The sequence below is a fragment of the Stenotrophomonas sp. STEN030 genome (assembly GCF_056759995.1).
The window spans coordinates 1-55,197 of record NZ_JBRREB010000023.1 but is presented as its reverse complement, the minus strand read 5'-3'; the positions used below and the strand labels follow the sequence as shown (position 1 = coordinate 55,197).

General features: G+C 61.8%; 58 protein-coding genes and 5 tRNA genes (2 of these 63 cut by a window edge). 58 read left to right on the top strand and 5 right to left on the bottom strand.

Features of this window, described 5'->3' with window-relative positions; translation table 11 throughout:
* On the top strand, positions 1 to 3 hold the final stretch of the coding sequence (locus ACVOLR_RS09950; RefSeq protein WP_481536288.1) for a YihY family inner membrane protein. It extends 1,272 nt beyond the left edge of the window; only the last 3 of its 1,275 coding nucleotides appear in the window; its start codon lies off the left edge, out of view; the stop codon is at positions 1 to 3.
* On the top strand, positions 1 to 563 hold the 3' portion of the coding sequence (locus ACVOLR_RS09945) for a TlpA family protein disulfide reductase (RefSeq protein WP_481536287.1). 1 nt of this gene lie to the left of the window's left edge; 563 of the gene's 564 nt are visible here — the last part of the coding sequence; its start codon straddles the left edge of the window (only 2 of its three bases are visible, at positions 1 to 2); its stop codon occupies positions 561 to 563. Before ACVOLR_RS09950 ends, ACVOLR_RS09945 begins: the two co-directional genes overlap by 4 nt.
* 215 nt (positions 564 to 778) lie before the next feature.
* Here ACVOLR_RS09945 and ppk2 read toward each other — a convergent pair whose 3' ends face one another.
* The 4 genes from ppk2 to hemA form a co-directional block, all read right to left on the bottom strand.
* Positions 779 to 1,597 (bottom strand): polyphosphate kinase 2, encoded by an 819-nt coding sequence (gene ppk2 / locus ACVOLR_RS09940; RefSeq protein WP_481536286.1) that lies wholly within the window; start codon positions 1,595 to 1,597, stop codon positions 779 to 781.
* Positions 1,598 to 1,638: 41 nt separating this feature from the next.
* Entirely contained in the window at positions 1,639 to 3,342 is a 1,704-nt protein-coding gene (locus ACVOLR_RS09935) for an O-linked N-acetylglucosamine transferase, SPINDLY family protein (protein WP_481536285.1), read from the bottom strand.
* A 203-nt stretch (positions 3,343 to 3,545) separates the two neighbouring features.
* Positions 3,546 to 4,631, bottom strand: a complete 1,086-nt coding sequence (gene prfA, locus ACVOLR_RS09930; RefSeq protein ID WP_481536299.1) for a peptide chain release factor 1 — start codon at positions 4,629 to 4,631, stop codon at positions 3,546 to 3,548.
* On the bottom strand, positions 4,609 to 5,892 hold the full coding sequence (gene hemA / locus ACVOLR_RS09925; RefSeq protein WP_481536284.1) for a glutamyl-tRNA reductase: 1,284 nt from the start codon (positions 5,890 to 5,892) through the stop codon (positions 4,609 to 4,611). The genes prfA and hemA overlap by 23 nt, the downstream gene beginning before the upstream one ends.
* Positions 5,893 to 5,959: 67 nt before the next feature.
* Between hemA and ACVOLR_RS09920 the strand changes: the two genes are divergently transcribed.
* The 8 genes from ACVOLR_RS09920 to ychF all read left to right on the top strand — a co-directional run bounded on the left by ACVOLR_RS09920 (position 5,960) and on the right by ychF (position 12,837).
* Positions 5,960 to 7,642: a tetratricopeptide repeat protein gene (locus tag ACVOLR_RS09920; protein WP_481536283.1), complete on the top strand. Its 1,683-nt coding sequence runs from the start codon at positions 5,960 to 5,962 to the stop codon at positions 7,640 to 7,642.
* On the top strand, positions 7,639 to 8,298 hold the full coding sequence (gene lolB, locus ACVOLR_RS09915) for a lipoprotein insertase outer membrane protein LolB (protein WP_481536282.1): 660 nt from the start codon (positions 7,639 to 7,641) through the stop codon (positions 8,296 to 8,298). Before ACVOLR_RS09920 ends, lolB begins: the two co-directional genes overlap by 4 nt.
* The gene (gene ispE, locus ACVOLR_RS09910; RefSeq protein WP_481536281.1) at positions 8,295 to 9,173 is read left to right on the top strand and encodes a 4-(cytidine 5'-diphospho)-2-C-methyl-D-erythritol kinase; all 879 of its coding nucleotides are present in this window, start codon (positions 8,295 to 8,297) and stop codon (positions 9,171 to 9,173) included. The genes lolB and ispE overlap by 4 nt, the downstream gene beginning before the upstream one ends.
* Before the next feature lie 3 nt (positions 9,174 to 9,176).
* A tRNA-Gln gene (locus ACVOLR_RS09905) sits at positions 9,177 to 9,253 on the top strand.
* 108 nt (positions 9,254 to 9,361) lie between these two features.
* The gene (locus tag ACVOLR_RS09900) at positions 9,362 to 10,321 is read left to right on the top strand and encodes a ribose-phosphate diphosphokinase (RefSeq protein WP_346498821.1); all 960 of its coding nucleotides are present in this window, start codon (positions 9,362 to 9,364) and stop codon (positions 10,319 to 10,321) included.
* A gap of 105 nt (positions 10,322 to 10,426) precedes the next feature.
* Positions 10,427 to 11,029, top strand: coding sequence for a 50S ribosomal protein L25/general stress protein Ctc (locus ACVOLR_RS09895; RefSeq protein WP_481536280.1), 603 nt, complete (start codon positions 10,427 to 10,429; stop codon positions 11,027 to 11,029).
* A gap of 53 nt (positions 11,030 to 11,082) precedes the next feature.
* A complete protein-coding gene (pth, locus tag ACVOLR_RS09890) occupies positions 11,083 to 11,661 on the top strand; it encodes an aminoacyl-tRNA hydrolase (RefSeq protein WP_481536279.1) in 579 nt (192 codons plus the stop codon).
* A gap of 84 nt (positions 11,662 to 11,745) precedes the next feature.
* Positions 11,746 to 12,837: a redox-regulated ATPase YchF gene (gene ychF, locus ACVOLR_RS09885; RefSeq protein WP_481536278.1), complete on the top strand. Its 1,092-nt coding sequence runs from the start codon at positions 11,746 to 11,748 to the stop codon at positions 12,835 to 12,837.
* A gap of 534 nt (positions 12,838 to 13,371) precedes the next feature.
* Here the strand turns inward: ychF and ACVOLR_RS09880 are convergent.
* Entirely contained in the window at positions 13,372 to 16,167 is a 2,796-nt protein-coding gene (locus ACVOLR_RS09880) for a TonB-dependent receptor (RefSeq protein ID WP_481536277.1), read from the bottom strand.
* A gap of 162 nt (positions 16,168 to 16,329) precedes the next feature.
* Here ACVOLR_RS09880 and ACVOLR_RS09875 point away from each other — a divergent pair, with 162 nt between their 5' ends.
* From ACVOLR_RS09875 to ACVOLR_RS09640, 48 genes are all read left to right on the top strand, one after another.
* On the top strand, positions 16,330 to 17,373 hold the full coding sequence (locus ACVOLR_RS09875) for a cyanophycinase (protein ID WP_481536276.1): 1,044 nt from the start codon (positions 16,330 to 16,332) through the stop codon (positions 17,371 to 17,373).
* Between the two features lie 186 nt (positions 17,374 to 17,559).
* Positions 17,560 to 18,579 (top strand): isoaspartyl peptidase/L-asparaginase family protein, encoded by a 1,020-nt coding sequence (locus tag ACVOLR_RS09870; protein WP_481536275.1) that lies wholly within the window; start codon positions 17,560 to 17,562, stop codon positions 18,577 to 18,579.
* A 137-nt stretch (positions 18,580 to 18,716) separates the two neighbouring features.
* Positions 18,717 to 18,802, top strand: a tRNA-Tyr gene (locus ACVOLR_RS09865).
* 28 nt (positions 18,803 to 18,830) lie between these two features.
* Positions 18,831 to 18,904: transfer RNA gene (locus ACVOLR_RS09860), tRNA-Gly, on the top strand.
* 38 nt (positions 18,905 to 18,942) lie between these two features.
* Positions 18,943 to 19,018, top strand: a tRNA-Thr gene (locus ACVOLR_RS09855).
* 49 nt (positions 19,019 to 19,067) lie between these two features.
* Positions 19,068 to 20,258: an elongation factor Tu gene (tuf, locus tag ACVOLR_RS09850; RefSeq protein ID WP_481513040.1), complete on the top strand. Its 1,191-nt coding sequence runs from the start codon at positions 19,068 to 19,070 to the stop codon at positions 20,256 to 20,258.
* 104 nt (positions 20,259 to 20,362) lie between these two features.
* Positions 20,363 to 20,438: transfer RNA gene (locus tag ACVOLR_RS09845), tRNA-Trp, on the top strand.
* A 50-nt stretch (positions 20,439 to 20,488) separates the two neighbouring features.
* Positions 20,489 to 20,899, top strand: coding sequence for a preprotein translocase subunit SecE (gene secE, locus ACVOLR_RS09840; protein ID WP_481530571.1), 411 nt, complete (start codon positions 20,489 to 20,491; stop codon positions 20,897 to 20,899).
* A 10-nt stretch (positions 20,900 to 20,909) separates the two neighbouring features.
* Positions 20,910 to 21,470: a transcription termination/antitermination protein NusG gene (gene nusG, locus ACVOLR_RS09835; RefSeq protein WP_481536274.1), complete on the top strand. Its 561-nt coding sequence runs from the start codon at positions 20,910 to 20,912 to the stop codon at positions 21,468 to 21,470.
* A gap of 194 nt (positions 21,471 to 21,664) precedes the next feature.
* Complete coding sequence (rplK, locus tag ACVOLR_RS09830) at positions 21,665 to 22,093, top strand: 50S ribosomal protein L11 (RefSeq protein ID WP_057630030.1); 429 nt, start codon at positions 21,665 to 21,667, stop codon at positions 22,091 to 22,093.
* Positions 22,094 to 22,097: 4 nt separating this feature from the next.
* Positions 22,098 to 22,796, top strand: coding sequence for a 50S ribosomal protein L1 (gene rplA / locus ACVOLR_RS09825; RefSeq protein ID WP_481516757.1), 699 nt, complete (start codon positions 22,098 to 22,100; stop codon positions 22,794 to 22,796).
* Positions 22,797 to 23,261: 465 nt separating this feature from the next.
* Complete coding sequence (gene rplJ, locus ACVOLR_RS09820) at positions 23,262 to 23,798, top strand: 50S ribosomal protein L10 (protein ID WP_481516756.1); 537 nt, start codon at positions 23,262 to 23,264, stop codon at positions 23,796 to 23,798.
* A 63-nt stretch (positions 23,799 to 23,861) separates the two neighbouring features.
* On the top strand, positions 23,862 to 24,227 hold the full coding sequence (gene rplL, locus ACVOLR_RS09815; RefSeq protein ID WP_303749025.1) for a 50S ribosomal protein L7/L12: 366 nt from the start codon (positions 23,862 to 23,864) through the stop codon (positions 24,225 to 24,227).
* Between the two features lie 313 nt (positions 24,228 to 24,540).
* Positions 24,541 to 28,731: a DNA-directed RNA polymerase subunit beta gene (gene rpoB / locus ACVOLR_RS09810; RefSeq protein ID WP_481536273.1), complete on the top strand. Its 4,191-nt coding sequence runs from the start codon at positions 24,541 to 24,543 to the stop codon at positions 28,729 to 28,731.
* Positions 28,732 to 28,820: 89 nt separating this feature from the next.
* Positions 28,821 to 33,044 (top strand): DNA-directed RNA polymerase subunit beta', encoded by a 4,224-nt coding sequence (gene rpoC / locus ACVOLR_RS09805; protein WP_481536272.1) that lies wholly within the window; start codon positions 28,821 to 28,823, stop codon positions 33,042 to 33,044.
* A 228-nt stretch (positions 33,045 to 33,272) separates the two neighbouring features.
* Entirely contained in the window at positions 33,273 to 33,647 is a 375-nt protein-coding gene (gene rpsL / locus ACVOLR_RS09800; protein WP_004145320.1) for a 30S ribosomal protein S12, read from the top strand.
* Between the two features lie 10 nt (positions 33,648 to 33,657).
* Entirely contained in the window at positions 33,658 to 34,125 is a 468-nt protein-coding gene (rpsG, locus tag ACVOLR_RS09795; RefSeq protein ID WP_057630019.1) for a 30S ribosomal protein S7, read from the top strand.
* 136 nt (positions 34,126 to 34,261) lie between these two features.
* Complete coding sequence (fusA, locus tag ACVOLR_RS09790) at positions 34,262 to 36,403, top strand: elongation factor G (RefSeq protein ID WP_481536271.1); 2,142 nt, start codon at positions 34,262 to 34,264, stop codon at positions 36,401 to 36,403.
* A 50-nt stretch (positions 36,404 to 36,453) separates the two neighbouring features.
* Entirely contained in the window at positions 36,454 to 37,644 is a 1,191-nt protein-coding gene (gene tuf / locus ACVOLR_RS09785) for an elongation factor Tu (RefSeq protein ID WP_481513040.1), read from the top strand.
* A 1,108-nt stretch (positions 37,645 to 38,752) separates the two neighbouring features.
* A complete protein-coding gene (gene rpsJ / locus ACVOLR_RS09780; RefSeq protein WP_010341589.1) occupies positions 38,753 to 39,064 on the top strand; it encodes a 30S ribosomal protein S10 in 312 nt (103 codons plus the stop codon).
* Positions 39,065 to 39,075: 11 nt separating this feature from the next.
* A complete protein-coding gene (rplC, locus tag ACVOLR_RS09775) occupies positions 39,076 to 39,726 on the top strand; it encodes a 50S ribosomal protein L3 (RefSeq protein WP_057629588.1) in 651 nt (216 codons plus the stop codon).
* 12 nt (positions 39,727 to 39,738) lie between these two features.
* Positions 39,739 to 40,344 (top strand): 50S ribosomal protein L4, encoded by a 606-nt coding sequence (rplD, locus tag ACVOLR_RS09770; RefSeq protein ID WP_481513039.1) that lies wholly within the window; start codon positions 39,739 to 39,741, stop codon positions 40,342 to 40,344.
* Positions 40,341 to 40,640: a 50S ribosomal protein L23 gene (gene rplW, locus ACVOLR_RS09765; protein WP_057629589.1), complete on the top strand. Its 300-nt coding sequence runs from the start codon at positions 40,341 to 40,343 to the stop codon at positions 40,638 to 40,640. The genes rplD and rplW overlap by 4 nt, the downstream gene beginning before the upstream one ends.
* A 10-nt stretch (positions 40,641 to 40,650) precedes the next feature.
* Positions 40,651 to 41,478, top strand: a complete 828-nt coding sequence (gene rplB / locus ACVOLR_RS09760) for a 50S ribosomal protein L2 (RefSeq protein ID WP_057629590.1) — start codon at positions 40,651 to 40,653, stop codon at positions 41,476 to 41,478.
* A 6-nt stretch (positions 41,479 to 41,484) separates the two neighbouring features.
* Entirely contained in the window at positions 41,485 to 41,754 is a 270-nt protein-coding gene (rpsS, locus tag ACVOLR_RS09755) for a 30S ribosomal protein S19 (protein WP_057629591.1), read from the top strand.
* A gap of 12 nt (positions 41,755 to 41,766) precedes the next feature.
* Positions 41,767 to 42,102 (top strand): 50S ribosomal protein L22, encoded by a 336-nt coding sequence (rplV, locus tag ACVOLR_RS09750; RefSeq protein ID WP_017355410.1) that lies wholly within the window; start codon positions 41,767 to 41,769, stop codon positions 42,100 to 42,102.
* 18 nt (positions 42,103 to 42,120) lie between these two features.
* Complete coding sequence (rpsC, locus tag ACVOLR_RS09745; protein ID WP_057629592.1) at positions 42,121 to 42,855, top strand: 30S ribosomal protein S3; 735 nt, start codon at positions 42,121 to 42,123, stop codon at positions 42,853 to 42,855.
* Between the two features lie 5 nt (positions 42,856 to 42,860).
* Positions 42,861 to 43,274 carry a 50S ribosomal protein L16 gene (gene rplP, locus ACVOLR_RS09740; protein ID WP_282270271.1) on the top strand — a complete coding sequence of 138 codons (414 nt, stop codon included), beginning with the start codon at positions 42,861 to 42,863 and terminating at the stop codon, positions 43,272 to 43,274.
* Entirely contained in the window at positions 43,274 to 43,459 is a 186-nt protein-coding gene (rpmC, locus tag ACVOLR_RS09735; protein WP_054657204.1) for a 50S ribosomal protein L29, read from the top strand. The genes rplP and rpmC overlap by 1 nt, the downstream gene beginning before the upstream one ends.
* Positions 43,460 to 43,470: 11 nt before the next feature.
* Positions 43,471 to 43,740: a 30S ribosomal protein S17 gene (gene rpsQ, locus ACVOLR_RS09730; protein ID WP_481516752.1), complete on the top strand. Its 270-nt coding sequence runs from the start codon at positions 43,471 to 43,473 to the stop codon at positions 43,738 to 43,740.
* A 13-nt stretch (positions 43,741 to 43,753) separates the two neighbouring features.
* On the top strand, positions 43,754 to 44,122 hold the full coding sequence (rplN, locus tag ACVOLR_RS09725) for a 50S ribosomal protein L14 (protein WP_019186153.1): 369 nt from the start codon (positions 43,754 to 43,756) through the stop codon (positions 44,120 to 44,122).
* Between the two features lie 16 nt (positions 44,123 to 44,138).
* Positions 44,139 to 44,456, top strand: coding sequence for a 50S ribosomal protein L24 (gene rplX, locus ACVOLR_RS09720; protein ID WP_017355416.1), 318 nt, complete (start codon positions 44,139 to 44,141; stop codon positions 44,454 to 44,456).
* A gap of 10 nt (positions 44,457 to 44,466) precedes the next feature.
* Complete coding sequence (gene rplE, locus ACVOLR_RS09715) at positions 44,467 to 45,009, top strand: 50S ribosomal protein L5 (RefSeq protein WP_057629596.1); 543 nt, start codon at positions 44,467 to 44,469, stop codon at positions 45,007 to 45,009.
* An 18-nt stretch (positions 45,010 to 45,027) separates the two neighbouring features.
* The gene (gene rpsN, locus ACVOLR_RS09710) at positions 45,028 to 45,333 is read left to right on the top strand and encodes a 30S ribosomal protein S14 (RefSeq protein WP_481513037.1); all 306 of its coding nucleotides are present in this window, start codon (positions 45,028 to 45,030) and stop codon (positions 45,331 to 45,333) included.
* A 215-nt stretch (positions 45,334 to 45,548) separates the two neighbouring features.
* On the top strand, positions 45,549 to 45,947 hold the full coding sequence (gene rpsH, locus ACVOLR_RS09705) for a 30S ribosomal protein S8 (protein ID WP_481513036.1): 399 nt from the start codon (positions 45,549 to 45,551) through the stop codon (positions 45,945 to 45,947).
* Positions 45,948 to 45,962: 15 nt separating this feature from the next.
* Complete coding sequence (rplF, locus tag ACVOLR_RS09700; protein ID WP_481536270.1) at positions 45,963 to 46,490, top strand: 50S ribosomal protein L6; 528 nt, start codon at positions 45,963 to 45,965, stop codon at positions 46,488 to 46,490.
* A gap of 33 nt (positions 46,491 to 46,523) precedes the next feature.
* The gene (rplR, locus tag ACVOLR_RS09695; RefSeq protein ID WP_303749035.1) at positions 46,524 to 46,877 is read left to right on the top strand and encodes a 50S ribosomal protein L18; all 354 of its coding nucleotides are present in this window, start codon (positions 46,524 to 46,526) and stop codon (positions 46,875 to 46,877) included.
* Positions 46,878 to 47,039: 162 nt separating this feature from the next.
* Positions 47,040 to 47,582 (top strand): 30S ribosomal protein S5, encoded by a 543-nt coding sequence (gene rpsE, locus ACVOLR_RS09690; protein ID WP_057629601.1) that lies wholly within the window; start codon positions 47,040 to 47,042, stop codon positions 47,580 to 47,582.
* Positions 47,575 to 47,766, top strand: coding sequence for a 50S ribosomal protein L30 (gene rpmD / locus ACVOLR_RS09685; RefSeq protein WP_481513035.1), 192 nt, complete (start codon positions 47,575 to 47,577; stop codon positions 47,764 to 47,766). Before rpsE ends, rpmD begins: the two co-directional genes overlap by 8 nt.
* 6 nt (positions 47,767 to 47,772) lie before the next feature.
* A complete protein-coding gene (gene rplO / locus ACVOLR_RS09680) occupies positions 47,773 to 48,216 on the top strand; it encodes a 50S ribosomal protein L15 (RefSeq protein ID WP_481516750.1) in 444 nt (147 codons plus the stop codon).
* 7 nt (positions 48,217 to 48,223) lie between these two features.
* Complete coding sequence (gene secY / locus ACVOLR_RS09675) at positions 48,224 to 49,579, top strand: preprotein translocase subunit SecY (RefSeq protein ID WP_481536269.1); 1,356 nt, start codon at positions 48,224 to 48,226, stop codon at positions 49,577 to 49,579.
* A 347-nt stretch (positions 49,580 to 49,926) separates the two neighbouring features.
* Entirely contained in the window at positions 49,927 to 50,283 is a 357-nt protein-coding gene (rpsM, locus tag ACVOLR_RS09670) for a 30S ribosomal protein S13 (protein WP_057633111.1), read from the top strand.
* Between the two features lie 12 nt (positions 50,284 to 50,295).
* Positions 50,296 to 50,688: a 30S ribosomal protein S11 gene (rpsK, locus tag ACVOLR_RS09665; protein ID WP_057629606.1), complete on the top strand. Its 393-nt coding sequence runs from the start codon at positions 50,296 to 50,298 to the stop codon at positions 50,686 to 50,688.
* A gap of 14 nt (positions 50,689 to 50,702) precedes the next feature.
* Positions 50,703 to 51,332, top strand: a complete 630-nt coding sequence (gene rpsD, locus ACVOLR_RS09660) for a 30S ribosomal protein S4 (RefSeq protein ID WP_057629607.1) — start codon at positions 50,703 to 50,705, stop codon at positions 51,330 to 51,332.
* 54 nt (positions 51,333 to 51,386) lie between these two features.
* On the top strand, positions 51,387 to 52,385 hold the full coding sequence (locus tag ACVOLR_RS09655; protein WP_481530580.1) for a DNA-directed RNA polymerase subunit alpha: 999 nt from the start codon (positions 51,387 to 51,389) through the stop codon (positions 52,383 to 52,385).
* A gap of 194 nt (positions 52,386 to 52,579) precedes the next feature.
* A complete protein-coding gene (gene rplQ / locus ACVOLR_RS09650) occupies positions 52,580 to 52,966 on the top strand; it encodes a 50S ribosomal protein L17 (RefSeq protein WP_303749039.1) in 387 nt (128 codons plus the stop codon).
* Positions 52,967 to 53,111: 145 nt separating this feature from the next.
* Positions 53,112 to 53,627 carry a disulfide bond formation protein B gene (locus ACVOLR_RS09645; protein ID WP_481536268.1) on the top strand — a complete coding sequence of 172 codons (516 nt, stop codon included), beginning with the start codon at positions 53,112 to 53,114 and terminating at the stop codon, positions 53,625 to 53,627.
* Positions 53,628 to 53,655: 28 nt separating this feature from the next.
* Positions 53,656 to 55,023, top strand: coding sequence for a class II 3-deoxy-7-phosphoheptulonate synthase (locus ACVOLR_RS09640; protein WP_481536267.1), 1,368 nt, complete (start codon positions 53,656 to 53,658; stop codon positions 55,021 to 55,023).
* Positions 55,024 to 55,197 lie beyond the last annotated feature (174 nt).

Sequence of the window (55,197 nt, the reverse complement as noted above, 5' to 3'; positions counted from 1 at the left end):
TGATCAACAAGTTCGTTCCCGCCGTGCTGCTGGTGCTGGCCCTGGCTGCATGCAAGCCGGCCCAGGCGCCGGTCGCAGCGCCGGCTCCTGCACCTGAGGCCCCGGCCGCGCCCGAGGCGACGCAGCCCGCCGTGGTGCAGCAGACGGTGGAAATACCGCAGTTGCAGGTGCAGACCGTCGATGGCAAAGCCTATGACCTGGCCACGCACCGTGGACAGTGGGTGGTGGTGAATTTCTGGGCCACCTGGTGTGCGCCCTGCCTGCAGGAAATGCCGGAGTTGTCGGCACTGCATGCCATGCGCAGCAACGTGGAAGTGGTTGGCCTGGCGTATGAGGACATCGAGCTGGACGAGATGCAGGCGTTCTTGAAGGAGCACCCGGTGGCGTATCCGATCGCCATCATCGATACCTTCAGTCCGCCCAAGGATTTCGCTACGCCGCGTGGCTTGCCGATGACTTACTTGATCGCTCCCGATGGAAAGGTTGCCAGGCAGTTCCTGGGACCGGTGAATGCGCAGGAGATCGAGCAGGCGATTGTGGCTGCGGGGGGCAAGGCGGTTTAAGGGGGAGGGTTGGGGAGGGGTAGCTTTTAAGCACTCCACGCAATGCCAGCTTCGCGGCTTACGCCGCTCCTACAACTCCTGCAACACGGCTGGGAATGCCGTTGCCGAGCATGGCTCGGCACTACAAGCCCCTCTCCCGTTCACGGGAGAGGGGTTGGGGTGAGGGCAGCCTTTGAGGTATTGCCTGGAAAGCTCCTGCCGAGCATGGCTCGGCACTACACGGGGCCGGAGGCGCGCTTCGGCTTGGTCACTTCTTCATTCAACGCAAACGCTGCTATCGGCTTCACCACCCCGTACTTTTCTTTCTTCGGCTTGCCTGGCAGCGGCGGTAGTTCGACCACCGGTTCGTCGATGTGGGTATCCGGCAGGCGATCCAATAGGTCGCGGATCAGGGTCAAACGGCCACGCTTCTGGTCGTTGAAATCCACCAGCGTCCACGGCGCCTGCGTGGTGTGGGTGGCTTCCAGCATGGCTTCGCGGGCCTGGGTGTAGGCGTTGTATTCCTGACGCGATTTCAGATCGATCGGTGACAGCTTCCAGCCCTTGAGTGGATCATCGCGGCGCTCGGCAAAGCGCTTTTCCTGCTGCTCCTGGTCCACGCACAGCCAGTACTTGAACAGCAGGATGCCGTCGTCCACCAGCAGCTTTTCAAATGCCGGGGTCTGCTTGAGGAAGGCCTTGTACTGGGCGTCGGTGCAGTAGCCCATCACCTTTTCCACGCCAGCGCGGTTGTACCAGCTGCGGTCCATCAGCACGATCTCGCCGGCGGCGGGCAGGTGCGCGATATGGCGCTGGAAGTACCACTGGCTGTCTTCGCGCTCGTTGGGCTTGGGCAGGGCAACCACCCGGCACTGGCGCGGATTGACGTGCTTGGCGATGTCCTGGATCACGCCGCCCTTGCCGGCGGTGTCGCGGCCTTCGAACAGCACCAGCACGCGCTGCCCGCAGTGCTGGGCCCAGCGTGCCATGTTGGCCAGTTCCAGCTGCATCGGTTCCTGCAATGCTTCGTACTGTTTGCGCTTGAGCTTGCCCATGGTCACTCCTTGTGGAAAGCCGAGCCTAACCCAATCGCATGTCAGCCAATGTCTGCGCCACGCCAGCCGTGGTTGCGGGCCAGCTGTTGCAGCAGATGGACGAGGTCGCTGGCGAAGCCGGCCATGTCGAACAGGCTGCTGCGCTCGCGGGCTTCGCTCAGCCGCTTGCGTGTGGCCTGCAGGGCGGCGGGATCGTTGCCCAATGCGATTGCCGTGGCGACGAAGGCCTGGTCATCGGCGACGTTCATGTCGTCCATGCCCAGATGATGGTTGAGGCTGCCTGCCACTCGCGCGGCAAAGGTATCGCCGGGTGCCGTCAGTACCGGGCAGCCAGCCCATAGCGCGTCGGATGCCGTGGTGTGGGCGTTGTAGGGGTGAGTGTCCAGGAACAGATCGGCATGTTGGTAGCGGGCCAGGTACTGCGGATGCGGCAGCTTGCGCATGAACACCAGACGCGTTGGATCCACACCGCGTTGGCGGGCGACTTGCTGCAGGCGATGGTCGGCCTTGCCCGGCCCGGACAGCAGCCACAGCACGCTGCCGGGTACGCCAAGCAGTACCTGCAACAGGCGCTCGACGCTGCGTGGATTGAGCTTGTAGCTGTTGTTGAAGCAGCAGAACACCACGCCGGTTTCCGGTAGGCCACAGTCGCTGCGCGAGGGCGGTGACTGAACAAGACGCGTGTTGTCCGAGGGCTGGAAGGCGCGTGGCAAACGCAGCACCTTTTCGCTGAAGCCTGAATCCAAGGTGGGCGGCAGCACGAAATCATCGGCGACGATGTAGTCGATCCATGGTGCACCGGAAGTGCCGGGGTAGGCCAGCCAGTTCAACTGCAGCGGTGCCGGGCGCATGGCCAGTACTTCGGGCGTGCCACCACCGCCCCAACCGCGCAGGTCGAACAGTAGGTCGATGCCAGCGGCGCGGATGCGCTGCGCAATCGCCGCATGTGCTTGACCGCTGACATCGTGCAGCTGCTCTGCAGCGGCCTGCAGGCGTCGGCGGATACCACTGCCGTCGTCGCTGTTGAGTGCGAACAGGTGCACCTGCAGTTGCGGATGCGCGCGCAACTGCTCGAACAATGCCACCGTCAGCAGACCGGTCGGATGCGCGCCGAAGCCGTTGGAAAGAAAGCCCACGCGCAGCGCGCCCTGTGCACGCACCTGCGTTGCCGGCAGGCGCGGAATGGCGTGGGCCAGCACGCTGGCACGTTGCCGCGCACAGGCCAGTTGTTCTGCGGCGCTGGCCTCTTCACTGAGAAAGGCGAAGGGCTCAACGGCCGGATTGCCTTGCGCGACCGCGCGGCGCACCTGTTGAGAGAGCACATCGATATCACGCCAGTCGCAGAGCCGGCGCTGCCAGTTCAGGCGCTGTGCGGCCATGTATGGCTCATCCGGCGCCAAGGCATGCGCGCGTCGATAGGCCTCGGCTGCTGCTTCGGGTTGGTTGGCGTCTTCCAGTACATGCCCCAGCCACAAGGCCATGCCGGGATGTTGCGGAGCAAGTTGGCAGGCGTGCTGCAGCAGTGCGGCCGCTTCGTCGTGCTTGCCTTGCATCCAGCGGGCGCGGCCGAGGCGGGCGAGGGCTTCGGGGTGCTCAGGGCGAAGTTGCAGCGCCCTTGATGCAGCCGCTTCGCCTGCGCGTATATCGCCTGCGCCAAGTTCTGCGTCGGCCAGCATCACCCAGGCGATGAAGTCACCGGGCTGGCGGGTGACGGCATGGCGGAGCTGGTTGCGTTCGTTGGTCATGGGCCTGGCTTTTGCTCCCTCCCTTGCGCGTAGCGCAGGGGAGGGTTGGGGAGGGGTAGCTGTTGATTTTGCTCTGGGCTGGCGACTAAGGCCAAATCCAGAGGCAGCTGCCAAAGCCAAAGCTACCCCTCCCCAGCCCTCCCCTGTGCTGCGCATAAGGGAGGGAGCAAAGCCTGCGCTACGCGCAAGGGAGGGGGGCGGCGTTACGTCCCTTCAGCCAAGCGCGCCAACTCATCCACCTGATGCTCGTGCTGCAGGCGGGCGATCAGGTCGTCCAGGCCGCCTTCGATGATGTTGGGCAGGTCATACAGGGTCAGGCCTTCGACGCGGTGGTCGGTGATGCGGCCCTGCGGAAAGCTATAGGTGCGGATGCGCTGGCTGCGGTCACCACTGCCTACCTGCAGGCGGCGCGATTCGGCCTGTGCTGCGGCTTGCTTGCTGCGTTCGGCATCCAGTAGCTGCGCTTTCAGGCGCTTCATCGCCTTGTCGCGGTTGGCGTGTTGGCTGCGCTCGGTCTGGCATTCGACCACCACGCCGGTGGGGATGTGGGTGATGCGGATCGCCGACTCGGTCTTGTTGACGTGCTGGCCACCGGCGCCGGAAGAGCGGTAGGTGTCCACGCGCAGATCGGCAGGGTTGATCACCACGTCTTCGACATCATCGGCTTCGGGAATGATCGCCACCGTCGCGGCCGAGGTATGGATACGGCCCTGCGATTCGGTTGCCGGCACCCGCTGCACGCGGTGCGTGCCGGATTCGAACTTCAGCTTGGAGTAGGCACCGCGGCCAACCACGCGCGCCACCACTTCCTTGTAGCCGCCGTGTTCGCCGGGATTGTCGGATTCAATCTCCACCTTCCAGCCCTGGCGCTCGGCATAGCGGGCGTACATGCGGAACAGGTCGCCGGCAAAAATCGCCGCTTCATCGCCGCCAGTGCCGGCACGCACTTCCAGGAACAGATTGCCTTCGTCGCGCGGATCACGCGGCACCAGCAGCAGTGCCAGTTCCTCGTCCAGTGCTTGCAGGCGGGCCTGCGCACTGGCGATTTCTTCTTCGGCCAGCTCGCGCAGTTCCGGGTCGTTGCGCATGGCTTCGGCCGAGGCAAGATCTGCCAGCGCACGGGTTTCGTTCGCCAATGCAATAGCGATGGGTTCCAGTTGCGAGAATTCGCGGGAAAGATTGCGGAAACGCTCGTTGTCGGCGACGACATCGGGTTCGGAAAGCAGGCGTTCCAGTTCTTCTCGGCGCTCGGCCAGTGCCAGCAGCTTACGGCGCAGGGTCGGCGTCATCATTCCTCGCTACGGGGTGGTGATACCCGGGGGTGGCCGGGAACAGGCGCTCGGCGGCGCGGGTGAGATCGGTATCGCCATCCTGCGCGGCTTGGCGCAGGGCGGCGGTGGGCGGATGCAGCAGGCGGTTGGTCAGGCCGTGTGCCAGCTGCTCCAGTACTTCGTCAGGCAGTTTGCCATGGGCCAGCTGTTGCCGGGCCTTGGCCAGCAATTCGGCGCGGGTGGCCTCGCCGAACGCGCGTAGCTGCCGGATGGGTGCCTGCAGGCGAGCGGCGCGCAGGTTTTCCAGGTAGCGGGTGACCTGCAGGTCGATGATGGATTCGGCCTCGGCGGCGGCCTCGCGGCGTCCGCGGCGGTTTTCTTCCACGGCCCGCTCCAGGTCATCCACGGTGTAAAGGTAGGCATCGGCCAGCGTGCCAACCTCGGCGTCGATATCGCGTGGCACGGCCAGATCAAACAGCAGCATCGGCTTGTGCCGGCGCAGGCGCAGCGCGTTGGCGACCTGGCGGTGCAGGATCACCGGCTCGCGCGCGGCGGTGGCCGAGAACACCACGTCGGCTTCGCCCAGGTGACGTTCCAGCTCGCTCAATGGCAGCGCCACGCCGCCGTGGCGGCTGGCCAGGTCCTGTGCATTGGCCAGCGTGCGGTTTGCGATCAGCAGCCGCTTCACCTTGGCATCGCTGAGGTGCTTGGCGACCAGCTCCATGGTTTCGCCAGCACCGACCAGCAGCACGGTGGACTCGTCCATGCGCGCAAACGAGTCCTGCGCCAGCCGCACTGCGGTGGAGGCCACCGAGATTGGGTTGGCGCCGACGCGGGTGTCGGTGCGGGCGCGCTTGGCCACGGAGAAGGTCTGCTGGAACAACCGGTCCAATTGTTGCCCAATTGCGCCGCTGTCGTGGGCCAGTGCCCAGGCATCTTTTACCTGGCCCAGGATCTGCGGCTCGCCCAGCACCATCGAGTCCAGGCCGGTGGCGACCCGGAACAGGTGGCGCACGGCTTCACCGTCGCTGTGCTGATACAGATAGCCCTGCAGGCTGCCGGCTTGGTGCTCCAGCCAGTGGCTCAGTGCCTTGCTGTCCTCGGCAACGGCATACAGCTCGGTGCGGTTGCAGGTGGACAGCAGCACCGCCTCGGCCAGTTGCGGGGTCTGCCGCAATGAATCCATCGCGCGCGGCAAGGCGTCTCCGCCAAAGGCAGCGCGTTCGCGCAGTTCTACCGGCGCAGTCTGGTGATTCAGTCCGAGCACCCACAGGGTCATCTGTTCAGTTGCTTGCGATAAGCTGCTGGCTGTTGAAGGCCGCCATTTTACGGCCCGGTTGCGCCAGATGCCCGTATTCAATCGCATATGCACCGTTCTGTTGCTTTCCCTGCCGGCTTTTCCGGTGCTGGCGGCCCCAGTTGCGCCGATTCGGGCGCCGTTGGCGGCTGAAGGCCTACCGCTGACCCCGGTGCTGGCCGGTGAATTTTCGTTGCAGGCCGGCAAGCTGCCCGACGCCGCCCGCTGGTACCTGCAGGCCGCCCAGGAGGCCAAAGGCGACGTGGGTCTGGCTGAACGTGCCACCCGCATCGCCATGCTGGCCGATGACGCCGACCGCGCCGAGCAGGCGCTGGCCCTGTGGGCGCAGCGTGACCCCGGCTCGGTAGCGGTGCGCGGCACTCGGGGCGCGCTGGCCATGCGTAATGGCGATGCCAAGCTGGCCCGGAAGGAATTGCTGGCGGTATTGCGTTCACCTGAACCACGGGCCTGGCGCTATGCGCTGCTGGCCCTTGCCACCGGTGGCCGCGATCCGGCAGTGCCGGCGCAGGTGCTGGGCATGCTGGTGGATGCCAATGCGATCCCCAATGATCTGGAGGCCTGGCAGGAATTTGGCCGGCTGGCCCTGCGCATGGAGAGCCCGGAACTGTCGCGGCGGATGGTGGGCGAGGTGGTGCGGCGCTTCCCGGATGAGCCGCGGGTGGCGCTGCTGCATGCCTCCCAGCTCAATCAGGCCGGCAAGAAGGACGAGGCGCTGGCCCTGCTCAAGGGCATCGAGCCCAAGGCGGAGAAGGACGACGAGCTGCGCGGCGCGCTGGCCATCGCCTATGACACGCTGGGCGAAACCGCTGCCGCCGAACATGTGCTGTCGGTCGGTGAGCAGAACCTGCAGAGCTGGGGCATGCGTGCCTCGTTGCTGGCCAAGCAGAAGGACGATGCCGGGCTATTGGCGCTGTACCAGGACATCGCGGCCAAGGCCAGCAAGCCGGACCCCGACCAGCGCCTGCTGCTGGGCAAGATCGCTGAATACCTGAAGCGCTATCAAGAGGCCGTGGATTGGTATCACGGCGTGCCAGGTGGCGAGCATCGCGGTGAGGCGCAGCTGCGTGCGGTCAATGCGCTGCACCTGATGGGCGACAAGGCGCGCGCTGCCAAGGAAGTGCAGGCGGTGCAGGCCGATGCCTCGCTGGACGACGATGTGCGCCGTGATGCCTATCTGCTCGAGTCCGAGCTGCAGCTGCGCGATGGCCAGACCAAGGCCGAATTCGACGTGTTGGCGCGTGGCCTGGCTGCGTTCCCCGATGACAGTGCCTTGCTGTATGCCCGTGCACTGGCCTGGGAGCGCAACGACAATGTGCCGCGCGCCGAGGCTGACCTGCGCAAGGTGCTGGTTGCCGAGCCCGAGAATGTGGCGGCGCTGAACGCGCTGGGCTACACCTTGGCGGACCGCACCCAGCGCTACCAGGAGGCATTGGAGCTGATTGACCGCGCGCGCGTGGCTGAGCCGGACAATGCCGCCATCGTCGACAGCTACGGTTGGGTGTTGTATCGCCTGGGCCGCAACGACGAGGCCTTGGTGCATCTGCGCCGTGCCTGGACCTTGAACAAGGACCCGGAGATCGCTGCGCACGTAGGCGAAGTGCTGTGGGTGCTGGGACAGAAAGACGAAGCCCGGCGCTACTTCGATGAGGCCCGCAAGCTGGATCCGGACAACCGCGCGCTGCAGCGTGCGATCGAAAAGTTGGGTGTATGAACGTAATGATGTGGCGGACGCCGTTGGCGTTGCTGGTGGTAGGTGCGCTCGCGGCCTGTGGTTCGGTGCCCAAGCGTCAGGCGGCGCCGGTTGCGGCTGAAGTGGCACAGGTGTCCGCGCAGGCACAGGCGGCGGAACAACAGCGGCAGGCCGCCTTGCAGGCGCAACCGAACTGGTCATTCCAGGGCCGGGTGGCGATCAGCAAGGGGCGCAATGGCGGCAACGGACGGATCGACTGGCTGCAGCAGGGGCCGGCCTACCAGGTCAGTCTGGCCGCGCCGGTCACCCGCCAGAGCTGGCAGCTCAGTGGTGGTGAGCCGGGGCAGGCGGTGCGTCTGGATGGCTTTGAAGGCGGTCCGCGCACGGCCGATGACGCCGGCCAGCTGCTGTTGCAGGCCACTGGATGGGAAATTCCGGTCGCCCAGCTGGCGGAGTGGGTGCGTGGTCTGCCCAGCGCCGGCGCCAGCCCGGAACACCTTGGTTTTGACGCCGAGGGCCGGCCGCGGGTGCTGCGCCAGCAGGGTTGGCAGGTCGATTACCTGGACTGGTACCCGGCTGAGGCCGGGCGTCCGTCGCTGCCGCGCCGGATCGAGGCGGTCAATGGCGATGCCAAGGTCCGTCTGATCGTGGATGAATGGGGTTCGGACGCGCCATGACCGCCGTTGTTGACGCCGCGGGCTGGTCGTACTGGCCGGCTCCGGCCAAGCTGAACCTGTTTCTGCATATCACCGGCCGTCGTGCTGACGGCTATCACATGCTGCAGACCGTATTCCGGCTGCTGGATTGGGGTGACCGCATCGGTTTGCGTCTGCGTGAAGACGGGCAGGTGCATCGCCACGGGCCATCGGTGGCTGGCGTTGCCGAGGCTGATGATCTGGTGGTCCGTGCGGCCATCGCGCTGAAAAATGCGACCAACTGCGGCAAAGGTGTCGATATCCGGGTCGAAAAGCGGATTCCGGCCGGCGGCGGCTTCGGCGGTGGGTCTTCCGATGCGGCAACCGTGCTGGTGGCACTGAACGCGCTATGGGGCACTGGTCTGGGCGAGGATGCATTGGCCGCGCTTGGCGTCAGTCTAGGCGCCGATGTGCCGGTATTTGTGCGCGGGCGCAACGCCTGGGCCGAAGGCGTGGGCGAATTGCTGACCCCGATCGAATTGCCGGAAGCGTGGTATTTGCTGGTGGATCCGGGCGTTCACGTGCCCACGGCTGAACTTTTTCGTTCACAGCATTTGACGCGGGATGCCAAGCCCGTGAAAATAGCGGACTTCGCTTCCGGGACCGTCCTCGGAAATGCGTTCGAGCCGGTACTACGGCGCCAGGAACCTGCCATCGAGGCGACGTTCCAGGCCTTGTCAGGTATTGGTCGGGCACGACTCACGGGGTCGGGAAGCGGTTGTTTCGTCGAGTTCGCTACGCGCGCTGCTGCAGAGCAGGCCTTGGCGGAATTGCCGTCGCAACTGCGAGCTTGGGTAGCTGCGGGTGTTGATCGCTCGCCACTGCTTGATGCGCTGGAAACGACGGGAATTGTTTGATGCAGGGGCGTCGCCAAGAGGCCCAAGGCACCAGGTTTTGATCCTGGCATTCGTAGGTTCGAATCCTACCGCCCCTGCCACACACTCCCAACGCTGTAAGCGCAATGGATGTGCGCCTGCCACACCCGCGCCATCGCTGCAGTAACCACGTTTCCATTTGCTACTCGCCCCCGCCCGAGAGAGCTGTCATGCAAGATTCCCCGAACCTGCTGGTCTTTTCCGGCAATGCCAATAAACACCTTGCGCAGAGCATCTGCAAGGAACTCGGGGTAAGACCGGGCAAGGCACTGGTTTCCAAGTTTTCCGATGGTGAAGTGCAGGTTGAGATCCAGGAGAACGTGCGTAAGCAGGACGTTTTCGTGGTTCAGTCCACCGGCGCTCCAAGTGCCGAAAACCTGATGGAACTGCTGGTGATCATCGACGCGCTCAAGCGCGCGAGCGCCGCCTCCGTCACTGCGGTGGTGCCGTACTTCGGCTACGCCCGCCAGGATCGCCGCATGCGTTCCTCGCGCGTGCCGATCACCGCAAAGGTTGCTGCAAAGATGTTCTCGGCTGTGCACACCGACCAGATCCTCACGGTCGACCTGCACGCCGATCAGATTCAGGGTTTCTTCGACATGCCGGTCGATAACGTCTATGCGTCGCCGCTGTTGCTGGCCGACATCTGGCGCGTCTACGGCACCGACAACCTGATCGTGGTCAGCCCGGACGTAGGTGGCGTGGTACGCGCCCGCGCCGTGGCAAAGCGTCTGGATGATGCCGACCTGGCCATCATCGACAAGCGCCGCCCGCGTGCCAACGTTGCCACCGTGATGAACATCATCGGTGACGTTGAAGGCAAGACCTGCGTGATGGTCGACGACATCGTCGACACCGCCGGCACCCTGTGTGCTGCCGCTGCCGCCCTCAAGGCGCGCGGTGCACTCAAGGTTGCCGCGTACTGCACCCACGCCGTGCTCTCGGGCCCGGCGGTGGACAATTTGAACAACTCCCAGCTCGATGAGCTGGTGGTGACCGACACGATTCCGCTTTCCGAAGTGGCGCGCGTCTGTCCCAAGATCCGCCAGATCAGCGTGGCCGAAATGCTGGCCGAGACGATGCGTCGCATCGCCTTCGGTGAGTCGGTCAGCTCGATGTACGTGGATTGATGGATCCGGTCCCCGGCTTGTCCGGGGATCACAACAGGCTCTTCTGGTCGCGGAAGAGTCTTTACGCAGCGCCGCGAGGCGGTGCAACAACCTAGAGTAGTCAACATGGCAAAGTCCCACGAAATCAAAGTCGCCCGTCGTGACGTGCAAGGTCAGGGTGCGAGCCGCCGCCTGCGTCATGCCGGTGTGGTCCCGGGTATCGTTTACGGCGGTGATAAGGAGCCGGTGAAGGTCGAGTTCAACCACAATGAAATCTGGCTGGCCCAGTTCAACGATTGGTTCTACTCCTCGATCATCGACCTGAACCTCGACGGCACCATCCACAAGGTGCTGCTGCGTGACATGCAGCGTCACCCGTACAAGCAGCTGGTCATGCACCTGGATTTCCAGCGCGTGAACGAAAATGAAGTGCTGCACGCTTCGGTGCCGCTGACCTTCATCAACGAAGACACCTCGCCGGCTGGCAAGGCTGCCGACGTGCTGGTCACCCACGAACTGAAGGAAGTGGCGATTGCCTGCTTGCCGAAGGACCTGCCGGAGTCGATCGAAGTCGACCTGGGCGATCTGAAGGCTGGCGACATCATCTACCTGTCGGGCCTGAAGCTGCCGGCTGGCGTGGAAATTCCGGCACTGAAGCTGGGCAAGGGCCATGACGACGCAGTTGTCATCGCCAAGACCGCCGCTGCAGAAGAAGCAGCAGCCGAGTAATCGGCTATGTTGCGCCCGCTCTTAGGAGCGGGCGCAGCAGGTGTATCTGACAGATGACTGGCTTGCGATTGATCGTTGGTCTGGGCAACCCCGGATCCGAACACGCCCGAACCCGGCACAACGCTGGGTTTCATTTCGTTGAGGCCCTGGCAGAGCGGCAGGGCGCGCGCTGGGCGCTGGAAAGCAAATTGTTTGGCGAAGTCGCCAAGGTCGAGATTGCTGGACAGCCGGTATGGCTGTTGAAGCCGTCCACCTACATGAATCTCGCCGGTAAATCGGTCACCGCCGCGCAGCGGTTCTGGAAGATCGAGCCGGAAGAAACCCTGCTTGCACACGATGAACTGGACATGCCGCCCGGCGTGGCGCGGCTCAAGTTTGACGGCGGTCATGGTGGCCAGAATGGCCTGCGTGACACCATCCGTCTGCTCGGTCATGGCAAGTTCCACCGTCTGCGTCTTGGCATCGGCCATCCCGGTCACAAGGACCGCGTGGTGGGTTGGGTGCTGGGCCGTCCGTCGCCAGACGACGCCATACTGATGGCGCAGGCTATCGATGCGGCCATCGACGTGATGCCGTTGGCGGTAGCTGGCGATTTCAGCGAAGCAATGAAGCGGTTGCACACCACCAAGTGAGCGAAAAATGGGGAATGGTGAATGGAACGGCGTTAGGCCCTTCCGCTTCTCCATTCCCGATTTTCCATTCACGGGAGTTCAAGCATGGGTATCAAATGCGGCATCGTCGGTCTGCCCAATGTCGGCAAGTCGACCCTGTTCAATGCGCTGACCAAGGCGGGTATCGCTGCGGCCAACTTCCCGTTCTGCACGATCGAGCCGAACACCGGCGTGGTGCCGGTGCCGGATCCGCGCCTTGATGCGTTGGCGGCCATCGTCAAGCCGGAGCGGGTGATCCCGACCACGATGGAGTTCGTCGACATCGCCGGTCTGGTCGCTGGTGCGTCCAAGGGTGAAGGCCTGGGCAACAAGTTCCTGGCCCATATCCGCGAGACCGATGCCATCGCTCATGTCGTGCGTTGCTTCGAAGACGGCAATGTCATCCACGTTGCCAACAAGGTCGACCCGATCGCCGATATCGAAACCATCGATACCGAGCTGGCGCTGGCCGACCTGGAATCGGTGTTGAAGGCACTGGATCGCGCTACCCGCGCAGCCAAGGCCAATGACAAGGAAGCGCTGGCCCGCAAGCCGGTGCTGGAAAAGCTGGCATCGGCGCTGGACCAGGGCAAGTCGGCGCGCTCGGCTGGCCTCGATGCTGACGAGAAAGCACTGATCCGTGACATGTTCCTGATCACGCTGAAGCCGCTGATGTACATCGCCAACGTTGCCGAAGACGGTTTCGAGAACAATCCGCTGCTGGACGTCGTACGCGCACGCGCCGAGGCCGAAGGTGCCGAAGTGGTGCCGGTGTGTGCAGCGATCGAAGAAGAAATGGCGCAGCTGGATGATGCCGACCGCGATGAGTTCCTCAAGGACCTTGGTCTGGAAGAGCCGGGCCTGAATCGCGTGATCCGCGCCGGCTACAAGCTGCTCGGCCTGCAGACCTACTTCACCGCAGGTGTGAAGGAAGTTCGCGCATGGCAGCTGCGTGCCGGTTCGACCGCGCCGCAGGCAGCAGGCGTGATCCATACCGACTTCGAGCGTGGCTTCATCCGCGCCGAAACCATCAGCTACGAGGACTTCATCAACCTCAAGGGTGAGCAGGGCGCCAAGGAAGCTGGCCGCCTGCGCCTGGAAGGCAAGGACTACATCGTCAAGGAAGGCGACGTGCTGCATTTCCGCTTCAACGTCTGATTCCTTGGATGTTGCAGTATCGACAAGGCCCCGCAATGCGGGGCCTTGTTGTATGTGTGGTTTGTTGTGTGGTCAAAATTTGATCACCATTTTGAAAGCCTTGCAGCGCAAGGCCTGCGCGAAGTTGTCCACAGCCTTCTCCATTCATTGCACACAGCGGCTGTGGAGAAATTCCTGGGCAGACGGGTGCTTGTGGGAGCGGCGTGAGCCGCGAAGCTGACATTCCTGCAGCCCTGAGCATCTATGTCATCTGATGATCTACCTGCTTCGCGGCTTACGCCGCTCCCACAAACTGGGGGCTCAAGCCCGTGCCGCATTGCACTGGTCAAAAATTCACCACTAATTTGGAAGCATTGCAGCGCAAGGCCTGCACGCAGTTGTCCACAGCCTTCTCCATCCATTGCACACAGTGGCTGTGGAGAAGAATTGCCAGGGTGCAGGACGGGCAATGCGGGCTGGTGGTAGCGCCAAGACCTGCACAAACAACAAGGCCCGCCAGTGGCGGGCCTTGTTGACACTAAATGTAGACAGGTCTTACAGCGCCTTGCCGCCGAGCTTCCAGGTGAGCTGCACGTAGTAGCTGCGGCCCATGCTGTCGAACCACGATGTGTCGTAGTACGGGTAGTTCGACCAGGTCGGGTCCTTCGGCGGCATCTTGTCGAACAGGTTGTTGATCGACACGGATACGCGCAGATGGTCGGTGATGTCGTAGCGGGCGCCGGCGTTGAAGCGCCAGGTTGCTTCGGTCCACGCATCGTTGTCGTAGTTGGCAACCCGGCCCAGATAGCTGCCGAACAGGCTGGCACCCCAGGCACCCTTGTCCCAGCTGACGCCAAGGTTGGACTTCACCCGCGGCAGGGTGGTGGCGCTGAAGCTGACATCGAGCATGTCTTCCTTCGGGTCGCCCGGGAACTGCTGGCGGGTGTGGCGGTGGGTCCAGTTGTACTGGCCGGTGAAGCTGAAGTCACCGGCGTTTGCGGTCTGCAGGCGATAGTTGGCGGCAACGTCGATGCCCGAGGTTTCCTCGTTGGCGATGTTGATTGGGCCGAAACGCACGCTGGTGATGTTGCCATCGCCATCGCGGATTACCCGTGCCAAGGCGTCCACGCAGGTGGGCGAGTTGATGTCGACGGCTGCGCCGGCATCGGTCTTGCCGAGGCGGCAGTTTGCTTCCTGGATGCGCAGCAGTTCGCGGTCCTGGGTCTGCACCTGATTCTCGATCTGGATCTTGTAGTAATCCACCGCCAGGTCGAAGTTGGCCACCGGCGACCAGACGAAGCCAGCCGAGAACGACTTGCTGGTTTCCTCGTCCAGTTGCATGTTGCCGCTGTACACGTCGAACGTGCTGACGTCGTAGTTGCCAAAATCGCGGTCGTAGCATTCGCCGTCGGTTGCACCGGCATTTTCAGATCGACAGGCCAGGTAGTCGGTGGCGAAGCGGGTGCGATAGAAGTCGTCGCCGGCAAACAGGTAGTGCATGTCCGGCGCGCGGAAGCCGGTGCCGTAGGAGCTGCGAAGCAGCAAGGTGTCCAGCGGGCGCCATTCCAGGCCGGCGCTGTAGGTGAATTTGCCGGGGCTCTTGTTGCCGTAGCTGTAACGGTCATAGCGGCCGGCAACGCTTGCCTGCAGGCTGGAGGCAAGCGGCAGGCGTAGTTCACCGGCGGCACTCCAATGATCGCGGTCACCACTGCCATCGCCGTAGCGCGGGCCGTAGTAGGCGTCTTCGGTGAGTGCTAGCGGGTCGGGGTTGATTTTGTAGGACTGCTCGCCGTACTCCAGCGCGCCGGCGAATCCGACATCACCTGCAGGCAACGAGAACAGCGATGCGGTATCGACGGTGAAGCTGAGATTGTCGTTCTTGGCTTCGGGGCGGAACGTGGACATTGCCGCGATCGAGGCAAACTCGGCCTGAGTCAGTGGCGTGAACAGGCGCGCTGGATCCGGCGTGTAGATCGCGATGCCGTCATCGTCATAGCCCTGCAGCTCGCCCAGGAACAGGCGATTGGCTGCAGCCGCCTTGATGCGCGGCATTTTGACGTCAGCCTTGTACTGGGAGTGGTTGTAGGCGCCTTCCCAGTTCCAATCCTCGCCGAACATGCCCTTGAGGCCGGTGGTCACCGCAAATGTCTTCTGGGTGGTGGTGTTCATGCGGTTGCGCAGACCGCCCACTTCCTCCGGGGTGAACTGACGCGCCCAGTTTTCGTAGCGCTCGGTGGTGGCGTTGTAGAAGATCTTGTTGCGGTAATTGCCTTCCGAGTTCGGGTCATGGAACTCCCAGCCCATATGGTCGCTGGCGACATCGTTACCGTTGGTGCCGGTCAGCAGCTTGACCTTCTGTTGGCCAAGCTGCACATCGGCGAACCACGACAGGGCGTCATTGAAGCGGTACTCGAACGAACCATAAGCATTGAAGCCTTTGCGCTCGTTCTGGATGGTGCGATAGGCGATGGCGCGCTCGCTGCCGCAGTACGGGCCGAGCTCGTTCTCGGCCAATACGGTGGTGCCGCCGTTGAGGCCTGCCATCGCCGCGCAGCCGTCAGCCGGCGCGATGTTTTCGTCGTCGTCCCAGTTCTGCAACTGGGCGATGAGGCGCGGCAGGCGGCGTTCTTCAGCCGGCGAATCCAACGTCGAATCCTGCACGCTGCGATCGGTGCCCCACAGTGGGCGCTTGTCGATCAGCTCAACGCCGACAATGCCGCTGAACTTCTCCCGCTCAAAGCCTGTGGTGATCGTCAAGTTATGCGATGAACCACCGCCGCGGCTGGTATCACCAAAGCGGTAGTCGAAAGTGGTGCCGTCGGTGGATTTCTTCAGGATGAAGTTGATGACGCCGGCCATGGCGTCGGAGCCGTACACGGCCGATGCGCTGCCGGTCAGTACTTCAATCCGGTCAATCATGCCCAGCGGGATGTTGCCGACGTCGGTGAAGTTGCTGCGGCCATTGAGCGGCAGCGGGAAGTCAGCGATGCGACGGCCGTTTACCAGGACAAGGGTGTGGTTCGGGCCCAGGCCGCGCAGATCGACTGCCTGCGCGCCAGGGGTGGACTGAGCGCCGGTGGTGTTCTGCTGTCCCTGGGTGCTGCCGCTGTTCTGGCTCAGCGAGCGCAATACGTCCGGGACCGAGGTGAAACCGGCGGATTTGATCTGCTCGGCCGTCACCACGGTGACCGGCGCCGGGCCTTCCACCTGGGCGCGCGGGATGCGCGAGCCGGTGACCTGCACCGTGTCGAGCTGTTGCGGTTGGCCTTGGGCGGCGGTCTGCGCCAGGGCGGGGGCGGCCATCGACAGCAGGGCCAGTTGGATTGAACACACCATTGCGTGCTTACGCATGAATCAGCTCTCTGATGAAAAGTGTCCGGATTTATCCTGTCGGCATGTAGGGGAATGCCGGTCAACCCTGTCTGTAATGTGAATGGGTCCACATCATCTAACACCTTTTTTACACGCTTGACCACTGCCGAAAAGTCTGGCATTACAGCTGTAAGCGGTTACATGCATCAGATTGAGGTCGTTATGAAACGTAAGAGTTCCTGGTTGGGGCGGCTGGCTCTGGTCGTGGCCGCTATCGCCACGGCAGGCGTGCTTCACGCCGAGGATTCGCGTGGCATCAGCGCTGCTGGTTACCACTATTACGAAGTAGGTGATCTCGATGCGCCGCGCCCGGGCAAGACCGAAGCGGCCATGATGTTGATGGGCGGCGGCGACTGGGTGCCAGAGGCATTCCACTGGTGGGTTGAGCGTGCCGGGCACGGCCGCGTGGTGATCCTGCGCGCCTCCGGTGACGACAACATGCAGAAGGAGCTGTACTACGACATCGGTGGCGTCACTGCAGTGCAGACGCTGGTGTTCGACAGCCGCAAGGCGGCCGATGATCCGGCCGTGCTGCGGGTGGTGCGTGGCGCCGATGCGATCTTCATCGCCGGCGGTGACCAGTCGCGCTACATCCGTTTCTGGAAGGGCACCGAGCTCAATAATCTGCTCAATGAGCATGTCCGTGCCGGTAAGCCGATTGGCGGTACCAGTGCTGGCCTGGCCATCCTCGGCGGCTACGCCTATGGCGCGCTGGATGGCGGCAGTGTCAATTCACCGGCCGCATTGAGCGACCCGATGGGCAGCAAGGTGACCATGGACCGGGATTTCCTGACCATGCCCTACCTGTCCAACGTAGTGACCGATACCCACTTCGCCAAGCGCGATCGTCTGGGGCGGTTGATTGTGTTTGTCGCCCGCGCCGCGCAGGAAAAAGGCCAGGACGATATCGTCGGCATCGGCGTCGATGAGGACACGGCCCTGTGCGTGGAGGCGGATGGCCGTGGCCGCGTGTACTCGCTGGTTGATGGCTATGCGTGGCTGGTGATGCCACGGCACACGGCAGATCGCCTGAGCAATGGCGAGCCCCTGGAATTCAGTTCCATTCCCGTGACTGGCGTGGGTGCGGGTAGTCGTCTGCAGCTGGATGGGTTCAAGGTCGACAACGCTGCCTTCACTGCGATGGCCAGTGTCGTCGACGGCGAGCTGGAGCTGCATCCCAACTAAGTGCTCGCGATCAACAGACAAAGGGGGCTTCGGCCCCTTTTTTGTTGCCCTTGGGAGTGGCTGCTACAGGAGGGGGTGTGGGCGTGGGCTCGGCAGGTGTCAGAAAGAGGGGCGGGCGACTTTGGTAACTGTTCAGAGTGACTGGCACCTGCCTAGAATCGGGGTTCAATTCGGGAGTGAAGAAACATGAAGCTGACTTCTGCAGTACTGCTGGGCCTGGCGTCGCTGTCCTCGGGGGCTGCCGCGGCAGCCGAGGTCTCTCCCTTGTTGGTCATCCATGGCGGGGCAGGGGTGGAACGCAAGGATTTCAGCGCTGCAGAGGAACGTGCAGCACGCGCGGCGTTGACCGAGGCGTTGCGCCAGGGTCATCAGGCCTTGGCTGCTGGCAAGCCTGCGCTGGATGCCGTGACTGCCGCGATCACCGTGCTGGAGAACGATCCGACCTTCAATGCAGGCCGGGGCGCGGTGTTCACCCATGACGGCAAGAATGAGTTGGATGCCTCGTTGATGGATGGCGCCACGCTGCGCGCCGGTGCTGTCGCCGGTGTGCATACCGTCAAGAACCCGATTTTGCTGTCACGCGCGGTGATGGAGCATTCGCCGCACGTGATGATGGTTGGGCAGGGCGCGGAGATGTTCGCTGCCGAGCAGAAGATCGAGCTCGTCGATCCGTCCTATTTCCGCACCGAGAAGCGCTGGGAGCAGTTGCAGCGCGCATTGAAGGAAGAGGCGGCGGGGCAGGCACATGCCGATCTGGAAACAGCCAAGCATTTCGGCACCGTCGGTGCGGTTGCGCTGGACAACCAGGGCAAGCTCGCCGCGGGCACTTCCACGGGCGGCATGACCAACAAGCGCTATGGACGTGTTGGTGATTCGCCGATCATCGGTGCGGGTACGTATGCCAGCGACCAGTGCGCGGTATCAGGTACCGGCTGGGGTGAGTACTACATTCGCCTGTCCGTCGCGCATGAGATATGTGCGCGTATGAAGTACTTGAAGGAAACACCTGCACAGGCCGGCGATGAAGTGATCGTCAAGCGCATCCCTGAGCTCGGCGGTGATGGCGGCGGTATCGTGTTGTCTGCTGATGGCAAGGCTGCGATGCCGTTCAACACCGAAGGCATGTATCGCGGTTGGATTGGTGCAGATGGTGTGCCGCACGTGGCGATTTTTGCCGACGAAAAGATTAAGATGCCCGGCGAGTGATCGGCACCGCCGGTGCAGAAAAAGAAATTTCACCGAATGTGAAGATTTCTGTTGACAGCATCGGCGCTGATCACCAAAATAGCGAGCTCACCCACCCCTGACCGGCAAGGCCGCGGTCCTCGACAAGGGAGTGGAATGGAGGGATACCCAAGCGGCCAACGGGGGCAGACTGTAAATCTGCTGGCTTACGCCTTCGGTGGTTCGAATCCACCTCCCTCCACCAGTTTTATGTTGTGACGTGTTTTCCCGGTGCGGGAGTAGTTCAACGGTAGAACCTTAGCCTTCCAAGCTAATGGTGCGGGTTCGATTCCCGTCTCCCGCTCCATTGAACGAAACGAAAAAACACGGCATAATAGACAACTCGCTCACGTAGCTCAGTCGGTAGAGCACCTCCTTGGTAAGGAGGAGGTCGAAGGTTCGATTCCTTTCGTGAGCACCATCTTTCGCAGATAGTGCACAACTAACCCTGTTACCGAGAAGAAGCAGCCATGTCCAAGAGCAAGTTCGAGCGTACCAAGCCGCACGTCAACGTCGGCACCATCGGCCACGTCGATCATGGCAAGACGACGCTGACTGCCGCGCTGACCAAGATCGGTGCAGAGCGCTTCGGTGGCGAGTTCAAGGATTACTCCTCGATCGATGCCGCGCCGGAAGAAAAGGCTCGTGGTATCACGATCTCGACCGCGCACGTTGAGTACGAATCTGCTTCGCGTCACTATGCCCACGTGGATTGCCCGGGCCATGCTGACTATGTCAAGAACATGATCACCGGTGCTGCCCAGATGGACGGCGCGATCCTGGTCTGTTCGGCTGCTGACGGCCCGATGCCGCAGACCCGCGAGCACATCCTGCTGTCGCGTCAGGTCGGCGTGCCGTACATCGTCGTGTTCCTGAACAAGGCCGACATGGTTGACGATGCCGAGCTGCTGGAACTGGTCGAAATGGAAGTCCGCGAGCTGCTGAGCAAGTACGACTTCCCGGGCGACGACACCCCGATCGTGCACGGTTCGGCTCGTATGGCGCTGGAAGGCGACCAGAGCGAGATCGGCGTGCCGGCCATCCTGAAGCTGGTCGATGCACTGGACAGCTGGATCCCGACCCCGGAGCGTGACGTCGACAAGCCGTTCCTGATGCCGGTGGAAGACGTGTTCTCGATCTCGGGCCGCGGCACCGTGGTGACCGGTCGTATCGAGCGCGGCGTGATCAAGGTCGGCGAAGAAATCGAAATCGTCGGTATCCGTCCGGTCCAGAAGACCACCGTCACCGGCGTGGAAATGTTCCGCAAGCTGCTCGACCAGGGTCAGGCAGGCGACAACGCCGGTCTGCTGCTGCGCGGCACCAAGCGTGACGACGTCGAGCGTGGCCAGGTTCTGGCCAAGCCGGGCTCGATCAAGCCGCACACCCAGTTCGAAGCCGAAGTCTACGTTCTGTCGAAGGACGAAGGCGGCCGTCACACCCCGTTCTTCAAGGGCTACCGTCCGCAGTTCTACTTCCGTACCACCGACATCACCGGCGCTTGCGAGCTGCCGGAAGGCGTCGAGATGGTGATGCCGGGCGACAACGTCAAGATGACCGTCACCCTGATCAACCCGGTGGCAATGGACGAAGGCCTGCGCTTCGCAATCCGTGAAGGTGGCCGTACCGTCGGCGCCGGCGTGGTTGCAAAGATCGTCGCTTAATAAGCCTGTAGCGCCAGCAGTAAACGCTGTTGGTTGCGCGAAAGGCGGGCCGGGTAACTCGGTCCGCCTTCGCCGTCTAAGGTGATGTGCAATAGTCAAGTCATACGCCAGTAGCTCAATTGGCAGAGCAGCGGTCTCCAAAACCGCAGGTTGGGGGTTCGAGTCCCTCCTGGCGTGCCACTTGCAACTCTCTATCCAGTGACCTTGGTCGCACCAGCTACAAGAGTCGGATGAACAGCAAGATCGAACATTCCAAGTCCGCCGCTTCATCGGGTGGTGATATCGTCAAGTACGTCGGCGCTGCGCTGTTGGTGCTGGCGGGTTTGTTTGTCTGGTTCTGGTTTGCCGATCAGCCGCGTGCTGCCCAGTTGGGCGCGTGGGCCGGTCAGTGGCGTGCGCTGGCAGTGGTTTTGGGTCTGGTGGCTGGTGGTGCAGTGTTCATGCTGACCACGAAAGGTCGTCAGACAATTGAATTCCTTTCTGAATCCCGTTTTGAGCTGCGCAAGGTTGTGTGGCCGACCCGCCAGGAAGCTATCCGCATGACGTGGGTGGTGGTTGTGGTGGTGATCGTGCTGAGCCTGCTGTTGGGTGGCTTTGATTTCGTGATCCAGAAGCTGACCCAGTGGTTCTTGGGTCGTTAAGGAGATATCTGTGAAGCGTTGGTACGTCGTTCACGCCTATTCAGGTTTTGAGAAGTCGGTTGCGCAGGCGCTGCGTGATCGCATCGTGCGTGACGAGATGCAGGAGCTTTTTGGTGATGTGCTGGTCCCCACTGAAGAAGTGGTGGAAATGCGCGCAGGCCAGAAGCGCCGCTCCGAGCGTAAGTTCTTCCCGGGTTACGTGCTGGTACAGATCGAAACCCACGAAGAAGCTGGTATCCCGCGTATCGATAACGAAAGCTGGCACTTGGTGAAAGAAACCCCGAAGGTCATGGGTTTCATCGGTGGCACCGCTGATCGTCCTCTGCCGATCCAGGACAGCGAAGCCGCTGCCATCCTGAATCGCGTTCAGGAAGGTGTCGAGAAGCCGCGTCCGAAGGTGCTGTTCGAGCCGGGCCAGATGGTCCGTGTCACCGAGGGCCCGTTCAACGATTTCAACGGCGTTGTCGAAGAAGTCAATTACGAAAAGAGCCGCGTGCGCGTCTCGGTGCTGATCTTCGGTCGCGCCACCCCGGTTGAACTTGAGTTCGGCCAGGTCGAGAAGGCGATCTAAGGCGCTGCGCGCCGCCTGTTCAGGTGGCGTCGAAAAAAGCTGCTACAATTTTCGGCTCCCCAATGTGGGAGCAAATCAAGGGCTGCCGCGAGGTGGCCTTTGGTGCGATTTCATAACGCGATGCCGGGACGCGTGATTCCCGGTCCGATGGGGAGCCTGTTGTCGCAAGGCGCTAGCACCCGGAGAGCACTTCAATGGCAAAGAAAGTAGTTGGTTATATCAAGCTGCAGGTAAAGGCCGGCCAGGCCAATCCCTCGCCGCCGGTCGGTCCTGCGCTGGGTCAGCGCGGCCTGAACATCATGGAATTCTGCAAGGCGTTCAACGCTGCAACGCAGAAGCTGGAACCGGGTCTGCCGGTGCCGGTGATCATCACGGCCTATTCGGACCGTACGTTCACCTTCATCACCAAGAGCACCCCGGCTACCACGCTGCTGAAGAAGGCCGCTGGCATTTCTTCGGGCTCGAAGAAGCCGAACACCGACAAGGTGGGCAAGGTGACGCGTGCGCAGCTGGAAGAAATCTGCAAGGCAAAGGAGCCTGATCTGACGGCTGCCAGCCTTGACGCCGCCGTGCGTACGATTGCGGGCTCTGCCCGTTCCATGGGCTTGGTGGTAGAGGGTTAATCTGATGGCACTGAATAAGCGTGAGAAGGCCATCAAGGCCGCCGTTGTCCCGGGTAAGGCGTATGCCTTCGAGGACGCAATCAACATCCTGAAGACCGCCACCAAGGCCAAGTTCGTCGAGTCGATCGACGTTGCCGTGCGTCTTGGCGTGGACGCCAAGAAGTCCGATCAGCAGGTGCGCGGTTCCACCGTGCTGCCGGCCGGTACCGGCAAGTCGGTCCGCGTTGCCGTGTTCGCTCCGGCCGGTGCCAAGGCTGACGAAGCCCTGGCAGCTGGCGCCGAAGCCGTCGGCATGGACGACCTGGCTGAGAAGATGCAGGCCGGTGATCTGAACTATGACGTCGTCATTGCTACCCCGGACGCGATGCGCGTTGTCGGTAAGCTGGGCACCCTGCTGGGCCCGCGTGGCTTGATGCCGAACCCGAAGGTCGGCACCGTTTCGGCCAACCCGGGCGAAGCCGTCAAGAATGCCAAGTCGGGTCAGGTGCGTTACCGCACTGACAAGGCCGGCATCATCCACTGCACCATCGGCAAGGCCAGCTTCGAAAACGGCGCGCTGCAGTCGAACCTGCAGGCACTGCTGGTGGACCTGATCAAGGCCAAGCCGGCTACCTCGAAGGGCCTGTACCTGCAGAAGGTGTCGGTCAGCTCGACGATGGGCCCGGGCGTGACTGTTGACCAGTCCTCGCTGACCCTGAAGTAATTGTTTAAAGCGGCCTCGGTACCTTTGGTGCCGAGGCCGTCATTTTGAAGGCGTCGCGCAGGTTTACCTGCGTGGAGCCGTCAAAGACCGCAGGCGCGGTCAGCGCATGTCGGCGACGGGCACGGAAGCTCGATTTGGCAGGGAGTCGCCGCCGATACAGCGAGGTCGCTTAATCGATTCGTTCTCGGATCACCCTGCGTAGATGGTGCCGCCCTTCTGGATTTTTCTGGTTCACGTACGTCTGGGTTCGCCCTGGTCTGCACACTCCAGCTCTAGAACGGCCACCACCGGAGCATCACCCGATGTTCCCGGCGTCCAGGACGGATGCCGCCCAGGACCGCACACGGCTAGGAGCCGTAAGCGGAATATGTTTGAAGCAGAGATTTGTGATTCGTTATCGGCAGTGCGGTTGATCCGCCTGCACTGGTTCCGAATCCCCAGTCCCCGCTTAAACGGAGGAGTGCAATGGCTCTCAATCTGTCCCAGAAGCAAGAAGTAGTCGCCGAGCTGGCAGACATCGCCGCCAAGGCTCACTCCTTGATCGCAGCCGAATACGCTGGCACCACGGTCGCTCAAATGACCGCGATGCGTAAGCAGGCCCGCGAAACCGGTGTTTTCTTGAAAGTTGTCAAGAACACGCTGGCCTCGCGCGCCGTTGAAGGCACCGATTTCGCAGTTGCAAAAGACCAGATGGTTGGTCCGCTGCTGTATGCGTTTTCGCTTGAGGAGCCCGGCGCAGCCGGTCGCCTGATCAAGGATGCAGCCAAGGGTAACGACAAGCTGAAGGCGAAAGTCGTGGCAATCGGCGGGGAAGTTTTCCCGGCCAGCCACGTCGACGTGCTGGCATCGTTGCCGACCCGTGATCAGGCACTGGCCATGTTGGCCCGCGTCCTGACCGAGCCGGTCACCATGTTCGCCCGCGCCATCAAGGCTATCGGTGAAAAGCAGGAAGGCGGTGCAGCGGAAGCTGCCGAGCCGGCCGCTGAAGCTGAAGCCGTCTAAGCTCGACGTCCACGTGGTTCCGCACGGAACCTCAATCCAGAATATTTTTAAAAGGTAATCAAAATGTCCCTTACCAACGATCAGATCGTCGACGCGATCGCCGAAAAGTCCCTGATGGAAGTGATGGAGCTGGTCAAGGCCATCGAAGAGAAGTTCGGCGTCTCGGCTGCTGCCCCGGTTGCAGTTGCTGCTGCTGGCCCGGCTGCTGTTGTTGAAGAGCAGACCGAATTCAACGTCATCCTGAAGGATGCCGGCGCGAAGAAGGTCGAAGTGATTAAGGCTGTCCGCGCCATCACCGGCCTGGGCCTGAAGGAAGCGAAGGACCTGGCTGAAGCCGGCGGCGTCGTGAAGGAAGGCGCTTCGAAGGAAGACGCTGACAAGTTCAAGAAGGAACTGGAAGCCGCCGGCGCGACCGTCGAGCTGAAGTAATCAGTTCTTGCATCGTCATCGATTCACGGCGATGCAGCCAAGGCTGGGGGCGTAAAGCCCCCGGCCTTTGGTCGTTTCAAACCGTTGTAATGCCGGGCGTGCCTGGCAGGCAATAGAAAGACCAACGTGGCAAGTGTCAGGCGCTGCGCTCCAGACGATGGAGTGACCCGCAGCCGATACAAGCGAGTTGGCAGTTGGAAGTAGCAATAGAAGGCGTGCTGGTGCCGGCAATACCAGCGACTTCCAACTGACAATTTCAAGATTTCCTTACGGGTCGTGGACGCACGGCTCGCACAACAAGGTGGAAGACCTCATGACGTCCTATTCGTACACCGAAAAAAAGCGCATCCGCAAAGATTTCGGCAAGCAGCGCTCGATCCTCGAGGTGCCGTTCCTGCTCGCGATCCAGGTTGATTCGTACCGCGAGTTCCTGCAGGAAAACATCGACCCGGCCAAGCGCTCCGACCACGGCCTGCATGCTGCGCTGAAGTCGGTGTTCCCGATTTCCAGCTATAGCGGCAATGCTGCCCTGGAATACGTCGGCTACAAGCTTGGCGACCCGGTGTTTGACGAACGCGAGTGCCGTCAGCGTGGCATGAGCTACGGCGCGCCGCTGCGCGTCACCGTGCGTCTGGTCATCTACGACCGCGAGTCGTCGACCAAGGCGATCAAGTATGTGAAGGAGCAGGAGGTCTATCTGGGCGAAATCCCATTGATGACCGGCAACGGCACCTTCATCGTCAACGGTACCGAGCGCGTCATCGTGTCGCAGCTGCACCGTTCGCCGGGCGTGTTCTTCGACCACGATCGTGGCAAGACCCACAGCTCGGGCAAGCTGCTGTACAGCGCCCGCATCATTCCGTACCGCGGTTCCTGGCTGGACTTCGAGTTCGACCCGAAGGACGCGTTGTTCACCCGTATCGATCGCCGCCGCAAGTTGCCGGTGTCGGTGCTGCTGCGTGCGCTGGGCTACAACAACGAAGAGATGCTGGCCGAGTTCTTCGAGGTCAACACCTTCCACATCAACCCGGACGAAGGCGTGCAGCTGGAGCTGGTGCCGGAGCGTCTGCGTGGCGAAACGCTGAACTTCGACCTGGCTGACGGCGACAAGGTCATCGTGGAAGCCGGCAAGCGCATCACCGCGCGCCACATCAAGCAGCTGCAGGCGTCGGGCATTGCTGCCCTGGCCGTGCCGGACGATTACATCGTCGGCCGCATCCTGTCGCACGACGTGGTTGATTCCAACACCGGTGAGTTGCTGGCCCAGGCCAATGACGAAATCAGCGACGAACAGCTGCAGAACTTCCGCAAGGCGGGCGTTGATGCAGTGGGCACGCTGTGGGTGAACGATCTGGATCGTGGCCCGTACCTGTCCAACACCCTGCGCATCGATGGCACCAAGACCCAGCTCGAAGCGCTGGTCGAAATCTATCGCATGATGCGTCCGGGCGAGCCGCCGACCAAGGACGCCGCACAGAACCTGTTCCACAACCTGTTCTTCACCTTCGAGCGCTACGACCTGTCCACGGTTGGCCGCATGAAGTTCAACCGTCGTGTCGGCCGCAAGGAAGTCACCGGTGAGTCGGTGCTGTATGACCGCAAGTACTTCGGTGAGCGTAACGACGAGGAATCCAAGCGCCTGGTCGCCGCACACGGCGAAGGTTCGGACATCCTTGACGTGATCAAGGTGCTGACCGAGATCCGTAACGGTCGCGGCGTGGTCGATGACATCGATCACCTGGGCAACCGTCGCGTGCGTTCGGTCGGTGAAATGGCCGAGAACGTGTTCCGCGTGGGCCTGGTCCGCGTCGAGCGCGCGGTCAAGGAGCGCCTGTCGATGGCCGAGTCGGAAGGCTTGACCCCGCAGGAACTGATCAACGCCAAGCCGGTTGCTGCCGCGATCAAGGAATTCTTCGGCTCCTCGCAGCTGTCGCAGTTCATGGATCAGAACAACCCGCTGTCGGAAGTGACGCACAAGCGTCGCGTCTCGGCGCTGGGCCCGGGCGGTCTGACCCGCGAACGCGCTGGCTTCGAAGTGCGCGACGTGCACCCGACCCATTACGGCCGCGTCTGCACCATCGAAACACCGGAAGGCCCGAACATCGGCCTGATCAACTCGCTGGCCGTGTTCGCACGTACCAACAAGTACGGCTTCCTGGAAACCCCGTACCGCAAGGTGCATGACGGCAAGGTCTCCGACGAGATCGAGTTCCTGTCGGCCATCGAAGAAAACGAGTACGTCATCGCCCAGGCCAACGCCCTGACCGATGCCAAGAACATGCTCACCGAGCAGTTCGTACCGTGCCGCTTCCAGGGTGAGTCGCTGCTCAAGCCACCGGCGGAAGTCCACTTCATGGACGTCTCGCCGATGCAGACCGTGTCGGTTGCTGCGGCACTGGTTCCGTTCCTGGAGCACGATGACGCAAACCGCGCACTGATGGGCGCCAACATGCAGCGTCAGGCCGTGCCGACCCTGCGTGCGCAGAAGCCGCTGGTTGGTACCGGTATCGAACGCGCCGTGGCACGTGACTCCGGTGTGACCGTGAACGCACTGCGTGGTGGCGAGATCGTACAGATCGACGCCGGCCGCATTGTGGTCAAGGCCAACGAAAACGAGATCACCGATCCGGCAGATGCCGGCGTGGATATCTACAACCTGATCAAGTACACCCGTTCGAACCAGAACACCTGTATCAACCAGCGTCCGCTGGTGAACGTGGGTGACCTGATCGCGCGCGGCGACGTGCTGGCCGATGGCCCGTCCACCGATATCGGTGAACTGGCGCTGGGTCAGAACATGCTGATCGCCTTCATGCCGTGGAACGGCTACAACTTCGAAGACTCCATCCTGCTGTCCGAGCGTGTGGTGGAAGAGGATCGTTACACCACGATCCACATCGAAGAACTGACCTGCGTGGCACGTGACACCAAGTTGGGGCCGGAGGAAATTTCCGCCGATATCCCGAACGTGTCCGAGCAGGCGTTGAACCGCCTGGACGAATCCGGCGTGGTGTACATCGGTGCGGAAGTGCGCTCCGGCGACATCATGGTTGGCAAGGTCACGCCGAAGGGCGAGAGCCAGCTGACCCCGGAAGAGAAGCTGCTGCGCGCGATCTTCGGCGAGAAGGCTTCGGACGTTAAGGACAGCTCGCTGCGCGTTCCGCCGGGCATGGACGGCACCGTCATCGACGTGCAGGTCTTCACCCGCGACGGTATCGAGAAGGACAAGCGCGCACGCCAGATCGAAGAAAACGAGATCAAGCGCGTCAAGAAGGACTTCGACGACCAGTTCCGCATCCTGGAGGGCGCCATCTACGCACGTCTGCGTTCGCAGATCGTGGGTAAGGTTGCCAACGGCGGCGCCAACCTGAAGAAGGGTGACGTTGTTTCCGATGCGCTGCTGGACGGCCTGAAGAAGTCCGACTGGTTCACCCTGCGCATGAAGGACGACGACGCGTCCGATGCCATCGAACGTGCCCAGATGCAGATCCAGGCACACGAGAAGGAATTCGAGCGTCGCTTCGCCGACAAGCGCGGCAAGATCACCCAGGGCGACGATCTGGCACCGGGCGTGCTGAAGATGGTCAAGGTGTTCCTGGCCGTGAAGCGTCGCATCCAGCCGGGTGACAAGATGGCAGGCCGCCACGGTAACAAGGGTGTGGTCTCCAACGTGGTGCCGGTCGAAGACATGCCGTACATGGCTGACGGCAACACCGTGGACATCTGCTTGAACCCGCTGGGCGTGCCGTCGCGTATGAACATCGGCCAGATTCTGGAAGTGCATTTGGGCTGGGCCGCAAAGGGCCTGGGCAAGCGCATCCAGGGCATGCTGGAACAGCAGCGTGCGGTCAGCGAACTGCGTGAGTTCCTGGGCAAGATCTACAACCATGACTCGGCCGTGTCCGAGCAGCGCGTGGACCTGTCCCAGTTCAGCGACGAAGAACTGCTGAACCTGGCCAAGAACCTGACCGACGGCGTGCCGATGGCAACCCCGGTGTTCGATGGCGCGGCCGAAGACGAGATTCGCGAAATGCTGAATCTTGCTTACCCGGACGATGCCCCGGAGACCGAGCGTCTGGGCTTCAACGCCAGCAAGACGCAGATGCAGCTGTATGACGGCCGCACCGGCGAAGCCTTCGACCGCAAGACCACGGTCGGTTACATGCATTACCTGAAGTTGAACCACTTGGTCGACGACAAGATGCATGCCCGTTCGACCGGTCCGTACTCGCTCGTTACCCAGCAGCCGCTGGGTGGTAAGGCGCAGTTCGGTGGTCAGCGCTTCGGTGAAATGGAAGTCTGGGCACTGGAAGCCTACGGCGCGGCCTACACCCTGCAGGAAATGCTGACGGTGAAGTCCGATGACGTACAGGGCCGTAACCAGATGTACAAGAACATCGTCGACGGTGAGCACGAGATGGTTGCGGGCATGCCGGAATCCTTCAACGTTTTGGTGAAGGAAATCCGCTCGCTGGCCATCAACATGGAACTGGAAGGCGGTTGATTGCGCAGGCGCTGCTGCAGTGATGCAGCAGCGCCGCCAGCACTGACTGACAGCCCATCGACACAGATTTCCTCCTTTCGGAGAACACCATGAAAGACCTGCTCAACCTCTTCAACCAGCAGCGCCAGACGCTGGACTTCGACGCGATCAAGATCGCGCTGGCCTCGCCGGACCTGATCCGTTCGTGGTCCTTCGGCGAAGTGAAGAAGCCGGAAACCATCAACTACCGTACCTTCAAGCCGGAACGTGACGGCCTGTTCTGCGCCGCCATCTTCGGACCGGTCAAGGACTACGAGTGCCTGTGCGGCAAGTACAAGCGCATGAAGCACCGCGGCGTCGTCTGCGAAAAGTGCGGCACTGAAGTCACCCTGGCCAAGGTGCGTCGCGAGCGCATGGCCCACATCGACCTGGCATCGCCGGTCGCGCACATCTGGTTCCTCAAGTCGCTGCCGTCGCGCATCGGCCTGATGCTGGACATGACCCTGCGTGACATCGAGCGCGTGCTGTACTTCGAAGCCTACGTGGTGACCGAGCCGGGCCTGACCGCCCTGGAGCGCCGCCAGCTGCTGACCGAAGAACAGTACCTGCAGGCACGCCAGGAACACGGCGACGACTTCGACGCCGCCATGGGCGCCGAGGCCGTGTACGAACTGCTGCGCACCATCGACCTGCAGGCCGAAATGGTCCGCCTGCGCGAGGAAATTGCCTCGACCGGTTCGGAAACCAAGCTCAAGCGTCTGACCAAGCGCATCAAGCTGGTCGAAGCCTTCCTCGAGTCGGGCAACCGCCCGGAGTGGATGGTGATGACCGTGCTGCCGGTGCTGCCGCCGGATCTGCGCCCGCTGGTACCGCTGGACGGTGGCCGCTTCGCGACCTCGGATCTGAACGATCTGTACCGCCGCGTCATCAACCGTAACAACCGTCTGCGCCGCCTGCTGGAGCTCAACGCCCCGGACATCATCGTGCGCAACGAAAAGCGCATGCTGCAGGAATCGGTTGACGCCCTGTTGGACAACGGCCGTCGCGGCCGTGCCATCACCGGCACCAACAAGCGCCCGCTCAAGTCGCTGGCCGACATGATCAAGGGTAAGCAGGGTCGCTTCCGTCAGAACCTGCTGGGCAAGCGCGTCGATTACTCGGGCCGTTCGGTGATCACCGTGGGTCCGTACCTGAAGCTGCACCAGTGCGGCCTGCCGAAGAAGATGGCGCTTGAGCTGTTCAAGCCGTTCGTGTTCGCCAAGCTGCAGCGTCGTGGCCTGGCCACCACCATCAAGGCAGCCAAGAAGCTGGTTGAGCGCGAAGAAGGCGAAGTCTGGGACGTCCTGGAAGAAGTCATCCGCGAACATCCGGTGCTGCTGAACCGTGCGCCGACCCTGCACCGTCTGGGCATCCAGGCGTTCGAACCGCTGTTGATCGAAGGCAAGGCCATCCAGCTGCATCCGCTGGTCTGTACCGCATTCAACGCCGACTTCGACGGTGACCAGATGGCCGTCCACGTGCCGCTCTCGCTGGAAGCCCAGCTGGAAGCGCGTGCGCTGATGATGTCCACCAACAACATCCTGTCGCCGGCCAACGGCGAGCCGATCATCGTGCCGTCGCAGGACGTCGTGTTGGGCCTGTACTACATGGCGCGCTCGCTGGTGAACAAGCAGGGCGAGGGCATGGTGTTCGCGAACACCGACGAAGTGAAGCGTGCCTACGACAACCGTCTGGTTGAGCTGCACGCCCGCGTCAAGGTGCGCATCGTGCAGGTCGAGCGTGACGAAGACGGCAACAAGGTCAAGAAGACCTCGATCGTCGACACCACCGTCGGCCGTGCACTGCTGAGCGAGATCATGCCGGAAGGCCTGCCGTTCGAGCTGTGCAACACCGAGATGACCAAGAAGAACATCTCGCGCCTGATCAACCAGAGCTACCGTCTGCTGGGTCTGAAGGACACCGTGGTGTTCGCCGACAAGCTGATGTACACCGGCTATGCCTACGCAACCCGCGCTGGCGTGTCGATCGGCATCGACGACATGCTGATCCCGGACGAGAAGAAGGGCATCCTCGGCGAAGCAGAAGCCGAAGTGCTGGAAATCCAGGAGCAGTACCAGTCCGGTCTGGTCACCGCGGGCGAGCGCTACAACAAGGTGGTCGACATCTGGTCGCGCACCAATGAGCGCATCGCCAAGGCGATGATGGAAACCATTGGTACCGAGAAGGTCGTTGGTAGCGACGGTGAGCTGGTCGACCAGAAGTCGATGAACTCGCTGTACATCATGGCCGACTCCGGTGCCCGTGGTAGCCAGGCGCAGATCCGTCAGCTGGCCGGTATGCGTGGCCTGATGGCGCGTCCGGACGGCTCGATCATCGAGACGCCCATCAAGGCGAACTTCCGTGAAGGCCTGAACGTGCAGGAGTACTTCAACTCCACCCACGGTGCCCGTAAGGGTCTGGCCGATACCGCGTTGAAGACGGCGAACTCGGGTTACCTGACCCGTCGTCTGGTCGACGTGGCACAGGACGTGGTGATCACCGAGGTCGATTGCGGTACCTCCGAAGGCCTGACCATGATTCCGATCGTGGAAGGCGGCGACGTGGTTGAGCCGTTGAAGGACCGCGTGCTGGGTCGCGTTGTGGCCGAGGACGTGTTCCTGCCGGGCAACGACGAAGATCCGATCGTGACCCGCAACACCGTGCTCGACGAGCAGTGGGTGAACAAGCTGGAAGAAGCCGGCGTGCAGACCATCAAGGTCCGCTCGACCATCACCTGCGCCTCCTCGTTCGGTGTCTGTGGCCTGTGCTACGGCCGCGATCTGGCCCGTGGCCACATCGTCAACATCGGTGAAGCAGTCGGCGTCATCGCCGCACAGTCGATCGGTGAGCCGGGTACCCAGCTGACCATGCGTACGTTCCACATCGGTGGTGCGGCATCGCGTGCGGCTGCGGTCGACAACATCACCGTCAAGACCACCGGTTCGGTGAAGTTCTCCAACCTGAAGCACGTCGAGCAGGCCAGCGGTTCGCTGGTTGCCGTCTCGCGTTCGGGTGAAATCTCCGTGCTCGACCCGCATGGTCGTGAGCGTGAGCGTTACAAGCTGCCGTACGGTGCCAGCATCGGCGTCAAGGACGGTGCGGAAATCAAGGCTGGCCAGACCGTGGCCAACTGGGATCCGCATAACCACCCGATCGTGTCGGAAGTGGCTGGTTTCGTGCGCTTCATCGACTTCATCGATGGCGTGACCGTGATCGAGAAGACCGACGAACTGACCGGTCTGGCCTCGCGCGAAATCACCGATCCGAAGCGTCGTGGCTCGCAGGCCAAGGATCTGCGTCCGCTGGTCCGCATCGTCGATGGCAAGGGCAATGACCTGACCATCCCGGGCACCGACCTGCCGGCACAGTACCTGCTGCCGCCGCGCTCGATCGTCAACCTGCAGGATGGCGCGCCGGTAGGCGTGGGCGACGTGGTTGCCAAGATCCCGCAGGAAGCCTCGAAGACCCGTGACATCACCGGTGGTCTGCCGCGCGTTGCTGACTTGTTCGAAGCCCGCAAGCCGAAGGATCCGGCGATCCTGGCCGAGCGTTCGGGTATCATCAGCTTCGGCAAGGACACCAAGGGCAAGCAGCGCCTGATCATCAAGGACACCGATGGTTCGGAGCACGAAGAGCTGATTCCGAAGTACCGCCAGATCATCGTGTTCGAAGGTGAGCACGTGACCCGCGGTGAAACCGTGGTGGACGGCGAGCCGAGCCCGCAGGACATCCTGCGCCTGAAGGGCGTGGAAGAGCTGGCCCGTTACCTGGTCAAGGAAATCCAGGACGTTTACCGCCTGCAGGGCGTGAAGATCAACGACAAGCACATTGAAGTGATCTCGCGTCAGATGTTGCGCAAGGTGGAAATCGTTGACCAGGGCAGCAGCAAGTTCCTCAATGGCGAGCAGGCCGAGCGCCAGCGCGTGATCGAAGAGAACGTGAAGCTGGCCGCACGCAACGAGCTGCCGGCCCGTTTCGAGCCGGTGCTGCTGGGTATCACCAAGGCATCGCTGGCCACCGAGTCGTTCATTTCGGCGGCTTCGTTCCAGGAAACCACCCGCGTGCTGACCGAGGCTGCCGTGCGCGGCACCTCTGACGGCCTGCGTGGTCTGAAGGAAAACGTGATCGTCGGCCGCCTGATTCCGGCGGGTACCGGCCTTGCGTACCACGCCCAGCGCCGCCGTAACGCGTCGGGTCTGACCGATTCGGAAATCGCAACCCTGGCCGGTCCGGCCGTGGTCGCTGAACCGGCGGTCGTGGCACCGGAAGCTGAACCGGCGACTGGTGAAGAGTAAGTAGTTTGATCGGCCGGTCCGTTCGCGGACCGGCAGTTCGACCTGAACGGGGCATATGGAGATACCCCTGTAACAGCTCTGGATCAGGGCTGGCTTGGCATGGGCTTGTTTGACTGGGCTCTTGACAAGTTGCTACAATCGTCTGTCTCAGCAGGCCAAAATTTTGGCCTGCTTTACAATTTCCGCATCCTGGCCGTTTTTTACGGCCCCAATCAGAAGAACCTACTGATGGCGACGATCAACCAGCTGGTACGCAAGCCGCGTCAAGCTACCACCTACAAGAGTGCCTCGCCGGCACTCGACAAGTGCCCGCAGCGCCGTGGCGTCTGCACGCGCGTGTACACCACCACTCCGAAGAAGCCGAACTCGGCTCTGCGTAAGGTTGCAAAGGTTCGCCTGACCAACCAGGAAGAAGTGATTTCCTACATCGGTGGTGAAGGCCACAACCTGCAGGAGCACTCCGTGGTCCTGATCCGTGGCGGTCGCGTCAAGGATCTGCCGGGTGTGCGTTACCACACCGTCCGTGGCTCGCTCGATGCCGCCGGCGTTGCCAAGCGTCGTCAGGCGCGTTCCAAGTACGGCGCAAAGCGTCCGAAGGCCTGAGGAATAAGACATGTCACGTAAAGGTAATACTCCCCAGCGTTCGGTCCTGCCGGATCCGAAGCACAAGAGCGAAACCATTGCCCGCTTCATCAACATGGTCATGTTGAGCGGCAAGAAGTCCGTTGCTGAAAAGATCGTCTATGGCGCCATGGACGTGATCAGCGAAAAGAACCCGAACGCAATCGAGCTGGTGCAGAAGGCACTGGACAACGTTGCTCCGGGCGTGGAAGTGAAGTCGCGTCGCGTCGGTGGTGCCACCTATCAGGTGCCGGTCGAAGTGCGCGCTTCGCGCAAGATGGCCCTGGCCATGCGTTGGCTGATCGACTCGGCGCGTAAGCGCGGCGAGAACACCATGCCGCGCAAGCTGGCTGCTGAACTGCTGGACGCTTCGGAAAACCGCGGCGGCGCCATCAAGAAGCGCGAAGAAACCCACCGTATGGCGGAAGCGAACAAGGCCTTCGCTCACTACCGCTGGTGAGTTGTGGGGGCCTTGGAAACAGGGCCCCTGGCACCCATGTTGGTGCTGCTTGTAGCGCTTTGAGCGCTGCTTAAATCCGAAGGCCGCCGCAAGGCGGCGTTCGGCCATCCGAATTCCAAGAAATTGAGAGGCTCCCGTGGCCCGCACCACTCCTATCGAGCGTTACCGTAACTTCGGCATCATGGCCCACATCGATGCCGGCAAGACCACCACGTCCGAGCGCATCCTGTTCTACACCGGCAAGAGCCACAAGCTCGGTGAAGTGCATGACGGCGCCGCCACCATGGACTGGATGGAGCAGGAGCAGGAACGTGGCATCACGATCCAGTCCGCTGCTACCACCGCGTTCTGGAAGGGCATGGACAAGTCCCTGCCGGAGCACCGTTTCAACATCATCGACACCCCCGGGCACGTTGACTTCACCATCGAAGTCGAACGCTCGCTGCGCGTGCTCGACGGTGCGGTGTTCGTGCTGTGCGCCGTTGGTGGCGTGCAGCCGCAGTCCGAGACCGTGTGGCGCCAGGCCAACCGTTACCAGGTGCCGCGCATCGCGTTCGTCAACAAGATGGACCGTACCGGTGCCAACTTCCTGAAGGTCCGTGACCAGCTGAAGGCAAAGCTCGGCGCTGTCGCCGTGCCGATGCAGCTGCCGATCGGTGCTGAAGAAGGCTTCAAGGGCGTGGTCGATCTGCTCAAGATGAAGGCCATCCATTGGGATGACGCTTCGCAGGGCATGAAGTTCGAGTACGGCGACGTCCCGGCCGACATGCTGGCTGCGGCTGAAGAAGCCCGCACCTTCATGATCGAAACCGCGGCTGAAGCCAGCGAAGAGCTGATGGAAAAGTACCTGGGCGGCGAAGAGCTGAACGAAGGCGAGATCATCCAGGCCCTGCGTACCCGTACGCTGGCCGTGGAAATCGTGCCGATGTTCTGTGGCTCGGCGTTCAAGAACAAGGGCGTGCAGGCCATGCTCGACGGCGTGATCCAGCTGCTGCCGTCGCCGATCGACGTGCCGGACGTGAAGGGCACCGACGTTGACGATGACTCCATCGAGATGACCCGCAAGTCGGACGACAAGGCTCCGTTCTCGTCGCTGGCGTTCAAGATCATCACCGATCCGTTCGTTGGCGCGCTGACCTTCTTCCGTGTCTACTCGGGCACCCTGAACGGTGGCGACACCGTGCTGAACTCGGTGAAGAACAAGAAGGAGCGCATCGGCCGCATCCTGCAGATGCACTCCAACAACCGCGAAGAAATCAAGGAAGTGTTGGCTGGTGACATCGCGGCTGCTGTTGGCCTGAAGGACACCACCACCGGTGACACGCTGTGCTCGCTTGAAGCACCGATCGTGCTCGAGCGCATGGTGTTCCCGGAGCCGGTGATCTCGATGGCTGTCGAGCCGAAGACCAAGTCGGACCAGGAAAAGATGGGTCTGGCACTGGGCCGTCTGGCACAGGAAGATCCGTCGTTCCGCGTCAAGACCGACGAAGAATCCGGCCAGACCATCATCTCCGGCATGGGCGAGCTGCACCTGGACATCATCGTTGACCGCATGAAGCGCGAGTTCAACGTTGAAGCCAACGTCGGCAAGCCGCAGGTGGCCTACCGCGAAACCATCCAGATGGCCGACGTCAAGTCGGACTACAAGCACGCCAAGCAGTCCGGTGGTAAGGGTCAGTACGGTCACGTCGTGATCGAGCTGTCGCCGATCACCGCTGAAGACCGTGCCGATCCGAAGCTGTCTGCGGCGATCAAGGATGACTTCCTGTTCATCAACGACATCACCGGCGGCGTGATCCCGAAGGAATTCATTCCTTCCGTGGAAAAGGGCCTGCGCGAAACCATCACCAGCGGTCCGCTGGCTGGCTTCCCGGTGGTGGATGTCAAGGTCAAGCTGGTGTTCGGCTCGTACCATGACGTTGACTCCTCGGAAATGGCGTTCAAGCTTGCTTCGTCGATGGCCTTCAAGCAGGGCTTCGCCAAGGCAAAGCCGGTTCTGCTGGAGCCGATCATGAAGGTCGAGATCGTGACCCCGGAGGAATACCAGGGTGACGTGATGGGCGACGTAAGCCGTCGTCGTGGCGTTCTGCAGGGTTCGGGCACCACCGGTGACGGCTCGGCCAGCATCATCAATGCGATGATCCCGCTGGGCGAAATGTTCGGTTACGCCACCGCGCTGCGTTCGCAGACCCAGGGTCGCGCAACCTTCACGATGGAATTCGACCATTACGAGCCGGCGCCGAACAACATCGCCGAAACCGTCATCAAGAAGGGCTGAGTCTCAGACTCAGCCTCTCCTTCCAAGTCTTAGCTAATTAAGGAACAACAATGTCCAAGAGTAAGTTCGAGCGCACCAAGCCGCACGTCAACGTCGGCACCATCGGCCACGTCGATCATGGCAAGACCACCCTGACCGCAGCACTGACCAAGATCGGTGCAGAGCGCTTCGGCGGCGAGTTCAAGGATTACTCCTCGATCGATGCCGCGCCGGAAGAAAAGGCACGTGGTATCACGATCTCGACCGCACACGTCGAGTACGAATCCGCTTCGCGCCATTACGCGCACGTGGATTGCCCGGGCCATGCTGACTACGTCAAGAACATGATCACCGGTGCTGCCCAGATGGACGGCGCGATCCTGGTCTGTTCGGCTGCTGACGGCCCGATGCCGCAGACCCGCGAGCACATCCTGCTGTCGCGTCAGGTCGGCGTGCCGTACATCGTCGTGTTCCTGAACAAGGCCGACATGGTTGACGATGCCGAGCTGCTGGAACTGGTCGAAATGGAAGTCCGCGAGCTGCTGAGCAAGTACGACTTCCCGGGCGACGACACCCCGATCGTGCACGGTTCGGCTCGTATGGCGCTGGAAGGCGACCAGAGCGAGATCGGCGTGCCGGCCATCCTGAAGCTGGTCGATGCACTGGACAGCTGGATCCCGACCCCGGAGCGTGACGTCGACAAGCCGTTCCTGATGCCGGTGGAAGACGTGTTCTCGATCTCGGGCCGCGGCACCGTGGTGACCGGTCGTATCGAGCGCGGCGTGATCAAGGTCGGCGAAGAAATCGAAATCGTCGGTATCCGTCCGGTCCAGAAGACCACCGTCACCGGCGTGGAAATGTTCCGCAAGCTGCTCGACCAGGGTCAGGCAGGCGACAACGCCGGTCTGCTGCTGCGCGGCACCAAGCGTGACGACGTCGAGCGTGGCCAGGTTCTGGCCAAGCCGGGCTCGATCAAGCCGCACACCCAGTTCGAAGCCGAAGTCTACGTTCTGTCGAAGGACGAAGGCGGCCGTCACACCCCGTTCTTCAAGGGCTACCGTCCGCAGTTCTACTTCCGTACCACCGACATCACCGGCGCTTGCGAGCTGCCGGAAGGCGTCGAGATGGTGATGCCGGGCGACAACGTCAAGATGACCGTCACCCTGATCAACCCGGTGGCAATGGACGAAGGCCTGCGCTTCGCAATCCGTGAAGGTGGCCGTACCGTCGGCGCCGGCGTGGTTGCAAAGATCGTTGCCTGATAACGCTGCGCTTCCTCGCGAAGCAAGGTGTTGAAGAAGGGCGGCCTCCGGGCCGCCCTTTTTTTGTTTGTTTTGTGGGCGGGGTGGGGCGTAGTTGGGGCTTCGGGCGGCGTTTCTGTTTGACGCTTGCGGCTGATGCTTCAGAGGCTGGAGGTTTCGGCGGCAAAAGCTCCAAAGGTGATGGGCTTTGACGGATCGAGGCTTCAATTGGCTAAAAAGCCAGAAGCTGGAAGTCGGGGGTCAAAAGCAAAAAGTCAAAAGCTTCCCCTCACCCCAACCCCACTCCCGTAAACGGGAGAGGGGCTCGCAATGCGTCGACTGCTGGTGCACTGCGAGCGCACGCAATCCTGGCCCCTCCCGTTTACGGGAGAGGGGTTGGGGTGAGGGCAGCTTTTCGCGGAAAGTTCGGAAAATCTGAATAGGCGCGACTGCAGTCGCGGTGGATTTTTACTTCGGCTCATCCCGCATGGATAATGGTGTTCTCCAGTGGAAGTGGCGGGGTCGGCGCATTCACATTCGGGTCTGTCCAGGGCCTGGCTGGCTTCGGCCAGCACAGGTGCTGGGCCTGGGGCGGGGTAGGGTGCCAGCGCAGTAGCGTTACGCGGGTTTCCCGGCCTTCCCGCTGTCGCGCCTGCTATCCGGCCATTCATCCCGTAGTTAGCCGGGATATCTGCATTCGCGCAGATCAGTTGCGCAGTTGCCAAGGCAAAAAACCGCTTATACGCGGAAACCCCCGTAAATCCTGCTGCCAGCTGAAGTACCCCATACCTCGGCAGAGGGGTGAGTTGCAATAGGAAAAGAATACTGACAGAATGCACGACCACTCGCGGAAGGGCTCGTTTACGAGAATTCCGCAACCAGCGAAAAGAGGAGCAGGACGCGCCTCGTATTCGCCAGACAAGGACAGGTCGCATGGGAGGCACTCCGTTCAACGGGGTGTTTTTTGTGCGTTTGAACAAGTCTGGGGCGGGCCGGGAAACCGGGCCGCCCTGCTGTTATGAAAGGATTCGCGCGACGGGCAGTGCTTCGGCGCTAAACGTCGTTTTCATGGGGTTCGGCACACATAGGGGCCGAACCTGTCGCTCTTTAGACCCATAGGAATACCGTCATGGCGGACCAAAAGATCCGAATTCGGTTGAAGGCGTTTGATCATCGTTTGATCGACCGTTCGGCCAGCGAGATCGTTGAAACGGCAAAGCGGACCGGCGCGCAAGTGCGTGGCCCGATCCCTCTGCCCACCAAGATCGAGCGTTACACCATCCTCGTCTCCCCGCACGTCGACAAAGACGCGCGTGACCAGTACGAGACCCGCACGCATAAGCGCGTGCTCGATATCGTCGACCCCAACGACAAGACCGTGGACGCGCTGATGAAGCTCGAACTGGCTGCCGGCGTCGACGTTCAGATCAAGCTGACCTAAGGACTACGACCATGACGAAGAAATATTCGTTGGGCTTCGTGGGCCGCAAGGCTGGCATGAGCCGCGTTTTCACTGAAGATGGCCAGTCCATCCCAGTGACCCTGATTGAAGCCACCCCGAACCGCATCGCGCAGATCAAGACCGTCGAAACCGACGGCTACAGCGCCGTGCAGGTGACTGTCGGCGCTCGTCGCGCTGCACTGGTCAACAAGCCGGAAGCTGGTCACCTCGCCAAGGCGAAGGTTGAAGCCGGCCGCGGCCTGTGGGAATTCCGCGTTGAAGACGCACAGATCGGCGATTTCGCCGTCGGTGGCGAAATCAAGGCAGACATCTTTGAAGTCGGCCAGACGGTTGACGTCCAGGGCGTCACCAAGGGTAAGGGCTTCCAGGGCACCATCAAGCGCTACAACTTCCGTATGGGCGATGCAACCCACGGTAACTCGCTGTCGCATCGCGCGCCGGGTTCCTTGGGCCAGCGCCAGACCCCGGGTCGCGTTTTCCCGGGCAAGAAGATGTCCGGCCACATGGGTTCGGTGCAGCAGAGCACGCAGAATCTGGAAGTGGTCAAGGTCGATGTCGAGCGTGGTCTGATTGCCATCCGCGGCGCCGTGCCTGGCGCAGCCGGTGGTGACGTGATCGTGCGTCCGGCTAGCAAGGCATAAGGAGAGATGACGATGGAACTCGTTATCACGGGTAGCAACAACAAGGTCTCGGTCTCCGACGCCGTGTTCGGTCGCGATTTCAGCGAAGATCTGGTTCACCAGGTCGTCGTTGCCTACCGCAACGCCGCACGTTCGGGCACCAAGGCACAGAAGACGCGTTCTGAAGTGGCTGGTACCACCAAGAAGTCGAAGAAGCAGAAGGGTGGTGGCGCTCGTCACGGTGCCCTGACCGCTCCGATCTTCGTCGGCGGTGGTGTCACCTTCGCGGCCAAGCCGCGTAGCTTCGAACAGAAGGTCAATCGTAAGCAGTATCGCGCCGCCATGTGCGCCATCCTGTCCGAGCTGAACCGCCAGGGCCGCCTGACCATCGTTGAGTCGTTCGATGTCGAAGCGACCAGCACCAAGGCTCTGATCACCAAGCTGGCTGGCCTGGAAGTGGGCAAGCGCCCGCTGATCGTCACCGAAGAAGCTTCCGAGCACCTGTACCTGTCGGCTCGCAACATTCCCTACGTGGAAGTGCGTGACGTGCAGGGTCTGGACCCGGTTTCGCTGGTCGGTGCCGACACGGTCGTCATCACCGCTGACGCGGTCAAGAAGGTCGAGGAGTGGCTGGCATGAGCGCCAACGAAAAAATCTTCAGCGTGCTGCGTGCACCGCGAGTCTCTGAAAAGACCGCGCGCCTGCAGGAAATCTCCAACCAATACGTCTTCGAAGTTTCGAACGAAGCCACCAAAGCCGATGTAAAGGCTGCGGTTGAGCAGTTGTTCGACGTCAAGGTCGAGTCGGTCAATGTGCTGAACGTGAAGGGCAAGAACAAGTCCTTCCGTAACCGTGCAGGCCGCCGCGGCGATTGGCGCAAGGCGTATGTGCGTCTCGCCGATGGCCAGTCCATCGATGTAACGGCCAAGGCCTGAGGTACATCCCATGCCATTGATGAAATTCAAACCCACTTCTCCCGGCCGCCGTTCGGCCGTGCGCGTGGTCACTCCTGATCTGCACAAAGGCGCGCCGCATGCTGCGTTGCTGGAGCCGCAGAGCAAGTCCGGCGGTCGTAACCATCACGGCCGTATCACCACCCGTCACGTTGGTGGTGGTCACAAGCAGCACTACCGTCTGATCGACTTCAAGCGCAACAAGGAAGGCATTCCGGCACGCGTGGAACGTATCGAATACGATCCGAACCGCACTGCCCATATCGCCCTGCTGTGCTACGTCGACGGCGAGCGTCGCTACATCATCGCCCCGAAGGGCCTGAAGGCTGGTGACCAGGTCATCTCGGGCGCTCACGCCCCGATCAAGACCGGTAACACCTTGCCGCTGCGCAACATCCCGGTCGGTACCACCGTCCACGGGATCGAGCTGAAGCCGGGCAAGGGCGCTCAGATCGCTCGTGCTGCTGGTGCAGGCGTGCAGCTGGTCGCTCGTGAAGGTATCTACGCCACCCTGCGTCTGCGCTCGGGTGAAATGCGTAAGGTGCCGGTCGAATGCCGCGCCACCATTGGTGAAGTCGGTAACGACGAGCACAACCTGGAAAAGCTGGGCAAAGCTGGTGCCAAGCGCTGGCGCGGCGTCAAGCCGACCGTCCGCGGTGCGGCCATGAACCCGGTGGATCACCCGCACGGTGGTGGTGAAGCCAAGGCCGGCCAGGGTAATCCGCATCCGGTCACCCCGTGGGGTGTTCCGACCAAGGGTTACAAGACGCGCCATAACAAGCGCACTCAGCAGTTCATCGTCCGCGATCGTAGGGGCTAATCGACCATGGCACGTTCACTTAAGAAGGGCCCGTTCGTCGATCACCACCTCGTCAAGAAGGTGGAGGCCGCTGCGGGTAGCAAGAAGCCGATCAAGACCTGGTCGCGCCGTTCGATGATCCTGCCGGAAATGGTAGGCGTCACCATCGCCGTTCATAACGGTAAGAACCACGTTCCAGTGCTCGTCAACGAGAACATGGTCGGTCACAAGCTCGGCGAATTTGCCGTCACCCGGACCTTCAAGGGTCACGGTGGCGACAAGAAGTCGGGCAAGTAAGGAGAGATGACAATGGAAGCGAAAGCAATCCTGCGCTCCGCGCGCATCTCTGCGCAGAAAGCCCGTCTGGTCGCTGACCAGGTGCGCGGTCTGCCGGCCGAGCGTGCGGTCAACCTGCTGAAGTTTTCGGATAAGAAGGCTGCCCACCTGATCAAGAAGGTGGTGGAGTCGGCTATCGCAAACGCCGAAAACAACCAGGGCGCTGACGTCGACGAGCTGAAGGTCCAGACCATCATGGTAGATGAAGGTCCGACCCTGAAGCGTTTCATGGCGCGGGCGAAAGGCCGCGGTACCCGCATCCTCAAGCGCACCAGCCACATCACTGTGGTTGTGGGCGCCGGCAAGTAAGCGGAAAGGATAAAGACCATGGGTCATAAAGTTCATCCGGTTGGTATCCGCCTCGGTATTTCCAAGGACTGGAACTCCAAGTGGTACGCCAACAAGGCCGAGTTTGCTGGTTACCTGGCAGCCGACCTGAAAGTTCGCGAGATGCTGCGCAAGAAGCTTGCTCAGGCCGGTATCTCCAAGATCCTCATCGAGCGTCCGGCAAAGACGGCTCGCGTGACGATCCACACCGCCCGTCCGGGCGTGGTGATCGGCAAGCGTGGTGAGGACATCGAAAAGCTGCGTAAGGAAGTGAGCGAAATGATGGGCGTCCCGGCGCACATCAACGTCACCGAAGTGCGCAAGCCGGAGTTGGACGCACAGCTGGTTGCCGAGTCGATCGCGCAGCAGCTGGAGCGCCGCATCATGTTCCGCCGTGCAATGAAGCGCTCGGTCGGCAACGCGATGCGCCTGGGTGCCCTGGGCATCAAGGTCAACGTCGGCGGCCGCTTGAACGGCGCTGAAATCGCCCGTTCGGAGTGGTACCGCGAAGGCCGCGTGCCGTTGCACACCCTGCGTGCGGATATCGACTACGGTTTCGCTGAAGCCAGCACCACCTACGGCATCATCGGCATCAAGGTTTGGATCTACAAGGGTGAAGTCTTTGATTTCTCCCAGGTTGGCCAGGAAAAGCAGGACGACAGCCCGCGCAACGATCGTAACGATCGCGGCGACCGCGGTGACCGTCCGTCGCGCCCGGCTCGTGAAGCGAGGTAACGGCAATGTTGCAACCCAAGCGAACCAAATACCGCAAGATGTTCAAGGGCCGCAATGACGGCCTGAGCTGGAGCGCCAACGCCGTCAGCTTCGGCGAGTTCGGCCTGAAGGCTACTGCCCACGGTCAGCTGACCGCGCGTCAGATCGAAGCGGCTCGCCGCTCGATCAGCCGCTACGTCAAGCGCGGTGGCAAGATGTGGATCCGTGTGTTCCCCGACAAGCCGATCACCAAGAAGCCCATCGAAGTCCGAATGGGTGCTGGTAAGGGTGGCGTGGAATACTGGGTCGCTCAGATCCAGCCGGGCCGCATGATTTATGAAGTCGAGGGTGTGACCGAGGAAGTGGCACGCGAGGCGTTCCGCCTGGCCGCTGCCAAGCTCTCGGTGACCACCACTTTCGTAACCCGGACGGTGCGCTGATGGACATCAAACAACTCCGCGAGAAGTCGGCTGACGAACTCAAGGCCCACCTGACCGACCTGCGTAAGGAGCAGTTCTCGCTCCGTATGCAGCAGGTCACCGGCCAGCTGCCGAAGACCCACGAAACCCGCCGGGTGCGTCGCGAGATTGCTCGCGTCAAGCACCTGATCGGCAGCACGAAGTAAGGATGGCTGCTATGAGCGAAAATACTGAAAAGAAGACGCTGCGCACGGTCGAAGGCCGTGTCGTCAGCAACAAGATGGACAAGACGGTCACCGTGTTGGTGGAGCGCCAGGTCAAGCACCCGTTGTACGGCAAGTACATCAAGCGCTCGTCCAAGCTGCACGCACACGACGCCGACAACACCTGTAAAGAAGGTGATGTCGTTCGTGTGACCGAGATTGCTCCGATGTCCAAGACCAAGAACTGGCGCGTGGTGGAAGTCATCACGCGTGCGGCTGAATAAGGAGATCTGACTCATGATCCAGATGCAGAGCTACCTTGATGCTGCGGACAATTCCGGTGCCAAGGAACTGATGTGCATCAAGGTGCTTGGTGGTTCCAAGCGCCGTTATGCCCACATCGGCGACATCATCAAGGTCACCGTGAAGGACGCAATCCCGCGCGGCAAAGTCAAGAAGGGTGAAGTGTATGACGCCGTCGTGGTGCGTACCCGTAAGGGTGTGCGTCGCGCCGATGGCTCGCTGATCCGTTTCGACGGCAACGCTGCGGTCCTGCTCAACAACAAGCAAGAGCCGATCGGCACCCGCATCTTCGGACCGGTGACCCGTGAACTTCGTTCCGAGAAGTTCATGAAGATCGTCTCGCTCGCTCCCGAAGTTCTGTGAGCGCCAGGAGATAATCATGGCTAACCGTATCAAGAAGGGCGACCAGGTCGTCGTCAACACCGGCAAGGACAAGGGCAAGCAGGGCGAAGTCGTCCGCGTCGACGGCGATCGTGTGATCGTCGCCAACGTGAACATCGTCAAGCGCCACACCAAGCCGAACCCGCAGGCAGGCGTTGCCGGCGGCGTGGTCGAGCGTGAAGCGTCGATCCATATCTCCAACGTGAATGTGCTGAACCCGGCTTCGGGCAAGGGCGAGCGCGTTGGCTTCAAGGTGCTGGAGGATGGACGCAAACTGCGTGTGTTCCGCTCCAGCGGTGAGGCGCTCGACGCCTAAGGACTGACCGATGAATTCACGTCTCGAAAAGTTTTACAAGGAAGAAGTGGTACCGGCGCTGACCAAGCAGTTCGGTTACACCAATCCGATGCAGGTCCCGCGTCTGGTCAAGGTCACCTTGAACATGGGCGTTGGTGAAGCTGCGACCAACAAGAAGGTTCTTGAGAACGCCGTTGGCGACATGACCAAGATCACCGGCCAGAAGCCGGTCATCACCAAGTCGCGCGTCTCGGTGGCATCGTTCAAGATCCGTGATGGTTGGCCGATCGGCTGCAAGGTCACGCTGCGTCGTGACACCATGTTTGAGTTCCTGGATCGCCTGATCAACATCTCGCTGCCGCGCGTGCGTGACTTCCGCGGCGTGTCGGGTCGTTCGTTCGACGGTCGTGGTAACTTCAACATGGGTGTGAAGGAACAGATCATCTTCCCGGAAATCGACTTCGACGCCGTCGACGCGATCCGCGGTATGGATATCGCCATCACCACCACCGCCAAGACCGATGCGGAAGCGAAGGCGCTGCTCGCAGCGTTCAAGTTCCCGTTCCGTAACTGATTCGTCGAGGATACCGAAATGGCAAAGACCTCAATGGTCAACCGCGACATCAAGCGGAAGAAGCTGGCTCTGAAGTTCGCCGACAAGCGTGCAGCTCTGAAGAAGATCGTGTCCTCGGTGGACGCGAGCTACGAAGAGAAGGCTGAAGCCGTGATCAAGTTGTCGAAGCTGCCGCGCGATTCGTCGCCGAGCCGCCATCGCAACCGTTGCGAACTGTCGGGCCGTCCGCGTGGCGTGTACAGCAAGTTCGGCCTGGGCCGCAACAAGCTGCGCGAAGCCACCATGCGCGGTGACGTGCCGGGCCTGCGCAAGGCAAGCTGGTAAGTAACAACCGGGTCGGGCCGCAAGGCCCGATCCGGCCGCCGGAAGGGCAACCTGAAGGAAAAACAAAAAGTCCGACGCAAGTCGGGCTTTTTGTCGTATAATCCCGCTCCTTGCCTGCCCGAAACAGGCGGCAGGTGCGTCAAGGGCCCTGGCCCATCCCAGGAAAACACAAGATTTTCGCGAAAGCGGATATCGGTGCACTCAAAGGTATCTACATGAGCATGACTGATCCCATCGCCGACCTGCTGGTACGCATTCGAAATGCGGCCGCGGTTGGCAAGCAGACGGTGAAAGCCCCGTCGTCCAAGGTCAAGGTGGCTATTGCCCAGGTCCTGAAGGACGAGGGTTACATCACTGACCTGCGCGTCAACAACATCGAAAACAACAAGGCCGAGCTCGAAATCGTCCTGAAGTATTTCGAAGGCAAGCCGGTCATCGCGACCCTGAAGCGCTTCTCGCGTTCGGGTCTGCGCCAGTACCGTGGCAAGTCCGAGCTGCCGAAGGTCATGAATGGCCTGGGTATTTCGATCATTTCCACCTCCAAGGGCATCATGACTGATGCGCAGGCGCGCCAGTTGGGCGTCGGCGGCGAAGTCCTGTGCTTCGTGGCCTAAGGGAAGGAGTCCACTATGTCCCGTGTAGCCAAGAAGCCGATCAACCTGCCCAAGGGCGTTGAACTGACCATCCAGCCGGAAGTTGTGAGCGTGAAGGGCCCGAAGGGCACCTTGTCGCTGAACAAGACCGCTGGCGTTGAAATCACTCTCGACAACGGCGTTGCCACGCTGAGCCCGAAGGACATCTCCTTCGACGCGCTGGCCGGCACCGTGCGTGCGATCCTGGCCAACATGGTGCAGGGCGTGTCCGAAGGCTTCGAGCGCAAGCTTGAGCTGGTCGGCGTGGGTTACCGCGCTGCCATGCAGGGCAAGGACCTGAACCTGTCGCTGGGCTTCTCCCATCCTGTCCTGTTCGTGGCGCCGGAAGGCATCACCATCTCGACCCCGACGCAGACTGAAATCGTCGTGCAGGGCGTGGACAAGCAGGTTGTTGGTGAAGTTGCCGCCAAGATCCGTGGCTTCCGTCCGCCGGAGCCCTATAAGGGCAAGGGTGTGAAGTACGCCGGTGAAGTCATCATTCGCAAGGAAGCCAAGAAGGCCTAATTCTTAGGTTTTCAGCTTTCGAGGATAAAGAACATGAACAAGAACATCGCCCGTCTGCGTCGCGCCAAGTCGACCCGTTCGCACATCCGTACCCTGGGTGTTGCGCGCTTGTCGGTCCTGCGCACCGGTCAGCACCTGTACGCACAGATCTTCACTGCCGACGGTTCGCTGGTGCTGGCTGCTGCCAACACCGCACAGGCCGACGTCAAGGAAGGCCTGAAGAGCGGCAAGAACATGGAAGCCGCCACCAAGGTTGGCAAGCTGATTGCAGAGCGCGCCAAGGCTGCCGGTATCGAGAAGGTCGCTTTCGACCGCTCGGGCTACCGCTACCACGGTCGCATCAAGGCTCTTGCTGATGCTGCCCGCGAAGGCGGCCTGCAGTTCTAAGCAATACGGGAAAGGGGCCTTTGGCCCCTTTCCGCCTGCCTGCCGGTACGGGTTTGTACCGGGCGCCCTTCGTTCTTCTGCAGCGTCTGGCGATTCATTGCGTCACTACACAACCATAAGCGGCTTCGAGCCGTACATAACCCAATCAATCAAGGAATCGAAATGGCAGAAGAGCGTCAGCAGCGGGGTCGCGATCGCGACCGTAACCGCGAAGAGAAAGTCGACGACGGCATGATCGAAAAGCTGGTCGCGGTCAACCGCGTCAGCAAGACCGTCAAGGGCGGTCGCCAGTTCACCTTCACCGCACTGACCGTGGTCGGTGATGGCGAAGGCAAGGTTGGCTTCGGTTACGGCAAGGCACGCGAAGTGCCGGTCGCCATCCAGAAGTCGATGGAGCAGGCTCGCAAGAACCAGGTCAGCGTTGATCTGAACAACGGCACGTTGTGGCACACCATCAAGGATGGTCACGGCGCAGCTCGCGTGTTCATGCAGCCGGCTTCGGAAGGTACTGGCGTCATCGCCGGCGGTGCCATGCGCGCCGTGCTGGAAGCCGTTGGCGTCAAGAACGTGCTGGCCAAGGCTGTGGGTTCGCGTAACCCGATCAACCTGGTCCGTGCCACCCTGAAGGGTCTGGCAGGTGCACAGTCCCCGGCCCGTATTGCTGCCAAGCGCGGCAAGAAGGTGGAGGATCTGAACCATGGCTAATGAAGTCGCCAAGACCGTCAAGGTGCGCCTCGTGCGCGGCCTGCGTGGCACCCAGTCGCGTCACCGCCTGTCGGTGCGTGCCCTGGGCCTGAACAAGCTCAATGATGTGCGTGAACTGAAAGACAGCCCGCAGGTTCGCGGTCTGATCAACAAGGTTCAGTACCTCGTCCAGGTTGAGGAGTAATCGACCATGACTATGCGTCTCAATGAACTGAGCCCGGCACCGGGCGCTCGTACCGTGCGCACCCGCGTCGGTCGCGGCATCGGCTCCGGTCTGGGCAAGACCTGCGGCCGCGGCCACAAGGGTTCGTTCGCTCGTAAGGGCGGCGGCAAGATCAAGGCTGGCTTCGAAGGCGGCCAGACCCCGATGCAGCGTCGTCTGCCGAAGATCGGCTTCTTCTCGCACAAGGCCAAGGACACTGCAGAAGTGCTGTCCTACCACCTTGATCGCCTGGAAGCTGGTGAGATCGACCTGGCCGCACTGCGTGCAGCCAAGCTGATCCCGTCGACCGCGAAGAAGGCCAAGGTCGTCTTCAAGGGCGAGCTGAGCAAGGCATTCACCCTGAAGGGTATTGCTGCTACTGCCGGCGCCAAGGCCGCGATCGAAGCTGCCGGCGGCAGCGTACAGGAGTAACTGGAACATGGCGCAAGCTGGCATCGGTAACCTCGCGGCAGGGGCAGGCAAGTTCACTGAACTTCGCCAGCGCCTCCTGTTCGTACTTGGGGCATTGCTCGTCTATCGCATCGGCTGTTATGTGCCGGTGCCGGGCGTCAATCCCGAGGCCATGCTTGCGCTGATGCAGGCGCAGGGCGGCGGCATCGTGGACATGTTCAACATGTTCTCGGGCGGCGCCCTGCACCGTTTCAGTATCTTCGCGTTGAATGTGATGCCGTATATTTCGGCATCCATCGTGATGCAGCTGGCGGTCCACATCTTCCCGGCCTTGAAGGCCATGCAGAAGGAAGGTGAGTCTGGTCGTCGCAAGATCACCCAGTATTCGCGCATTGGCGCGGTGCTCCTGGCGGTAGTGCAGGGCGGCAGTATCGCGCTGGCACTGCAGAACCAGGTGTCGCCGGGCGGCGCACCGGTGGTGTATGCCCCGGGTATGGGCTTCGTGTTGACCGCGATCATCGCGCTCACCGCAGGCACCATCTTCCTGATGTGGGTTGGTGAGCAGGTGACTGAGCGTGGCATCGGCAACGGTGTGTCGCTGATCATCTTCGCAGGCATCGTGGCTGGTTTGCCGGCTGCTGTGATCCACACCGTCGAAGCCTACCGTGACGGCAACATGAGCTTCATCTCGTTGCTGATCATCGTGCTGGTGGTGCTGGCTTTCACCTACTTCGTGGTGTTCGTGGAGCGCGGTCAGCGCCGTATAACGGTCAATTACGCTCGCCGCCAGGGTGGCCGTAATGCCTATATGAACCAGACCTCGTTCCTGCCGTTGAAGCTCAACATGGCAGGCGTGATCCCGGCGATCTTCGCATCCAGCATCCTTGCCTTCCCGGCAACGCTGGCGATGTGGTCCGGTCAGGCCAGCTCGGCTACGTGGTTGCAGAAGGTGGCAAACGCGCTGGGTCCGGGCGAGCCGCTGCACATGATCGTGTTCGCCGCGCTGATCAGTGGTTTTGCGTTCTTTTACACCGCGCTGGTGTTCAACTCGCAGGAAACCGCTGACAACCTGAAGAAGTCGGGTGCGCTGATTCCGGGCATCCGTCCGGGCAAGGCCACCGCTGACTACATCGATGCCGTGCTGACCCGTCTGACGGCTGCTGGTTCGCTGTACCTGGTGATCGTCTGCTTGCTGCCGGAAATCATGCGCACCCAGCTCAACGCTTCCTTCTACTTCGGCGGCACCTCGCTGCTGATCGTGGTGGTGGTGGTGATGGATTTCATCGCGCAGGTTCAGGCACATCTGATGTCGCACCAGTACGAGAGCCTGTTGAAGAAGGCCAACCTGAAGGGCGGCAACCGCGGCGGTTTTGCACGCGGCTGATTCACCGGTTATACTTTCCGCTTCATAGCGAGAAACCCGCTCCGGTTCCCGGGGCGGCTTTCCAAACAGAAGGGCGGCCCCTGCAGCGGTTTCGGGTGGGGGTGTGATGTGGTTGTTCCGCGCGGGAGTAGCGCGGGCGGCTTGGAGATCTCTCTCCTTGCCAGGCACATCCGGCGCCGGAGCATGGGCACACTCCCCACGCCGGGCTTGTGGAACTGTATGTTCCACGGGCTTCCAAGCAAACCGAAGCCTTGTTAGTATCGCTAGTTCACATTTTTGATCCATCCTGCCGGATTGGCGCGCCTCATGGTGCGTATTCGGCCATCACTCAGCTGGAGAACCGCGTCATGGCGCGTATTGCAGGCGTCAACCTGCCAGCCCAGAAGCATGTCTGGGTCGGGTTGCAAAGCATTTACGGCATCGGCCGTACCCGTTCGAAGAAGGTCTGCGAAGTCGCAGGCGTTGCTTCGACCACCAAGATCCGCGATTTGTCGGAGCCGGAAATCGAGCGTCTGCGTCTCGAAGTCGGCAAGTACATTGTCGAAGGCGATCTGCGCCGCGAAATCGGTATCGCAATCAAGCGTCTGATGGACCTGGGTTGCTACCGCGGCCTGCGTCATCGTCGCGGTCTGCCGCTGCGTGGCCAGCGTACCCGTACCAACGCCCGCACCCGTAAGGGTCCGCGCAAGGCGATCAGGAAGTAAGGGACCTAAGAAATGGCTAAGCCCGCTGCTGCAAAAACCAAGAAGAAGATCAAGCGCGTCATCACTGATGGCGTTGCCCACGTCCACGCTTCGTTCAACAACACCATCGTGACCATCACCGACCGCCAGGGCAATGCACTGTCCTGGGCGACCTCCGGTGGCGCTGGCTTCCGTGGTTCGCGTAAGTCGACTCCGTTTGCTGCTCAGGTTGCCGCCGAAAAGGCTGGCAAGGCTGCGCTGGATTACGGCTTGAAGTCGCTGGAAGTCCGCATCAAGGGTCCGGGTCCGGGCCGTGAGTCGGCCGTACGTTCGTTGAACAACGTCGGCTATAAGATCACCAACATCATCGACGTGACGCCAATCCCGCACAACGGGTGCCGTCCGCCGAAGAAGCGTCGCGTCTAAAGGAGCGATAAGAAATGGCTCGTTATATCGGTCCTACCTGTAAGCTCGCCCGCCGCGAAGGCGCCGACCTCTCTCTGAAGAGCCCGGCCCGCGCGTTGGATTCCAAGTGCAAGCTGGAGCAGAAGCCCGGCCAGCACGGCGCCACTGCCCGTAAGGGCAAGCTGTCCGACTACGCTACCCAGCTGCGCGAAAAGCAGAAGGTCAAGCGTATCTACGGTCTGCTGGAGCGTCAGTTCCGCAACTACTACAAGAAGGCCTCGACCAAGAAGGGCAACACCGGCGAGAACCTGCTGCAGTTGTTGGAAACCCGTCTGGACAACGTCGTCTACCGCATGGGCTTCGCAGTGACCCGTCCGGCTGCTCGTCAGCTGGTCTCGCACCGCGGTGTCACGGTCAACGGCAAGTCGGTCAACCTGGCTTCGTACCAGATCAAGGCCGGCGACGCGATTGCGCTGTCTGAAAAGGCTGCCAAGCAGCTGCGCGTCCAGGAAGCCCTGGTCGTTGCCGAACAGCATGACCTCAGCCCGTCGTGGGTCGAAGTCGATTCGAAGAAGTTCAGTGGCGTCTTCAAGGCTGTGCCGGATCGTGCGGACCTGCCTGCGGATATCAACGAAGCGCTGATCGTCGAGTTGTATTCGAAGTAATTCACAATGGAGAACCTCCGGGTTGCACCGGAGGTTCGCAGGAGAACCCGCAACATGACGGTTACCGCAAACCAGGTTCTGCGTCCTCGCGGTCCGCAGATCGAACGCCTTACCGAGACCCGCGCCAAGGTCGTGATCGAGCCTTTGGAGCGTGGTTACGGGCATACGCTGGGCAACGCCCTGCGTCGCGTGCTGCTGTCGTCCATCCCGGGCTTCGCCATTACCGAAGTCGAGATCGACGGCGTGTTGCACGAGTACACCACTCTGGAAGGCCTGCAGGAAGACGTGCTTGACGTCCTGCTGAACCTGAAAGACGTGGCGATCCGTATGCACACCGGCGACAGCGCCACCGTTTCCCTGTCCAAGCAGGGTCCGGGTGTTGTCACCGCTGCCGACATCAAGGTTGACCACAACGTCGAAGTGATCAACGGCGACCATGTGATCTGCAACCTGACCAAAGATACGTCGATCAACATGCGTCTGAAGGTCGAGCGCGGTTTCGGCTACCAGCCGGCTGCCGCACGTCGTCGTCCGGACGAAGAATCGCGTGCGATTGGTCGTCTGGTGCTGGACGCTTCGTTCTCGCCGGTCCGCCGCGTCGCTTATGCGGTGGAAGCCGCTCGCGTCGAACAGCGTACCGATCTGGACAAGCTGGTCATTGATATCGAAACCAACGGCACGATCGATGCCGAGGAAGCTGTCCGCACTGCGGCCGACATCCTCAGCGATCAGCTGTCGGTGTTCGGTGATTTCACCCACCGCGACCGCGGTGCGGCCAAGCCGGCCAACAACGGCGTGGATCCGGTGCTGCTGCGCCCGATCGACGACCTGGAGCTGACCGTGCGTTCGGCCAACTGCCTCAAGGCTGAGAGCATTTACTACATCGGCGATCTGATCCAGAAGACCGAAGTTGAACTGCTCAAGACCCCGAACCTCGGCAAGAAGTCGCTGACCGAGATCAAGGAAGTGCTGGCCCAGCGCGGTTTGTCGCTCGGCATGAAGCTGGAGAACTGGCCGCCGGCCGGTGTCGCCGCTCACGGCATGCTCGGCTGATAAGTAATACCTGTTCCCCCGCATGGGCGACCATGCGGGGGAATATTGTTTCAGCAGTACCCGCATTGACGGTTAAACAACGCCGCAATGCCGGTCGTCCAGGACGGGCGACCAGGACCATCCGCAGTCCACTTTCAACGCCAGGATGGCGACAACGATGTCCAACGTCTCACCATTAACCAAGGAATACACCCATGCGTCATATGAAGTCGGGCCGCAAGTTCAACCGTACCAGCGCCCACCGCGAAGCAATGTTCAAGAACATGGCTGCGTCGCTGTTCAAGCACCAGCTGATCAAGACCACCCTGCCGAAGGCCAAGGAACTGCGCCGCGTTGCCGAGCCGCTGATCACCCTGGCCAAGGTTGATTCGGTTGCCAACCGTCGTCTGGCGTTCGCCCGCCTGCGTGACAAGGAAGCCGTAGGCGTCCTGTTCACCATCCTGGGCCCGCGCTACGCCAACCGTCCGGGCGGCTACCTGCGCCTGCTGAAGTGCGGTTTCCGCGCTGGCGATAACGCTCCGATGGCCTACGTTGAACTGGTTGACCGTCCGGTCGCCGTTGCGGAAGAAGTCGGCGAGTAATCGCACGCTTCCGTCCATCGACGGATGCAAGAGAAGCCCGGCCAACGCCGGGCTTTTTTGTTTATGTGGTTACAGCTGCCATCACTGCTGATCGCGCGGGGAGGGCCTGTTACTCTTGTTGCATTGTTCAATCCGGAAAGTTGCGATGAACCCTTTGCGTTGGAGTTTTCGCGCGCAGTGCCTGCTGGGCTTGCTGACCTGTGCTGGCCTGCTCGCATTTGCGATCTACATGCAGATCCAGATGGGGCTGGAGCCGTGCCCGCTGTGCATCTACCAACGCATCGCATTTGCAGCCGTAGGCGTGCTGTTCCTGCTCGGTGCGCTGCACGGGCCGTCCAGTCGCGGCGGCCGTGCCGGCTATGGCGTCTTGACGTTCCTGGCAGCTTTGGTGGGCATCGGCATCGCCGGGCGCCATGTCTACGTACAGTTGTTGCCGAAGGACCTTGGCAGCAGTTGCGGTCCGCCGCTTAGCTTCCTCGCCGAAACCATGGGCCCGTTCGAAGTGTTCCGCACCGTGCTGACCGGTACCGGTGACTGCGGCAACATCGACTGGACCTTCCTCGGCCTGAGCATGCCGATGTGGAGCCTGGTGTGGTTTGTACTGCTTGCGGGTTGGGCGCTGTATGCCGGCCTGCGGACACGTAAAAAACGTTTGATCTGACTCTTTCACTTCTTCAACTGGTATCTGCATGAACGCTTCTTCCTCCCCGTCATCCGTCGCCACCACCAGCAGCTGGGCGCCGGATAGCTGGCGTGGCAAGCCCGCGCTGCAGATGCCGACCTATCCTGATGCGCAGGCGCTGGAGGCGGCGCTGGGCGAGTTGCGGCAGCTGCCGCCGCTGGTGACCTCGTGGGAGATCTTCGCGCTCAAGCAGCAGCTGGCCGAGGCGCAGGAAGGCAAGCGTTTCCTGCTGCAGGGCGGTGACTGTGCGGAGAACTTCGTAGATTGCGAATCGGGGACGATTTCCAACCGGCTCAAGGTGCTGCTGCAGATGAGCCTGGTGATGGTGCACGGCCTGCGCATGCCGGTGATCCGCGTTGGCCGCTTTGCCGGCCAGTACGCCAAGCCGCGTTCGGCTGATACCGAAACCCGCGACGGAGTGACCTTGCCCAGCTATCGCGGCGACGTGATCAATGCGCCTGCGTTCACCGAAGCTGCTCGCGTGCCCGACCCGCAGCGGATGATCACCGCGCACTCGCGCTCGGCGCTGACGATGAACTTCGTGCGTGCGCTGATCGATGGTGGCTTCGCCGACCTGCATCACCCCGAGTACTGGAACCTGGCGTGGATGCGCTGCTCGCCGCTGGCCGAGGAGTACCAGAAGATGGTGGTCTCGATTGGTGACGCGGTGCGCTTCATGGAGACCTTGTCGGGCTCGCAGGTGCACAACCTCAACCGCGTGGACTTCTACACCTCGCACGAGGCATTGCTGCTGCCGTACGAGCAGGCGCTGACCCGGCAGGTGCCGCGCCAGAGCGGCTGGTTCAACCTGAGCACGCATTACCCGTGGATCGGCATGCGTACCGCGGCGCTGGATGGCGCACACGTCGAGTACCTGCGCGGCGTACGTAACCCGATTGCGATCAAGGTGGGGCCGTCGGTGCAGCCGGATCAGCTGCTGCGTTTGATCGATGTACTGAATCCCGAAGACGAACCGGGCCGGCTGAGCTTCATCCATCGCATGGGTGCGGCGCAGATCGCCGATAAGCTGCCGCCGCTGCTGGATGCGATCAAGCGCGATGGTCGCCGTGTGCTGTGGGTCTGCGACGCCATGCACGGAAATACCGAGAGCACCAGCAACGGCTATAAGACCCGGCGTTTTGACAACATCCGTAGCGAGGTTGAGATGTCCTTCGACCTCCACGCAGCGGCCGGCACGCGCCTGGGTGGCGTGCACCTGGAGCTAACCGGCGAAGATGTCACCGAATGCACGGGCGGCGCCCGTGAGCTCACTGAGCGCGATCTGGAGCGTGCCTACCGTTCCAGCGTCGACCCGCGCCTGAACTACGAGCAGTCGCTGGAGATCGCGATGGCGATCGTCCGCAAGCAAGGCTGACGGCCGCACCTGTCTGTAGTGCCGAGCCACGCTCGGCAGAGGCGTTACCGGCAGGGCGTCACCTGTAGTGGGGGGGGCGCGCGCGGGGGCGGGGGGCGCCGGCGAGCGCGATAGCCCCCCCGCCCCCGCCGCCCGCACACCTCCGGCCCCACGCCAGCACCGCGACGCGCGACC

Coding starts and splice junctions, on each gene's coding strand:
- ppk2 (WP_481536286.1), bottom strand. CDS start 1,597: ATGGGCAAGCTCAAGCGCAAACAGTACGAAGCATTGCAGGAACCGATG.
- ACVOLR_RS09935 (WP_481536285.1), bottom strand. CDS start 3,342: ATGACCAACGAACGCAACCAGCTCCGCCATGCCGTCACCCGCCAGCCC.
- prfA (WP_481536299.1), bottom strand. CDS start 4,631: ATGACGCCGACCCTGCGCCGTAAGCTGCTGGCACTGGCCGAGCGCCGA.
- hemA (WP_481536284.1), bottom strand. CDS start 5,892: ATGACCCTGTGGGTGCTCGGACTGAATCACCAGACTGCGCCGGTAGAA.
- ACVOLR_RS09920 (WP_481536283.1), top strand. CDS start 5,960: ATGCCCGTATTCAATCGCATATGCACCGTTCTGTTGCTTTCCCTGCCG.
- lolB (WP_481536282.1), top strand. CDS start 7,639: ATGAACGTAATGATGTGGCGGACGCCGTTGGCGTTGCTGGTGGTAGGT.
- ispE (WP_481536281.1), top strand. CDS start 8,295: ATGACCGCCGTTGTTGACGCCGCGGGCTGGTCGTACTGGCCGGCTCCG.
- ACVOLR_RS09900 (WP_346498821.1), top strand. CDS start 9,362: ATGCAAGATTCCCCGAACCTGCTGGTCTTTTCCGGCAATGCCAATAAA.
- ACVOLR_RS09895 (WP_481536280.1), top strand. CDS start 10,427: ATGGCAAAGTCCCACGAAATCAAAGTCGCCCGTCGTGACGTGCAAGGT.
- pth (WP_481536279.1), top strand. CDS start 11,083: ATGACTGGCTTGCGATTGATCGTTGGTCTGGGCAACCCCGGATCCGAA.
- ychF (WP_481536278.1), top strand. CDS start 11,746: ATGGGTATCAAATGCGGCATCGTCGGTCTGCCCAATGTCGGCAAGTCG.
- ACVOLR_RS09880 (WP_481536277.1), bottom strand. CDS start 16,167: ATGCGTAAGCACGCAATGGTGTGTTCAATCCAACTGGCCCTGCTGTCG.
- ACVOLR_RS09875 (WP_481536276.1), top strand. CDS start 16,330: ATGCATCAGATTGAGGTCGTTATGAAACGTAAGAGTTCCTGGTTGGGG.
- ACVOLR_RS09870 (WP_481536275.1), top strand. CDS start 17,560: ATGAAGCTGACTTCTGCAGTACTGCTGGGCCTGGCGTCGCTGTCCTCG.
- tuf (WP_481513040.1), top strand. CDS start 19,068: ATGTCCAAGAGCAAGTTCGAGCGTACCAAGCCGCACGTCAACGTCGGC.
- secE (WP_481530571.1), top strand. CDS start 20,489: ATGAACAGCAAGATCGAACATTCCAAGTCCGCCGCTTCATCGGGTGGT.
- rplK (WP_057630030.1), top strand. CDS start 21,665: ATGGCAAAGAAAGTAGTTGGTTATATCAAGCTGCAGGTAAAGGCCGGC.
- rplA (WP_481516757.1), top strand. CDS start 22,098: ATGGCACTGAATAAGCGTGAGAAGGCCATCAAGGCCGCCGTTGTCCCG.
- rplJ (WP_481516756.1), top strand. CDS start 23,262: ATGGCTCTCAATCTGTCCCAGAAGCAAGAAGTAGTCGCCGAGCTGGCA.
- rplL (WP_303749025.1), top strand. CDS start 23,862: ATGTCCCTTACCAACGATCAGATCGTCGACGCGATCGCCGAAAAGTCC.
- rpoB (WP_481536273.1), top strand. CDS start 24,541: ATGACGTCCTATTCGTACACCGAAAAAAAGCGCATCCGCAAAGATTTC.
- rpoC (WP_481536272.1), top strand. CDS start 28,821: ATGAAAGACCTGCTCAACCTCTTCAACCAGCAGCGCCAGACGCTGGAC.
- rpsL (WP_004145320.1), top strand. CDS start 33,273: ATGGCGACGATCAACCAGCTGGTACGCAAGCCGCGTCAAGCTACCACC.
- rpsG (WP_057630019.1), top strand. CDS start 33,658: ATGTCACGTAAAGGTAATACTCCCCAGCGTTCGGTCCTGCCGGATCCG.
- tuf (WP_481513040.1), top strand. CDS start 36,454: ATGTCCAAGAGTAAGTTCGAGCGCACCAAGCCGCACGTCAACGTCGGC.
- rpsJ (WP_010341589.1), top strand. CDS start 38,753: ATGGCGGACCAAAAGATCCGAATTCGGTTGAAGGCGTTTGATCATCGT.
- rplC (WP_057629588.1), top strand. CDS start 39,076: ATGACGAAGAAATATTCGTTGGGCTTCGTGGGCCGCAAGGCTGGCATG.
- rplD (WP_481513039.1), top strand. CDS start 39,739: ATGGAACTCGTTATCACGGGTAGCAACAACAAGGTCTCGGTCTCCGAC.
- rplW (WP_057629589.1), top strand. CDS start 40,341: ATGAGCGCCAACGAAAAAATCTTCAGCGTGCTGCGTGCACCGCGAGTC.
- rplB (WP_057629590.1), top strand. CDS start 40,651: ATGCCATTGATGAAATTCAAACCCACTTCTCCCGGCCGCCGTTCGGCC.
- rpsS (WP_057629591.1), top strand. CDS start 41,485: ATGGCACGTTCACTTAAGAAGGGCCCGTTCGTCGATCACCACCTCGTC.
- rplV (WP_017355410.1), top strand. CDS start 41,767: ATGGAAGCGAAAGCAATCCTGCGCTCCGCGCGCATCTCTGCGCAGAAA.
- rpsC (WP_057629592.1), top strand. CDS start 42,121: ATGGGTCATAAAGTTCATCCGGTTGGTATCCGCCTCGGTATTTCCAAG.
- rplP (WP_282270271.1), top strand. CDS start 42,861: ATGTTGCAACCCAAGCGAACCAAATACCGCAAGATGTTCAAGGGCCGC.
- rpmC (WP_054657204.1), top strand. CDS start 43,274: ATGGACATCAAACAACTCCGCGAGAAGTCGGCTGACGAACTCAAGGCC.
- rpsQ (WP_481516752.1), top strand. CDS start 43,471: ATGAGCGAAAATACTGAAAAGAAGACGCTGCGCACGGTCGAAGGCCGT.
- rplN (WP_019186153.1), top strand. CDS start 43,754: ATGATCCAGATGCAGAGCTACCTTGATGCTGCGGACAATTCCGGTGCC.
- rplX (WP_017355416.1), top strand. CDS start 44,139: ATGGCTAACCGTATCAAGAAGGGCGACCAGGTCGTCGTCAACACCGGC.
- rplE (WP_057629596.1), top strand. CDS start 44,467: ATGAATTCACGTCTCGAAAAGTTTTACAAGGAAGAAGTGGTACCGGCG.
- rpsN (WP_481513037.1), top strand. CDS start 45,028: ATGGCAAAGACCTCAATGGTCAACCGCGACATCAAGCGGAAGAAGCTG.
- rpsH (WP_481513036.1), top strand. CDS start 45,549: ATGAGCATGACTGATCCCATCGCCGACCTGCTGGTACGCATTCGAAAT.
- rplF (WP_481536270.1), top strand. CDS start 45,963: ATGTCCCGTGTAGCCAAGAAGCCGATCAACCTGCCCAAGGGCGTTGAA.
- rplR (WP_303749035.1), top strand. CDS start 46,524: ATGAACAAGAACATCGCCCGTCTGCGTCGCGCCAAGTCGACCCGTTCG.
- rpsE (WP_057629601.1), top strand. CDS start 47,040: ATGGCAGAAGAGCGTCAGCAGCGGGGTCGCGATCGCGACCGTAACCGC.
- rpmD (WP_481513035.1), top strand. CDS start 47,575: ATGGCTAATGAAGTCGCCAAGACCGTCAAGGTGCGCCTCGTGCGCGGC.
- rplO (WP_481516750.1), top strand. CDS start 47,773: ATGACTATGCGTCTCAATGAACTGAGCCCGGCACCGGGCGCTCGTACC.
- secY (WP_481536269.1), top strand. CDS start 48,224: ATGGCGCAAGCTGGCATCGGTAACCTCGCGGCAGGGGCAGGCAAGTTC.
- rpsM (WP_057633111.1), top strand. CDS start 49,927: ATGGCGCGTATTGCAGGCGTCAACCTGCCAGCCCAGAAGCATGTCTGG.
- rpsK (WP_057629606.1), top strand. CDS start 50,296: ATGGCTAAGCCCGCTGCTGCAAAAACCAAGAAGAAGATCAAGCGCGTC.
- rpsD (WP_057629607.1), top strand. CDS start 50,703: ATGGCTCGTTATATCGGTCCTACCTGTAAGCTCGCCCGCCGCGAAGGC.
- ACVOLR_RS09655 (WP_481530580.1), top strand. CDS start 51,387: ATGACGGTTACCGCAAACCAGGTTCTGCGTCCTCGCGGTCCGCAGATC.
- rplQ (WP_303749039.1), top strand. CDS start 52,580: ATGCGTCATATGAAGTCGGGCCGCAAGTTCAACCGTACCAGCGCCCAC.
- ACVOLR_RS09645 (WP_481536268.1), top strand. CDS start 53,112: ATGAACCCTTTGCGTTGGAGTTTTCGCGCGCAGTGCCTGCTGGGCTTG.
- ACVOLR_RS09640 (WP_481536267.1), top strand. CDS start 53,656: ATGAACGCTTCTTCCTCCCCGTCATCCGTCGCCACCACCAGCAGCTGG.